Here is a 55,438-nt window from a genome sequence, read left to right as displayed (position 1 = left end):
TGCGCGCCGTGGCTACCGACGGTCACCGTCTGGCGCGCGCCGATGTCAAGGCGCCCTCGGGTTCGGAAGGCATGCCGGGCATCATCATTCCGCGCAAGACGGTTGGCGAATTGCAGAAGCTGGTCGACAATCCCGAGCTGGAAGTCACGGTCGAGGTCTCCGACGCCAAGATCCGCATGACCATCGGCGACATCGTCATGACCTCCAAGCTGATCGACGGCACCTTCCCGGATTACCAGCGGGTTATCCCAACCGGCAACGACAAGGAAATGCGCGTTGATTGCCAGAGCTTCGCCAAAGCCGTGGACCGCGTTTCGACGATCTCTTCCGAGCGTGGCCGCGCCGTGAAGCTTGCCATTGCCGAAGGTCAATTGACGCTGACGGTGAACAACCCGGATTCGGGCAGTGCGACGGAAGAAGTGGCTGTCGGCTACGAGCATGACGGCATGGAAATTGGCTTCAACGCCAAGTATTTGCTTGATATTACCGCTCAGCTTTCCGGCGAGGACGCGATCTTCCTTCTCGCCGATGCCGGATCTCCAACGCTGGTGCGCGACACCGCGGGCGATGACGCGCTTTACGTGCTGATGCCGATGCGCGTTTAGGACGCTCCCGTCTTGGAAACATGCAAAATGCCGGTGACGTCCTCACCGGCATTTTTGTTTGCGGATTTTTTACAGTTTGTTAAGATTTTCCAGTTGCGACATTTTTCATTGCCTTTACGACAGGACGAGACAACATATCGCCATAGTTTCAACAAATGTTGTTTCGACGTGAACAGAGGGGACGCGGATGGGACTGAGCTTGAAAGAACGCTTCGGCAGAAAATTCGAAGAGGAAATCCGTTTCTTCAAGGGCATGGTGAACCAGCCCAAGAAGGTGGGGGCCATCGTTCCGACATCCGGCATCACCGCGCGGCGCATGGCCAGTGTCATCACTCCTCAATCCGGCCTGTCCGTTCTGGAACTGGGGCCGGGCACCGGCTGCATCACCAAGGCTATTCTGGGTCGCGGCCTGAAGCCGGAGCAGATCACCGCCATCGAATATTCCACCGACTTCTATCAGCAGCTTCTGCGCAGCTATCCCGGCGTCAACTTCATCAATGGCGATGCCTTCGATCTGGATACGACATTGGGCGAGCAGAAGGACCAGATGTTCGACTGCGTGATCTCAGCCGTGCCGATGCTGAATTTCCCGATGGCAGCGCGCATCAAGCTGCTGGACGAGCTGTTGAAGCGCGTGCCGCATGGGCGTCCGGTGGTACAGATTTCCTACGGTCCGGTATCGCCCATCGTGGCCCAGCCGCATCTCTACCACATCCGCCATTTCGACTTCGTGGTGCGCAACATTCCGCCAGCGCAGCTGTGGACCTATACACGCGCCTGAGCTAGGCTTGCGCACATGTATGCGCTTTACATCACCCATCCGCAGGTGCGGATCGATGCGACGGTGGCGGTTCCCGACTGGGGATTGTCCGATATCGGCATAGAGCGGGCCCGCAAGGCGAGCCTGCTGCCTTGGGCCAAAGGCCTGCGACGTATTGTTTCCAGCAAAGAAAACAAGGCCATCGAAACGGCGCGGATTCTTGCCCGCGCCAGCGGCACAACACCGGAAACCGCAGCGGACATGCATGAGAATGACCGCAGCGCGACAGGCTTTCTGCCGCCGGAACAGTTCGAACGCGCCGCCGACTGGTTCTTTGCCCACCCTCATGCCAGCTACAAGGGTTGGGAGACGGCGGCGGATGCGCAGACACGTATCGTTGACGCCATAGAAGCTATCCTTGCCAGCCACGATCCGGCGAAACCGATTGCCTTTATCGGCCATGGTGCCGTTGGCACATTGCTGAAATGCCACTTGGCCCACAACCTCATCACGCGACGGGAAGACCAGCCGCCCGGCGGTGGCAACCTCTACTGTTTTTCCCTTGCAGACAGGCGCATCACATGCGACTGGACGGCAATGGAAACGTGGCAGGGGATGACACTATGACCGCACGCGAGCGCTTGATTGTCGGGCTGGACCTTCCAACCGTGGCGCAGGCCGAGAGCATCGTCAACGCATTGGGCGACGATGTTCTGTTCTACAAGATAGGCCACCAGCTGGCCTTTGCCGGTGGGCTGGAATTTGCCAAGGAGCTGGCCGCCAGCGGCAAGAAAATCTTCCTCGACATGAAGCTTCTCGATATCGACAACACCGTGGCATCGGGCGTCGAAAACATCGCCAAGATGGGCATGTCGATGCTGACGCTGCACGCCTACCCCAAAGCGATGCGGGCGGCGGTCAAGGCGGCGGAAGGTTCCGGCCTGACGCTGCTGGGCGTGACGGTTTTGACCTCCATGGATGACGCCGATCTGATGGAAGCCGGATATCAGGGCGACGCACGCTCGCTGGTGCTGAAGCGAGCTGCTCAGGCGCGGGATGCAGGCATGGGCGGCATCGTCTGTTCGGCGGAGGAATCTGCGGCGGTGCGTGAGATCGTCGGAGCGGACATGGCAGTCGTGACCCCCGGCATTCGCCCCATCGGCGGCGAGGCGGGCGACCAGAAGCGGGTGGTAACGCCATTCGATGCCATCAAGGCCGGTTCCAGCCATCTGGTCGTAGGTCGTCCCATCGTAAAAGCTGCCGATCCGAAGGCTGCTGCGCGCGCCATTCTGGATGAAATGTCAAAAGCAATCTGAGAGGAAAACATCATGGCCAAGGGTTACTGGATTGCACAGGTGGATGTGCGCGACGCAGAGCGTTACAAGGACTATATCTCCACGGCGACACCGGCTTTTGAACGGTACGGCGCGAATTTTCTCGCCCGCGGCGGTTCCGTAACGCAGCTTGAGGGCAAGGGCCGGGCGCGCAATGTCGTCATCGAATTTCCATCAATGCAACATGCTCTGGATTGCTACAACTCGGATGAATACCAGCTGGCACTGAAAATCCGCAAGGAAGTGGCCGACTCCGAACTGATGATCATGGACGGCCTTTGATCATCGTCAAGCATCCGTTCATTCTGGTGGTTGGCGGATGCTGTTCTCTCTTCCCGTTGTCCCGGCTTTAAGCTAAGAGACGGAAACGCTATATCAACGCTTCGCAGGAGCCTCCCATGCCATTGGCCAACCTTCCCCCTCTCGTCACCGTTTTTGGCGGTTCGGGCTTCGTCGGACGGCATGTGGTGCGGACGCTCGCGAAGCGCGGTTACCGCATTCGCGTTGCCGTTCGTCGCCCTGATCTGGCAGGCTTTTTGCAGCCTCTGGGCAATGTCGGGCAGATCTCCTTTGCTCAGGCTAACCTGCGCTACAAGGACTCGGTCAACAAGGCCGTGGCGGATGCTGACCATGTGGTGAACTGCGTCGGCATTCTGTTCGAAAGCGGTCGCAACACCTTTGACGCCGTGCAGGAATTCGGTGCGCGCGCCGTGGCTGAAGCCGCCAAGAATGCCGGTGCGACTTTGACGCATATTTCCGCTATTGGCGCCGATGCGAACTCTTCTGTAGGCTATGCCCGCACCAAGGGTCGCGCTGAAGCGGCCATCCGCTCGGTTCTGCCAGATGCCGTCATCCTGCGCCCTTCGATCGTTTTCGGACCGGAAGATGATTTCTTCAACAAATTTGCCGGCATGGCACAGCGCCTGCCCTTCCTACCGCTGATCGGTGGCGGTCACACCAGGTTCCAGCCCGTCTATGTGGAAGATGTGGCTGAAGTTGTTGCCCGCAGCGTCGATGGCGCATTGAAGAGCGGCACGACCTACGAGCTGGGTGGTCAGGACGTGATGACGTTCCGTGACTGTCTCGAGGCGGTTCTCGCCGCCACCTATCGCCAGCGCCCGCTGGTCAGCGTGCCTTTTGGCATCGCATCGCTGATGGGCAAGATCGCCTCTCTGGTGCCGCTGATCACGCCGCCGCTGACCGCCGATCAGGTCACCATGCTGAGAACCGACAATGTGGTTTCGCCTGATGCCGAAAAGGCCGGGTTGACGCTCGATGGCATCGGTATCACGCCGGTCCGCGTTGCTTCGGTTCTGCCGTCCTATATGGTCAGCTACCGCACCAATGGCCAGTTCAGCAATGCGGGCAAGGCAGCTTAAACTTTATCGCATTTGCTGAGGGAAAAGCGGCATCTCGCTTTTCTCGAAATGCTTTTAAAATAAGCATGCAACCAAATTCAAAGTGGTGAGTTATGCTCCCGACGGGCGGCGAATGTGTTCGCTGCCCTTTTCATTATGTGGGGGCACATCATGCAAACAGCACTTCAGCATCGCAAGCGTGGCACAAGCGCAACTGTGGACAAGAGTTCGCATTAACCCGGTGTTCAGCAAGCTGCTTTATTGATAAACGCCACATCCAACACACATCCGGAACCTAACAATCATAGCGCAGCGGCTTGGACCGTTTCGTTAATCGTCTGAAAGGCAAGTATAAAATGGGCAGGTCTATCGCACTCTTTTTTGCGTGTGCGGCTTTGGTTGTTCTGGCAGGTTCGTTCATGGCACCGGGTACGGTCGCAGCTGGCAAGACCGGCTGCTCGCCCGCATACGGCGTCGATCCATGCGCTACGAGTTCCATCTCGGCAAACTGATCACATCGAGCCATGCGCTTGATGCAGGATCTTTCAAAAAGCGCCATCGGTCTATCGACGGCGCTTTTTTCATGGGCGAAGAAGGCTCGCTCAGCAATAAACGGCTCAACAACCCGTCAAATTTTAAGTCTGTCTTAAAAAAGCTGAACTTATAGTTTCTGCACAGCCGCAGCTTTCTGCCTTCTGGCGATCATCATACATCCTTCTCCTAATTCAAAATTCGAGTGCCGATGCCAACTCTGTTTCATTCTCCCATGTCGACGGCTTCCCGATTCGTCCGGCTGATTCTGGCCGAATACGGCTTTCAGGCGGATCTGGTCGAAGAACAGCCCTGGGAGAAGCGGCGCGAATTTTTGGCACTCAATCCCGCCGGCACGCTGCCGGTCTATCTCGACGACAATATGCGTTCGCTCTGCGGTCCCTATGTTCTGGCTGAATTTCTGGACGAGACCCATGGTGTGCTGAAACGCGACAGGCGCCTTCTGGCCGAAGACCCGTTCCAGCGCGCGGAAATCCGCCGTCTGACGGAATGGTTCCTGCAAAAGATGGAAACCGACGTGACCCGCCCGCTGGTGCGCGAACGCGCCTATAAGCTGCAAATGTCCACCGCGCAGGGTGGCGGCCCGCCAGACAGCAAGCTGCTGCGCACCGCGCGCTCCAATGTTCACCAGCACATGAAATACCTGGAATGGCTGGCCGGTTCGCGCACATGGCTTGCGGGCGATCGCCTGAGCTATGCCGACCTTGCCGCGGCCGCTTCCGTTTCCATTCTCGACTATCTCGGCGAAATTAAATGGCTGGAAGCGCCGATTGCCAAGGAATGGTATCAGCGCGTCAAATCCCGCCCCTCCTTCCGCCCGCTTCTGGCCGAGCGCGTGCCGCGCCTTGCGCCCTCCTCCCATTACGCGGATCTGGATTTTTAAGCCTGAGACACTGGCTTTATATATAGTGATGCTAATGGCAGGCTTTCTGCCGTTCTCATCGGGAGACACGCCATCGATACGGCATTGCAGAAGCAACAGGCTCGCGCCGCCAAGCTGACGGATTTCGTTCGCGCGGAAGCGGCCACGCTCGGCTTCGATCTCTGTCGTATCACCTCCCCCGATAGTATTCCGCTGGCGCCCGAAAGGCTGCGGGAATTTCTGAGCCATGGCTATCATGGCACCATGGGCTGGATGGAGGAAACGCAGGATCGCCGGGCCAGCCCGAAGACGCTGTGGGGCGACGTGCGCTCCGTGGTGATGTTCGGCCTGAACTACGGCCCCGATGAAGACCCGCGCGGTATTCTCTCCAAGCCCGACAAGGCCGCAATCTCCGTCTATGCGCGCAACCGCGATTATCATGACGTCATTAAAGGACGACTGAAGGAGATCGCCACCCGCTTTGCGGCGCGTGCAGGTGAAGACGTGAAGGTCTTTGTCGATACCGCGCCGGTGATGGAAAAGCCGCTGGCTGAAGCTGCCGGTCTTGGCTGGCAGGGCAAGCACACCAATCTGGTCAGCCGCAGCCATGGCTCCTGGCTGTTCTTAGGCAGCATGTTCACCACCGCCGAGCTCTGTCTGGATGAGGCGGAGCGCGACCATTGCGGTTCCTGCCGCGCCTGTCTGGATGCCTGCCCGACCGCGGCCTTCCCTGCGCCCTACAAGCTGGATGCGCGCCGCTGCATTTCCTATCTGACTATCGAGCATAAGGGACCAATCCCGTCCGAATTCCGCCCGATGATCGGCAACCGCATCTATGGCTGTGACGATTGCCTTGCCGCCTGCCCGTGGAACAAGTTTGCGGCCAGTGCGTCGGAGATGAAATTGCAGGCGCGCGAGGAACTGAAAGAGCCGGAAATCGCCTTTCTGCTGACGCTGGATGATGCGGGTTTTCGCGCCTTTTTCAGTGGATCGCCGGTCAAGCGGATCGGTCGAAACCGCTTCGTGCGCAATGTTCTGATTGCGGCGGGAAACTCCGGTGACGTGAAATTCATTCAGCAGTGTCAGCTACTTGCGCAGGATGTGTCGCCCGAGGTTCGCGGCATGGCGGTGTGGGCGCTTTCAAGACTGATGGACAGGCAGAGCTTCCATGCCTACGCTGCCACCCGCAAGACCGAAGACGATTCGGACGTGCTGGACGAGTGGCGTATGGCAGGAGAGTAGATGTCGCATCTGATGATTTTCGGTGCCGGATATTCCGGCAAGGCCATCGCCAGAGCGCTTCAAAGCAAGATGGACCGGATTGCCGGGACCACACGCGGTGAAGACAATATCTCCACACTACAATGTCTGGCGATTGCACCCTTCATCTTTGATGGCGAGACATTGAATGAGGATTTGCGCAGCGAGCTGCGCGGCGTGACCCATCTTGTGCAGTCCATCGCGCCCGGCGCATCCGGCGATCCCCTGCTGCGGCTGTGTGATGGCGATCTCAAAAGTCTGATGCCGCAACTGCAATGGGCCGCCTATCTCTCTACGGTCGGCGTTTACGGCAACCATGATGGCGACTGGGTGGATGAAGACACGCCCTGCCGTCCGGTTTCCGTGCGTTCCAAAGAACGCGTGGCGGCAGAAGAGGCCTGGGAGACGGCGGCGACAGAGGCTGGTGTGGCGCTCTGCGTGCTGCGTCTGTCCGGCATTTACGGGCCGGGGCGCAACGGTCTCGTCAATCTGGACAAGGGCACGGCGCGGCGGCTGGTCAAGAAAGATCAGGTGTTCAACCGGATCCGCGTCGAAGACATCGGGGCTGCGACAGCCTTTTTGATCGAGAAAAACGCGTCCGGCATTTTCAACGTTACTGATGACGAACCCGCACCGCCGCAGGATGTGGTGACATTTGCAGCAGACCTTATGGGTGTGGAGCCGCCGGAGGAGCAATCCTTCGAGACCGCTGAGCTGAGCAACATGGCGCGCTCCTTCTATGGTGAGAACAAACGCGTCTCCAACCGCAAGCTGACGGAGCTTGGTTTCCACTTTGCCTATCCCGATTACCGCCAATCGCTGCGGCAGCTCTGGCAGGACGAAGTATGGCGAGATGAATGAATGTTCATCTTCATTGCGATGAAAAATCCTTCCAAAGGCAGTTTTGAGGAAGGTTTTAATCGCATTTTGGCCTTTTAAGGTTTTGTTAATGCGCAAATTTGGCTAAAATTTTCATGCTTTGGAAAAATATTTCACCATGAATTCGTGATCTGATTCACGACGGCGTGAAGTTGCAATGAATTTCTTCCTTATTGTTGATTCTAAATAAATTTTTCCTGAAAGCATCGAAGGCTATCTAATTACCGCTTCACGACTCATCATCACGAATGTTACAGACTGTAATACTTCGTGATTAGCCCTCGGCCATTTTTTGCCATTTTTCCCTCGCCCTACACTCACCTCAGTTCAATTCGCCTAAGTTCATCGGCGCGGGGCCGAGTATCAGGGAAGCACAGTTTGACGAATATCCGACGCATGACTTTTGCGGCTGCAACTATAGCCGTCTGTTCCATCATCGCTCCACTTCAGGCAAATGCCGGCACCGGCTGCGGAGGCGCATCCTGGTATGCACTGAACTCCAAGACTGCTTCGGGCGAGCGCATGAATCCTTCCAACCTCACCGCTGCTCATCGCTCCTTGCGCTTTGGCACCAAGGTGAAGGTCACCAATGCACGCAACGGCAAGGCCGTCGTCGTTCGCATCAACGACCGTGGCCCGTTCATCAAGGGACGCGTTCTCGATCTCTCCAAGGCAGCGGCCAAGAACATTGGCATGGTCAGCTCCGGCACGGCCAAGGTCTGCTACGAAGTGCTTGCATCCAACTAACAGGCTCCAAGCGTTTTTTAGGGAATTCTTGGTGAAGGCTTGCCCTCGCCACCATTCGCGTCTACCAACCCGGACACATTGTGAATGAGGTAGAAAATGCGTTTGGGCGGGCGTTTGGCCGGGGCTATCGAAGTGTTGGCGGATATCGAGGCGCGCAGACGTCCCGTTGCCGACGCACTGAAGGACTGGGGACTGGCGCATCGTTTCGCTGGTTCCGGCGACAGGGCCGCCATCGGCAACATCGTTTACGATGCCCTGCGCATGAAACTTTCCCACGCATGGCTGATGGACGACGAAAGCGCGACCGCGCTGGGTTATGCCGTGATGCTGCGCCAATGGGGCAAATCCGCCGAACAGCTGAGCGCCGAATTCGATGGCGACAAGTTCGCGCCGGAACCCTTGTCCGAGGCGGCTCTATCAGCATTTGCCTCGCGTGCGCTTTCAGACGCACCTTCTCATATACAGGGCGACATTCCCGACTGGGTGCAGGCCTCCTTTGAGGCCACATTCGGCGACGACTGGCTGCTTCAGGCCAAGGCACTGAATGAGCGCCCGACGCTGGATCTTCGTGCCAATACGCTGAAGGCTTCCCGCACCAAGGTCATCAAGGCATTGGAAGATGCAAAGGCGGAGGCCACACGCATTGCCCGCCAGGGCGTGCGGATCGCCGCTGGCGAAGGCCCGTCACGCCTGCCCAATGTTACCGCCGAACTGTCCTTCCAGAAGGGCTGGTTCGAGGTGCAGGACGAGGGATCGCAGATCGTTGCCGATCTGGCCGGGGCGCAGGAAGGCGAACAAATCCTCGATTATTGCGCAGGCGGCGGCGGCAAGACGCTGGCCATGGCTGCGACCATGAACAACAAAGGTCAGGTTCATGCCTTCGACGCCGACCGCAAGCGGCTGGCACCGATCATCGAGCGGCTGAAGCGCGCTGGTACACGCAATGTGCAGGTGCATGACCGCGCCGAAGGGCTGGAGCGTTATGCCGGCAAATTCGACCGCGTGCTGGTGGACGCCCCCTGCACCGGCACCGGCACATGGCGCCGCCGTCCCGACACCAAGTGGCGGCTGACGCAGCGCAATCTGGAAGAGCGCGTCGAACAGCAGGGTCAGGCGCTGGATCAGGCCAAGACCTTCGTTCGCCCCGGCGGCGAGTTGCTCTATGTGACCTGTTCGGTTCTGCCGGAAGAAAACGAGCGTCAGGTGCGCCGTTTCTGCGCCGAGAACCCGGAATTTTCCATTCGTCCGGCGCTGGAGCGCTGGACAGGCATCTTCGGGGCGGAAACCGTCAAGCCGCATTCCGCCGATGGCGAGACCATAACGCTGACTCCTGCCACGACGGATACGGATGGTTTCTTCTTCTGCGCCATGAAGCGGAACGCTTAAAACGGCCGACAAATTCCAATATTCTAAAGAATGCTGCAACCGCTGTGAAACGCCGGATTTGACGAAGATCAAAATCCGGCAGTTCGCTTGGAAAGCTTCTAAACTAGAATATTTGACACAAGTTTGTGATTGGTTCAGAACTCGCCTTCACGGCCTCGTTACGAGAGAGCCCAAGGAGAGATCATGTTCCGCAAAACCGTTTTAGGCGCAAGTCTTGCGCTTCTGGCCACATCCGTGACCCTCACCGCACTTCCCGTCCGCGCTGCGACCGACCCGGCAGCCGTGGTCAAGCATTATGCGGAACTGGGCCATGCGAAATATCAGGATGCGCTGACGACAGCGGAAACGCTTGACAAGGCCATCGACGCACTGATCGCGACGCCCAGCGACGCCACTCTGAAGGCGGCGCGCGAAGCCTGGATCAAGGCCCGCGTTCCCTACCAGCAGACGGAAGTCTACCGCTTCGGCAACCCGATCGTTGATGAGTGGGAAGGCAAGGTCAACGCATGGCCACTGGACGAAGGCCTGATCGACTATGTCGATAGCGCTTACGGCACAGAAAGCGACGAGAACGAGCTTTACACGGCCAACATCATCGCCAACAAGAAAATCAAGGTCGGCGGCGAAGAGGTGGATGCCTCCAAGATTACGCCGGAACTGATCCAGAGCCTTGCGGAAGCGGGCGAAGTGGAAGCCAACGTGACCACCGGCTACCATGCCATCGAGTTTCTTCTGTGGGGCCAGGATTTGAATGGCACCGGACCGGGTGCGGGCAACCGTCCTTACACCGACTATGACACCAAGAATTGCACCGGCGGCAATTGTGACCGCCGCGCCGATTACCTCAAGGCAGCTTCCACGCTGCTGGTTTCGGACCTGAAAGAGATGGTGGCCAACTGGGCACCGGATGGCGAAGCAGCAAAGACAGTGGAAGCCGACCCGAAGAAGGGCCTGACCGCCATTCTGACCGGCATGGGCTCCTTGTCCTACGGCGAATTGGCAGGCGAGCGCATGAAGCTCGGCCTTCTGCTGCACGATCCCGAAGAAGAGCATGATTGCTTCTCCGACAACACCTACAACTCGCACCTCAACGACGCCATCGGCATTGCCGCTGCCTATAGCGGTGAATACACCACGGTAGACGGCAAGAAGCTGACCGGCCCTTCGCTCTCCGAACTCGTCGCTGCCAGTGACAAGACGCTGGATGCGGAAATGAAGGCCAAGCTGAACAAGACACTGGACGCCATGCACGCCATGGAAAAGCGCGGCCAGACGGTCGAGGCCTATGACCAGATGATTGCCGAAGGTAATAAGGACGGCAATGCCGTGGTGCAGACGGCGATTGACGGGCTTCTGGACCAGACCAAGACGATTGAACGCGTGATTGCCGCGCTCGATCTGGGCAAGATTCAGCTGGAAGGTTCCGACAGTTTGGATAGCCCGAACGCGGTGTTCAAGTAAGACGCTTTTTGCAGGCCGCGTGGTGACATGCGGCCTGTCTATTGCTGCCAGATGTTTTGCAGGCGGATCATTTGGCGACGAACGCGGTTCACCTCCATCATTCCGGTCCCGAACTGGCATAGCAGTGGCGCGACCGTTCCCCTAAACCCGATGTGAAGGTTTCATGAGACATTTGCGGCAGCTACGCCTTTTCTGTCTTCTGTTTATCTTGGCAGCTAGCAGTATTGCCATAACCCACGACAGTGCGCTTGGCTTACCCCCCTCTGTCCTGCCGGACATCTCCCCCACAAGGGGGGAGATCGGCCAGCCTCACGCTCTCCGCTTCATCCGCAACGTTGAATATGTGCAAGAGGTCGCCACTTGTCGATCTCCCCACCTGTGGGGGAGATGTCCGGCAGGACAGAGGGGGGTAAGCCAAGCGCACTATAGCGTATTGGGCGGCACCGAAGCCGAAACCACCACCCGCAACGATCTTTCCACCGCAGACCTTAAGCGCGTAACCCGGATCACGCGCCCCACAGCGGATTTCTCGAAACCGGAGCCCTTCGAGGCCATGTCTGCCGGGGCGGCAACCACGACGGCCACAAGCGATCCCTTCTCGCAACCATCCGCCAATATGAGCTTCGAGCGCGGCCAGGATTTCAAGCTGGGCAATGCACTGTTTCAGAAACTTTGGGTGTCCTCGCCATCCTCCACGCAGGCGTCCGACGGGCTGGGGCCGCTTTATAATGCGCGGTCGTGCCAGACCTGCCACATAAAGGATGGGCGCGGGCGACCACCAGTGGGGAATGAGGATACGGTGTCGATGTTTCTGCGTCTTGCCCGCCCTGCCCGCACGCCGGAAGAAACAAAGGCCATCGGTGAACATGATGTGCTGAACTTCCCCGATTCGACCTATGGCAGGCAGCTTCAGAACCTTGCCGTGCCCGGCATTAAAGCGGAGGGCAGGCTTGCTGTTTCCTATGAGGATCAGACGGTGAGGCTTGACGATGGCGAGACCGTGTCGCTGCGCAAGCCGAGCTATGGCGTCGACGGGCTGAGTTATGGGCCGCTGGAGCATGACACGACGCTGTCTGCCCGCATCGCCCAGCCGACGCTGGGTCTAGGCCTCATCGAGGCCATTGCGGATGAGGATATTCTGGCCAATGCCAGGCCTGATGGCGGCAGACCGGCATGGGTGCGCGACCACCGCAGCGGAGCGTTGAAGCTTGGTCGGTTCGGCTGGAAGGCGCAGAATGCCAGCGTGCGGGATCAGGCGGCGAGCGCCCTGTCCCACGATATCGGCATTTCTTCACCGGATGCGCCTAACGCCTTTGGCGATTGCACCGACAAGGAAACCGACTGTCTTTCCATGCCGACCGGTGTGCAGAAGCGGCTGGGCGATGTGGAAGCGCCTTCGCCTGTTCTTGATCTGATGACCTTCTACACCGAAAATCTGGCCGTGCCGGCGCGTCGTAATGTCGATGACCCACGCGTTCTGCGCGGCAAGCAGCAGTTCTACGAGGCGGGATGTGCATCCTGTCACACGCCAAAATTCGTGACGAAGCGTGATGCCAACGACCCGCTGCATTCCTTCCAACTGATCTGGCCCTATTCCGATTTTCTGCTGCATGACATGGGCGAAGGCCTGGCGGATGGGCAGCAGGTGGGCGAGGCTGGCGGGCGTGACTGGCGCACCCAGCCGCTCTGGGGTATCGGGCTGACGCAGGCCGTCAATGGCAATGGCTTTTACCTGCATGACGGGCGGGCGCGCAGCCTGAGCGAAGCGATTTTATGGCACGGCGGCGAGGCGCAAAAAGCGCGCGATGCTTTTGCTGCCTTGCAAAAGTCTGACCGGCAGGCTTTGCTGACATTTCTGGAGTCTCTGTGATGGAAAACGCGATGCGAAAATTTCATGCCCTTCTGCCGCTCGCCTTTCTGATGAGCTTTGGCACGGCGCTGGCGCAGGATGTGGAACTGATGCCGCCACCGCCGCTTGACCCGGTGAAGGTGCGCAGCGTCATGGCAAAGGCCGTGGATGGCTTCATCCGCCCTGGTTATGACGGTTTTCGCGATAGCGCCAAGGCGCTTGAGGGCAAGATGCAGGCGCTGTGTGCCGCCCCTTCCGCTGACACGATGGCGGCAGCGAAAGCGGGCTTTGCAGATGCGACCCACGCATGGTCTGGTATCGAAATCGTCCGCGTCGGTCCTGTCATCGAGCAGAACCGGTTCGAGCGGGTGCTCTACTATCCCGACAAAAAGGGTCTCGGTCTCAAGCAAGTGCAGCGTTACCTCTCGGAAAAAGACGAGAGCGTGACGGCACGGCAGGGCGTAGCGGCGAAAAGCGTTGCCGCGCAGGGCTTCGGCGCGCTGGAATATGTGCTGTATGGCACCGGAGCGGACGAGATTCTGGCTGACAAAAACGGTTTCCGCTGCCGCTACGGCGCGGCCATTGCGGGCAATGTCGCCAATATCGGGAAAGAACTATCCGTTCTGTGGGACGCGCCTGACGGTACCGCGAAGAACTGGAAGGAACCGGGGCCTGATAATCCGGTGTTTCGTGACGAGCGCGAGGCGCTTGTGGCGCTGCTGGGTATCTTGGTGCATGGCTCCGAAGCCATTCGCGACCAGCGCATCGAGACCTTCTACAAGGGTCCGGACAATGCCAAATTTCCGCGCACCGCGATCTACTGGCGCTCCGGCCTGACATGGACAAGCATTGGCGACAATGTCGCTGCCGTGCAGGGCCTGTTGCACAAGGCCGGTATGAGCGATCTTCTGCCGCCCGACCAGCGCTCCATCATCGGCTCCATCGATTTCATCGCCAAATCCATGGTCCGCGTATCAGGTACCATCGAGCCCGATGTCGAAAAGGCGCTTGATGCCGACAAGGAGCGGGCCAAGGTGGATTACCTGCTGCTGAACGGCAAGGACCTGATCTACCGCATCAACGACCAATATGGCGGCGCAATCGGCCTTAGCTCCGGCTTTTCCTTTGCGGATGGGGATTAAGTGGTGGCGCGCGACAAACGGCTGCTGATCGACCGGCGCGCCTTTATCAAGGCGGCAGGATTGCCGTTTCTGGCATCGCTTGCGCCTCGTTCGCTTTATGCGTTGGAGCGCACGGATGCCGTTTTCGCCTCGGCCTTTCGCGACCGTGATGGCGCTTATGGCGTGGCGACGGTGAGCGAGGCGGGCGAGATCATCGATCGGCTGGTTCTGCCTGCCCGCGCCCATGGCATGGCGACCAGCCGTGCCACCGGGGTTACGGTGGCCTTTGCGCGCAGACCCGGCACCTTCTTCATGGCGTTCGACCCGGCGAAACGTAGTGAACCCATCGTCATGCACACGCCGGAGAACCGCCATTTCTACGGTCATGGGCAGTTTTCGCCTGACGGTTCGATCCTTTACGCCAGCGAAAACGACTTCGACCGCAATCGCGGTGTGATCGGCCTCTACGATGCCCGTGATGGCTTCACGCGCATCGGCGAATATGATGCGCGCGGCATCGGCACCCACGACATGACTGTCAGCGATGACGGGCGGATGATCATCATCGCCAATGGCGGCATCGAGACCCACCCGGATTTCGGGCGCACCAAACTGAATATCGACACGATGGAGCCATCGCTGGTGCTGCTGGATGCGGCGACGGGACGGCTGATCCAGCGGCATGGGCTTGCGAAAGATTTGCGCCAGCTTTCCACCCGCCACGTCGATCTGGGCCGCGATGGGCGCATCTGGTTTGCCTGCCAGTATGAGGGGCCGCGCAACGACCTGCCGCCTCTGGTGGGGCATTTTTCCAAAGGCGACGATCTGCGTTTCATCGATCTACCGGAGGAAACCACCGCACGGCTGGCCAATTATGTCGGGGCCATTGCAATCAACCGCCGGGATGGCGTGGTGGGCCTGACATCGCCCAATGGCAATGCCAGCGTGACGCTAGACGAGAAGACTGGCAGCGTCGTTGGTGAAACGGTTCTTAGCGAGGCAGCAGGTGTTGCCGCCGCTGCAAAAGGCATCGTCACCTCCTCCTATGACGGCCAATTTGGCACAAAAACCAGTGCTGTGGCGTGGGACCAGCATATCGTCAGGCTTGCCGGCTAAATTATTGAAATCGCGCTGGAACCAAAGCATCTTCTGCGCCTTTCATGTCACATGAAAAAAGCGCTGGTTTATCTCGTTTTCATCCTCGCCGTCGTTACCATCGGCGCTCTCATCGGCATGAACAATGTGCCGGGCGAATGGTATCAATCGCTCAACAAACCGTTCTTCAACCCGCCCAACTGGATTTTCGGGCCGGTCTGGACCGCGCTTTACATCATGATCGCGATTGCCGGTGCGCGCACATGGCTGCAAAGCCGCATGGGCGGGCGCATGCAGCTGTGGGGCAGCCAGATGCTGCTGAACTTCATGTGGTCGCCGATTTTTTTCACCATGCAAAGCCCCGTCGGCGCACTCATTCTTATCGTGCCGATGCTGATCTGCGTTATCGCCTTCATCATCATGACATCAACGCGCGACCGGATTTCCATGTGGCTTTTCTTGCCCTATGCGGCGTGGGTGGCCTTCGCCACGCTGCTGAATGCCAGCATCGTTTATCTGAATTAGCACGCGACCTCCCCTTGCCATGTCGTGATCAACGCGCCATGTCTTTTCAAAGAACAGGAAAGGCAGGGGAATGGATTTCACCGATCCCGGCGATTTTCGCCAGCGGATAGAAAAGAGCTTCGCACGCCAGGGCGTCGTTCAGGCCATCAACGCTGAGATTTCGCGCATCGAGCACCGGCTGGTGGAAATCGAACTGCCGTTTCACCCCAAGCTGACGCAGCAGCATGGCATTCTACATGCGGGCGTGATGGCCGCAGCGCTCGACACCGCCTGCACCTATGCCGCCTATACCATCATCGAGCCTGACGCTTCGCTGCTGACCATCGAGTTCAAGGTCAACCTGATGTCGCCGGGACGCGGCGAGCGGTTTCTGTTTCGCGGTGAAATCACCAAGCCGGGCAGCAACATCATCGTCGCCGATGGCCGTGCTTATGCATTGTCCGATGGACCGGCCAAGCTGATTGCCTCTATGACGGGAACGATGATGGTGATGAAGGGCCGCGAAGGTTTTGACGAATGAGCTATGAGATCTTGGATGTGGCGGGCAAGCGCCTGCTGTTCGTTATGGCAGCGGATGCAGAATATGGACCGCACCTGAAGGCGCGTTTCAAGCCGCTGATGACAGGTGTCGGCCCGGTGGAGGCAGCGGTATCGCTGACCGCAGTTCTGAGCGAACTCCACGCAGCCGGTCAATTACCCCATCTCGTCATCTCGCTTGGTTCTGCCGGATCTCGTGTGCTGGAGCAGGCGGAGGTCTATCAGGCCACCTCCGTCTCCTACCGCGATATGGATGCGTCCGCCTTCGGTTTTCAGAAGGGCTGCACGCCATTTCTCGATCTGCCCGCCGAAATTCCACTGCCGTTGCGCATTCCCGGCGTAGCGCAAGCGCGGCTTTCCACCGGGGCCAATGTTGTGTCCGGTGCTGCCTATGACGGGGTGGATGCTGACATGGTGGAAATGGAGACATTCGCAATCTTGCGCGCCTGCCAGCGGTTCGACGTTGCGTTGATCGGCCTGCGCGGAATCTCCGATGGCAAGGCGGATGTGCATCATATCGATGACTGGACGGAGTATCTGCATGTGATCGATGAGAAGCTGGCCGACGCTGTGGACAGGCTATGTCGCGCAATAGAAGATGGCAGCATTTCGCTCTAAAACTCTTGCGCAGCCGCTTATTTTCTGGCTTTTCAGGCCATGTCACGGGTTGCCTAAAGCCCCGGATTTCTTTAAAGGCTCGCCATGACCCAGATAGCCCATCCCGACAGCATCCTCATCATCGATTTCGGCAGCCAGGTGACGCAGCTTATTGCGCGCCGTGTTCGCGAAGCCGGAGTCTATTGCGAAATCCATCCGTTCCAGAACGCCGCTGAGGCATTCGAGAAGCTGGAGCCCAAGGGCGTGATCTTCTCCGGTGGTCCAGCCTCCGTGACCGCAGAGGGAAGCCCGCGCGCACCACAGGCGGTGTTCGATGCAGGCATCCCGATCCTCGGCATTTGCTACGGCCAGCAGACGCTGTGCACCCAGCTGGGTGGTGTTGTTGAAGGTGGTCACGCGGCGGAATTCGGTCGCGCCGATATCGAGATCAAAAAAGCAAGCCCGCTATTCGACGGTTTCTGGGAACTGGGCGGACGTTACCCGGTGTGGATGAGCCATGGCGACCGCGTGACGCAGCTGCCGGCAGGCTTTGAAGTGGCCGCAACGTCTGAGAACGCGCCCTTTGCCATCGCCGTCAATGAAGAGCGCCGCTACTACACCACGATGTTCCACCCCGAAGTGATGCACACGCCTGACGGTGCCAAGCTTCTGTCCAACTTCGTGCACAAGATCGTCGGCCTGAAATCCGACTGGACCATGGCTGCCTACCGCGCCGAAATGATCCGCAAGATTCGTGAGCAGGTTGGCACAGGGCGTGTCATCTGTGGCCTGTCTGGTGGCGTCGATTCCTCTGTGGCTGCCGTTCTCATTCATGAAGCGATTGGCGACCAGCTGACCTGCATCTATGTCGATCACGGCATGATGCGTCTGGCCGAGAGCCAGCAGGTCGTGACCATGTTCCGCGACCACTACAATATTCCGCTGGTGCATGTGGATGCGTCCGATCTGTTCCTCACGGAACTGGCTGGCGTTTCCGACCCGGAAGTCAAGCGCAAGACCATCGGTCGCCTGTTCATCGAGACTTTTGAGGCCGAAGCCGCCAAGATCGCCTCCGACGGCAAGGGTGCACCCGCATTCCTCGCACAGGGTACGCTCTACCCTGACGTCATCGAAAGCGTGTCTTTCTCCGGCGGCCCTTCGGTCACCATCAAGAGCCACCACAATGTCGGCGGTCTTCCAGAGCGTATGAACATGAAGCTGGTGGAGCCGCTGCGTGAGTTGTTCAAGGACGAAGTCCGGGCGCTGGGCCGCGAGCTCGGCTTGCCCGAAAGCTTCATCGGCCGCCATCCCTTCCCCGGTCCGGGCCTCGCCATCCGCTGCCCCGGCGTGGTGACGCGCGAAAAGCTCGACATTCTGCGCAAGGCTGACGCCATCTATCTGGATGAAATCCGCAAGGCCGGTCTCTACGACACCATCTGGCAGGCCTTCGCCGTGCTGCTGCCAGTGCAGACCGTGGGTGTCATGGGCGACTACCGCACCTACGACTTCGTCTGCGCGCTCCGCGCCGTAACCTCGGTCGATGGCATGACGGCGGATTTCTACCCCTACGACATGAACTTCCTGGGACGTACTGCGACGCGCATAATCAACGAGGTCAAGGGCATCAACCGCGTTGTGTATGATGTGACCAGCAAGCCACCGGGTACGATCGAGTGGGAATAAGAACAGTTTGACGGCGTGATATGGCCGGGTTCTGTCGAAGGACGGAGCCCGGCTTTTGTTTGGGCGTTGATAAAACTTTAGAATAGGCTATCTTACTTCTGTCTTACTTTGAGGTAGATACGATGCCGCAGCCGGAAAAACTCACCACAACTGTTTCCACAAAAGGGCAGGTCATTCTTCCCAAAACCATACGCCAGCATCGCGACTGGGGAGCTGGAACGCGTTTGACTGTTGAGGAAACCCCGGACGGCGTTCTGCTAAAACGGGCTCCCGCCTTTGCACCCACAAGACCCGAAGACGTGTTTGGAATGCTGCCATTCAGTGGCAAACCAAAGACGTTGGAAGAGATGGATGAGGCTGTATTAGCCGAAGCGCGCAGAATCCATGATCGCGATTGATACAAACATCGTCGTTCGTTACCTTGCAGGCGACCACCCTGAGCAGTCTGCTCGCGCCCGTTCCATAATTGATGGGCAACTCGTGTTTATCGCCGTTACGGTGGCACTGGAAAGCGAATGGGTCTTGCGCAGTGCCTATGGGTATAGCCGCAAACAATCCGTCCACGCACTTCGCGCGTTTTTCGGATTACCAACGGTCAACGTCGAGGACGCTGACTGCGTTTCAGATGCACTGAATCTGATGGAAAAGTCTATGGATTTTGGTGATGCTTTGCATCTGGCAAGAACCGCGCAATGCAGCGGGTTCGTTACCTTTGATCGCAAGTTCGTCAAGGCGGCTCAAGCTGCTGGTTTTAACCAAGTCAGCGAAGCCTAACGCGCCCCTTGCACAGCACAGGCGCATTCCGCCTCATGCCAAGGCGAGGCCGTCATGCCTCGCCAGCGTCAGTTCAAGATTAGAGCTGAACCTTGTCGAAAGCCTTGCGGTCGATGCCGAGGGCGTCGAGGTCTGCGCCGGCTGGCTTGCGGTGGGAACGGACAGCGGCGGAAACTGCAAGAGCCGCACCGAAAACGGCAAAGGTTTCGCCAAAGAATTTACGGGATGTCTTAGCAACGTTACGCATGTAGGTCTCTCCTTCGTGTTGCCCAGAATATGAGCATTCGAAGGCTTTTGCACAACTCATGATATAGCAGGCAAGCCATGCAGCTTAGCTCGAACTCGTTTGGATGTCAGCCTATGCAAATTTGCATAGCTCATTGGAGATTGAACCCGGCAGGTATTTTGCTATTTATTTGGAAGAGCATGAAAAGGCTGATGATATGACGATTACGATTTACGGCATCAAGAACTGCGACACGATGAAGAAGGCGCGCAGCTGGCTGGACGCTGAGGGCATCAATTACGCGTTTCATGACTATAAAAGCGCCGTAATCGATGCGGCCCATCTCAATGCGTGGTGCGATGCTGCCGGTTGGGAAACAGTGCTGAACCGCGCTGGCACGACCTTCAAGAAGCTGGATGAGGCCGAGAAGGCTGACCTTAACCGCGAGAAGGCCATTGCGTTGATGCAGGCGCAGCCATCGATGATCAAGCGGCCGGTTCTGGAGGCGAAGGGCAAGATCACGGTTGGCTTCAAACCTGACACCTATGCGGCGCTGTTCGGTTAGGCGAGCCCTATGTCGAAGACGACACGTGCCACGCAGGTGCTGACCAAGGCCGGTATTTCCTTCACCACCGCGACCTATGAATACGATCCGAATGCCGAGCGCATCGGCCTTCAGGCGGCGGAGGCCATCGGGGCCGAGCCGCATCTGGTGCTGAAAACCCTGATGGCAGAGGTGGATGGCAAGGCGGTCTGCGTTGTCGTGCCATCCGACCACGAGGTCAGCATGAAGAAGCTGGCAGCGGCCTTTGGCGGTAAATCTGCGCAGATGATGAAGCCTGACAATGCCGAGCGGGCGACGGGCTACCATGTCGGCGGCATCAGCCCTTTTGGCCAGAAAAAGCAGGTGCCAACGGCCATCGAGGTCCAGTCTATGGGCCATGATCTCGTCTATATGAATGGTGGGCAGCGGGGATTGCAGGTGCGCCTTTCGCCCAGGGATGCGCAGTCGGTTTTGAAAGCCATCGCGGCACCGCTGGTGAGTGAATAGCAGAAAGCCGGTTGGCTTTCGCCGCGAATGGGCTATGTTTTGCGCCTCCTATTGAAGCATATGAAGGCGCATCATGACAGTTTCTCCCATCGATCCCGTCAAACTCGAAAAACTGGCCGAAGTTGCCGTCAAGGTCGGGCTGCAATTGCAGAAGGATCAGGATCTGGTCATCACCGCGCCGCTGGCAGCACTGCCGCTGGTGCGTTTCTTGACCAAGCATGCCTATATGGCTGGCGGCGGTCTGGTGACGACCTTCTATTCCGACGAAGAGACGACGCTCGCGCGTTACGCCCACGCCAGCGATGCCAATTTCGACAAGGCGTCCGGCTGGCTCTATGAGGGCATGGCCAAGGCCTATGCCAATGGCGCGGCACGTCTGGCGATTTCCGGCGACAACCCCATGCTGCTGGCGGACGCCGATCCGGCCAAGGTGGCGCGCGCCAACAAGGCCAATTCCACGGCTTACAAGCCAGCGCTGGAGAAGATTTCCAATTTCGACATCAACTGGAACATCATCTCCTACCCCAACCCCTCCTGGGCCAAACAGGTGTTTCCTGGCATTCCCGAAGACGAGGCCGTGAAGAAGCTGGCGGATGCGATTTTCGCCGCGTCCCGCGTCGATCTGGCCGATCCGGTGGCGGCATGGGCAGAGCACAATGCCAATCTTGCGAAGCGCTCCAAATGGCTGAATGGCGAGCGTTTCGCCGCGCTGCATTTCACCGGCCCCGGCACGGATGTGACAATCGGTCTGGCAGACAACCATGAATGGCACGGCGGCGCGTCGATGGCCAAGAATGGCGTGACCTGCAACCCGAACATCCCCACCGAAGAGGTCTTCACCACACCGCATGCGCTGCGGGTGGATGGTTACGTCTCCAGCACCAAGCCGCTATCGCATCAGGGCACGCTTATCGACAATATTCAGGTGAAGTTCGAGGCGGGCCGCATTGTGGAGGCCAAGGCTTCCAGGGGTGAGGCTGTTCTGAACAAAGTGCTGGATACGGATGAAGGCGCGCGGCGTCTGGGTGAAGTGGCACTGGTGCCGCATTCCTCGCCCATCTCGGCCAGCGGCATTCTGTTCTACAACACGCTGTTCGATGAAAACGCGTCCTGCCACATTGCGCTGGGACAATGCTACTCCAAGTGCTTCCTCGATGGTGCATCGCTTAGCCAAGACCAGATCAAGGCACAGGGCGGCAATTCAAGCCTTATCCACATCGACTGGATGATCGGCTCCGACAAGGTCGATATAGACGGTGTCAGAGCCGATGGCTCCAAGGTGCCAGTCATGCGCAAGGGCGAGTGGGCCTGATAAGCCTTATCGTGGTGCCTGACTTTTCTGGCTGAGCCAGACGCTGAACAGCACCATGATGAAACCGGCAACCTGTGCTGGCGCGAGGTTTTGGCCGAGCGCCAGCCAGCCCAGAAGCGTGGCGGTGACGGGGCTTAGAAACCCGAGCGATGCCGCCACCGAAGGTTCAATGCGCGCCAGTCCGCGGAACCACAGGAGATAGGTGAAGGCCGCACCGATCAGCCCGAGATAGGCCATGCCCAGCACATTCGTGGTGGTGAGAGTAGGCAACGCAGGCTCCAGAAAAAGCGCCACCGGCACCAGCAGCAGCCCGCCTGCCGTCAATTGCCACGCCGTAAAGGTGAGGTTGGAAACCGGCGGCTGCCAGCGGCGGGTCAGCACCGTTCCGAAAGCCATGGAAACCGCGCCTGCAAGGGCGGCGGCGATGCCAACGGGATCAAGCGCGGCGTGCGGTGTCAGCACCAGAAACGCCACGCCCGCCATGCCGATGAGGCCGGCGACGATGGTGAGCGCACGAATGTCTCTTCCCAGAAATAGCCGCGAGAGCGCAATGACGATCAGCGGCTGCACCGCGCCCACGGTGGCGGCGACGCCGCCGGGCAGGCGATAGGCCGAAACGAAAAGCATGGCCCAGAAGAAGGCGAAGTTCAGCGCGCCGAGAATGAAGGCGCGGCCCCACCAGATGCCGAAGGGCAGCTTGCGCACCAAAAGCAGCAGCAACAGACCAGCAGGCAGTGCCCGCAGCATGGCGACATGCATGGGGTAACCCTGCGGCAGGAACGATGTGGTGACGATGTAGGTGCTGCCCCAGATGGCCGGAGCAATGCCCGTCATGACGACATCGGCGATGTAACTTGGATTTTTCTTCATTTCAAGAATCTCTATATCAAGATAAATACAGGATACGTGCTTTTATCTTGACGTCAAGATACCTGATGTTATCTCTTCTCCATGAGTGAAAAACCCGCAGATGATCACGTCGATAGAATTCTGGCGCAATGGGCGAAGGCACGCCCCGACCTCGATGTCGAGCCGATGGGCATCATGGGCCGCCTGCACCGGCTGTCCACCCATCTCGGGCGCGAGGTGGAGGCCGTTCTTCTGCAACACGGCCTGTCATCCTCCGCCTTCGATGTGCTGGCCACACTGCGCCGGGCGGGCAAGCCCTACCGACTTTCTCCCGGCGAGCTGCTTGATATGACCATGGTCAGTTCCGGCACCATGACCAACCGCATCGACCAGCTGGAAAAGGCGGGTCTTGTTGAGCGCATCAACAACCCGGAAGACCGGCGCAGTGTGCTGATTGCTCTGACGGATAAAGGTTTTGCTGTCGTGGATGAGGCGGTAACGGCGCATGTGGCGAACCAGCATCGGCTGATAGCAGCGGTGAGTGAGGATGACCGGCGGGAGTTCAACAGGTTGCTGAAGGTGTTTCTGGCGGATTTGGAGTGAATGGGTCTTTGGGAGCGGGCTTTCGTACTGCAGAATGCTGAAGCAATGAACTTCAACCCATTGCTTTACGTCATCCTCGGGCTTGTCCCGAGGATCTAATCACGTTCAATGTCGGGAGTCTTTAGATCCTCGGGTCAAGCCCGAGGATGACGATGGAGAACGTAAAAAGCCCGTCATACAACGAGGCTCGAACCCGATAAACGTAACTCACCCTAGAACAAGCTACCCTGATCGATCGGGCCGGACGTGGTCGACTTCAGCGGCTTCTTCTTGGGTGCCGAGGGCGTCGGCTCGATCGGCTGAACATCCGCACCGCCAGCCACGGCAGAGACGCGGCCATCCGCAAACTCCATCGATACCACAGCACCCGAGGCAACGGCAGCAGCACGTGTTAGCGGGCGGTTGTCCTCATCTCGGATGACGGCGTAGCCGCGGTTCAGCACGTTCTTGTAGGAGAGCGATTGCAGGATGCGGTCATGCGAAGCGAGGCCGGAACGGTTTTGCGACATGCGGTGTAGCACGGCGGTATCGGTGCGGCGGGTGGCGCTGGCCACCCTCTCCTTCTGGCGCTCCAACTGGCCGAGAAGCCTTGCAGGCAGCGCACGAAGCGACGAGTCCGACGATGAGACACGCGACTGCGCCTGCAACAGGCGGCGCTCGACCAGGCTTTCAGCGCGTTGCATGCGTTCCTGAATGCGCTGGCGTTGCTGCGTGAGACCATGGGCCAGCACATCCGGGCGGAGACCCGAGGCCGTGCGCTCGAAACTGCGACGCTTGTTGAGTGTGTTCAGTTCTAGCCCGCGACCCAAACCACTGGCCGCCTCATCGAAACGACGGCGTGGCAGGGCTAGCAACTGATCGAGCGACGGAAGGGCGCGCACGAGAGCGCGCACGCCCTGACGGCGATTGTCCATCTGCCGGGACATGGAACCGTAGAGGCGAGCGGAAAGGCCCGCAAGCTGCGCTTCCAGATCGGCCCTGACAGGCACGGCCATTTCGGCGGCACCCGTGGGTGTCGGTGCGCGCACATCGGCGGCGTGGTCGATCAGCGTCGTATCGGTTTCGTGGCCGACGGCCGAAATCAACGGTATCTGGCTTTCGGCGGCAGCGCGCACGACGATTTCATCGTTGAAGCTCCAGAGGTCTTCCAGACTGCCGCCGCCGCGCGCGACGATCAGCACATCGGGACGCGGAATGTCACCGCCGACCTCAAGTGCATTGAATCCTCTGATAGCGTTGGCCACCTCTTCGCCAGAACCTTCGCCCTGCACTTTGACCGGCCAGACAAGCACATGCACGGGGAAACGATCTGAAATGCGATGCAGAATATCGCGGATGACGGCACCGGTTGGCGAGGTGACGACGCCGATGACCCTTGGCATGTAGGGCAGACGGCGCTTGCGCGCCTGATCGAACAGACCTTCGGCGGCCAGCTTGCGACGGCGCTCTTCCAGAAGCGCCATCAGCGCGCCGGCACCGGCGGGCTCCAGGCTTTCGATGACGATCTGATATTTGGACGAGCCGGGGAAGGTGGTTATCTTGCCGGTGGCGATGACCTCCATGCCCTCTTCCGGACGGAATTTCAGCTTGGAGAAACTGCCCTTCCAGATCACGGCATCGATGCGGGCGCGGTCGTCCTTCAGCGAAAAATAGGCGTGTCCAGATGTGTGCTGACCACGATAACCCGATATCTCACCGCGCACACGCACCTGATCGAAAGCGGTTTCGACCGTGCGCTTAATGGAGCCGGAAAGCTCCGAGACAGAGAACTCGGCGAGGTTGGTGAGTGGCTGGCTGAAAATATCGCTCATGCCTGTTTCTACCCCATGCCCCGCGATTCGCAAATCCGCTTGATGACACGCCTTCGACAATCTTCGGACGAATAAATTTCACAAAATTGCAACAATCTGCTAAGGTCCGTCGTTGAAAGTGCATGCCTGGAGGAGAATAAGGGTTTTTGAGGATGACGATGCCTTTCCTCAGGCCCACTGGAGGAGGAGCGGCATCATGGTATTTATTCTCGGAATCTCACTTGGTTTTACCGCTCTCATGCTGCGATCCGCCATTGCTATGGCAGGCGTTGGCATTCTGATCGTGACCGCATTTCTGGGTGCAGCGCTCTTTTCCGCCAATGGCATCCAGTTCTTGCCGCTGGTGATTGCTGTTGCCGGTTACAATGCCGGATTGGCAGGCGGTTTTGTCGGGATGATGGCAATGCGCCGGTTAGGCACGGCCTGACCTCTGGGCGAACGTAGTGTTTGCGCTATAGTGCCGTTTCCCTGACGTGGAACGAGACTGACCAGCGACGCTTGTGTTCTTTATTCTACTGCATTCCATCTGTGCGATCATCGACTTCGCTATGACGTGGGCTTTAGCCACCGCTGCGAATATTGATCTACTTGTTGCCAGATTGATTGGTGTATTCACTGCTTTTTTAGTGGCAATCTACGCCACTCGGCGGCGGCTTAACTCCAGCCGCCTCAACAGCATCTTACCCCTCACTATCAGTGCGACCATATTCATCGTCAGCTATGCACTTTTCGCGCTGATGATGGCGCGAAATCCGCAATTGCAATGGCCAGTGGTTTTCGCGGCAACATCGATTGCCGCGCTGGCACTGGGTGTTTTCGGTTATGCGCGGGCGCTGAAGTCCCCAGATTAAACCGTTTCCCAGCCATCCTTTTCAGCAGCACGATAGATCGCATCGATAAAACGCTGGCTGTTCTTCGAGCTTTCCAGAGAAACGATTTCAGCCTCTTCACCACTCGCAGCCTTGGCGAAAGCTTCGATCTCGCGACGGTACTGGCGGCTGTCCTGAAAGCGGAAGATTTGCGACTGTCCGTGGTTCTGGTTGGTAAGCTCCACCTCTTCGGCACCCCAGCGGTCGGCATTGAAGGGCGACTTGACCTCGATGTAACCTTCGGTGCCGTGCAGGACCATCAATTGCCGGCCCGCAAGCTGGGTGGAGATGTAGAAGCTGAGTTCGAAATCACCAAAATCCGCCTTCACGCTGGCATAGATATCGGTACCGAATTCCGGGTCACGCTCGACAACGGCCTGAACGCGCTTCGGCTCCTTGCCGGTGGCAAAGCGGGTTGTGATGGTGGGGTAGACGCCGATATCCGGAAGCGCGCCGCCACCGAGTTCGGGAATGTTGCGCATATTGCCGGGATCGCGGTTGAAATAGGTGAAGGCACCCTGAACATGCTTGAGCGTGCCGATGGCACCCGAGGCGAGCAACTCGCGCACCTTCAGCCAAACCGGCGCATAGGTCACCATATAGGCTTCCGATATCAGCACCTTGTTACGGTCGCGTGCGGCAATCAGGCTATCGATCTCGTCGGCCTTGAGGGCAATCGGCTTTTCGCAGAGCACATGCCTGCCCGCATCGGCGGCTTTGATTGACCACTCGACATGCTGGGCTGTTGGCAGAGGAATATAGACGGCATCGATGACGTCGGACGCCAGCATCTCCTCGTAGGAGCCGAAGGCATGCGGCACGGAGAAACGGTCGGCCAGTTGCCGCGCCTTGCTGAGATCACGGCTGGCAATGGCGGTGACGACGGCATTTTCCGCATCCTGAATGGCGGGGATGACGAGTTCCCGGCCGATTTTCGCCGTCGATAGAATTCCAAAACGCAACATGCTTGCCTCCACTGTGATGGGCCGCACCTTAACATGCCGCGACTGACAAGCAACCGCCCGAAAAGTATAGACGCCTCATCATAGCGTATGGCTCAAAATGTCCTCTCTTCGGCGCTCTGCGTACTTTCGGCTTTCTATCAAATGGGAAAAACTGTAATCATCAGAAACTGGAGATACAGAAAATGTCCCACTTAAACACCGCGCTTCTGGTTATCGATGTGCAGGAATCTTTCCGGCATGCACCCTATTTCGAGGAGAGCGGCCTGCCTGCCTATCTCGCCGCCCAGCAAAGACTGATCGATGGCGCTGAAGCGGCGGATATTCCCGTGATCCAGATTTTCCATGTCGATGGCGACCGGGCCTTTGCCGAGGAGAGCGGTTTCATCCGGGCATTGGATGGTATTCGCATCGAGCCTGCCGTGACCTTTCGTAAGAACCGGCATTCTGCCTTTATCGGCACGGGTCTCGATGTGTGGCTGACCCAGCACGGTATCAACCGGCTGATCATCTCCGGCATTCGCACCGAGCAATGCTGCGAAACCACCACGCGGCAGGGCTCCGATCTGGGCTACACGATTGATTTTGTGACCGAGGCGACGCTGACCTTTCCCATGACCCATGCATCCGGCAAAGTCTTTTCGGCAGAGGATATCGCGACACGCACAGAGCTGGTGCTCTCCGGTCGCTTTGCGCGCATCGTGACGGTAGACGAAGCGTTGCAGGCACGTAAAGAGGCTGCATGATGACGACTGGCGGCGCACCAACCAAGATCATTCCGGTTTTCGTGGTGCTGCCGCCGCAAACGCTGTTGCTGGATGTCGCAGGGCCGCTGGAGGTTCTGCGCTATGCCAACCAGCAACAGGACAACATCCGGTTCGATTGCAAATATATTGCGGCGAGCGACACGCAGACGACGACGATAGGTCTTTCGCTGGCCGGGCTGGAAGCCTTGCCTGAGGCCCTGCCCGACAATGCGATGGTGGTGATTTCCGGCGGCTCTCTGGTGGAGACTAAGCAAGGACGATCCGAACGGCGCGTTCTCGCGGACTGGCTGCGCAAAACGGTGCGGGTCGATACCACCATCGTCTCCATCTGCTCCGGCGCGCTGATCGCCGCAGAGGCCGGTGTCTTCGATGGTCACCACTGCACCACCCATGCCGATTGCGTAGGTGAACTGCGGCGGGTCGCACCCTTGGCCAAAGTCCTTGAGAACCGGCTGTTCGTGGAAGATGGCCGGTGCTTTTCCAGCGCTGGCATTTCCACCGGCATCGATCTTCTGCTGCATATCGTCTCGACGCTGACCAACCCGGTGATTGCCGCGCGCATTGCACAGACCATGGTCATCTATATCAGGCGCACGGCGAATGACCCGCAAATCTCGCCCTGGCTTTCAGGCCGCAACCACATTCACCCTTCCGTCCACAAGGCACAGGACGCCATTGTCGCCGATCCTGCCGCCGAATGGTCGCTGGCACGGCTGGCGAGCACGGCGGCCTTGAGCGAGCGGCATCTTTCTCGGCTGTTTCGGGAGCATGCCGGCGTCAGCGTGGTGGATTACATCAACCTGATGCGCGTCAATCTCGCCCGCGATATTCTGGCGCATTCGCGGCTGGATATGGAGGCGGTTGCCGAGCGCTCCGGCTTCGCTTCTGCCAGACATCTTCGCCGCGTGTGGCAGCAGCACCATAAAGAACCGCCAAGTTTTTACCGAACCCTTTCCTCCTGAACGTCGTTTGCATCACGCAAGCCGGTGGCCAGCCATCAAGGAAATTCAATGGTTATGGCTCCATCCGCTTGCTACTGTTGCGACACATCAGAAAAACAAAGGGAGTATCATCCGTGGAGAAACGCGCGCTTGGCCGGACCGGCCTTTCCATCGCCCCCATCGTCTTTGGCGGAAACGTCTTCGGCTGGACTGCGGATGAAAAAACGTCCTTCCAGCTGCTGGATGCGTTTTTTGACACCGGTTTCAACACCATCGATACGGCAGATGTCTATTCCGCATGGGTGGATGGCCATCAGGGCGGCGAGTCCGAAACCATCATCGGCAAATGGCTGAAACGCGGCAGCGTGGCGCGCGACAAGGCGATCATCGTGTCCAAGGTTGGCTATGACAAAGGCCTCAAGGCCGAGCGCATCGCGGAAGCAGTCGAGGCATCGCTGCGCCGTCTGCAGACCGACTACATCGACCTTTATCTAGCCCATAAGCCGGATGCCGGTACACCCATCGAGGAAACGCTTGAAGCCTTCACCAAGCTGAAGGAACAGGGCAAGGTGCGCGCCATCGGCTGCTCCAATTATGATGCTCCGGACCTGCAAGAAGCGCTGGATGTCTCCGCGAAAACGGGGCTAGCCCGCTTCGATGTTGTGCAGCCGGAATATAACCTCTACACCCGCGAGAGGTTCGAAGGCCCGCTGGCCGAGTTGACGGCGAAGGAAGACATCGGCGTCATCAACTATTACAGCCTTGCCGCAGGCTTCCTGACCGGCAAATATCGCAGCAAGGCGGATACGGAAGGCGTTGCGCGCTCCTACCGTGTTGGCGATTACGTCAACACGCGCGGTCTTGCCATTCTGGGTGCCATGGACACGATTGCTGCCGAAACCGGCGCAAAGCTGGCCGATATCGCGCTAGCCTGGCTTCTGCGCAAAAAGGCCGTGACTGCACCCATCGCCAGCGCCACCAGCCTTTCACAACTGGAAAGCTTCAAGCGTGCGACCGAATTGAAGCTGACCGATGAGATGGTGGTTCTTCTGGATAAGGCTGGCGCATAAATGGATCTCAGCATTCGTGATGCCAGCAGTCAGGATCAGGCGGATTGGCTTGGTATATGGAATGACTATCTCGCCTTTTACAACGTCGATCTGCCTGTCGATGTGACCGCCCACACATGGGAACGTATCATCGACCCAGCATCGCGCGTTTCTGCGCGCCTTGCGGTGCTGGATGGGAGGGTGGTTGGCTTCGCCATCCACCACTGCCATGACAGCACATGGGTCAAGACGCCGGATTGTTATCTGGAAGACCTGTTCATCAATGCTAACATTCGTGGCAAAGGTATTGGCCGCGCGCTGATCGATGACCTGATATCTATCTGCAAGGACAAAGGCTGGTCACGGCTTTACTGGCACACCAACGAGGATAATGCCCAAGCCCGCAAGCTCTATGACAGCTATGTCCAAAGCGACGGCCACATCCGCTACCGGATCAAGTTCTGACGCGGAAGAAATCCACGAAAGCCCTCAGCGCCGGACGCATCTGCCGGCGCGAGGGATAATAGATGTAAAAGCCATCGAAGGGCGCGCACCAGTCTTCCAGCGCCTTCACCAGCCGGCCTTCTTTCACATCGCTCTCTATGCGCTGCTCAAACACGAAGGCCAGACCTGCGCCATCGATTGCCGCAGAGCGTATGAGGCTTTGATCGGAAAGGATCAGCGGTCCCTGCACATTGACCACCAGCGGCTTGCCATCCTTCTCCAGTTCCCAGCGGTAGATCAGCCCGCTTGAAAACCGGCGGCGAATGCAGCGATGCCGCATGAGATCGCGCGGATGCTGCGGTAACGGGTGCTTCTCGAAATATTCAGGTGAACCCACGATGGCACCCCGCCAAGCGGCGCTGGCGCGAACTGCAATCATATCCGCTTCCAGATTTTCGCCCAGCCGCAAACCGGCATCGAACCCCTTGGCGACGATATCCTCGAAGCGGTCATCCGTGGAAATCTCGAGCGAAATATCCGGGTAGCGCGCAAGAAACGCGCCCAGCCGTGGCACGACGATGTCTTCCGCCGCAAGACGCGGCATGGTGATGCGCAGCGGCCCGGCGGGGCGACCAACCTGTTCGGCCAGCGCACCGATCACGGCATCGATATCCGCCAGCGCTGGTGCCAGTGTCTCCAGCAAGCGCCTGCCTTCTTCCGTCGGCGAGACGCTGCGCGTGGTGCGGTGAAGCAAACGCAAGCCGAGGCTGAGTTCCAGCGAAGACACGGCGTGGCTAACGGCGGACGGCGCAATGCCAAGCTCCGCCGCCGCCTTGCGAAAGCTGCGCCCTTCGGCAACGGCGGCCAGAACGGCCAGTTGGGAGAGTTGAATACGGTTCATTGTTCCAAATGATAGAACAACCCGGCGCGAATAACAGCGATTATTTTTGCCCACTTGCTGCGCTATCTTGACCTCATGCTCGTAATGACGGGCGGTTCCTTTATGGAAGGCAGACAGATGCAAAACAGAATTCTCGGAAACAACCTCTCCGTTTCAGCGCTCGGCCTCGGCTGCATGGGCATGAGCCACGCCTACAGCCCGTCCGCAGACGAAAGCGCATCCATTGCGACCCTGCACCGTGCAGTCGAGCTCGGCGTAACCTTCTTCGACACGGCAGAAGTCTACGGTCCCTTCACCAATGAAGTCCTCGTCGGCAAAGGTCTGAAGCCTCATCGCGACAAGGTCACCATCGCCACCAAATTCGGTTTCAAAATCGATGCCAGCAAGCCAGCCGGACAGATGATGGTGGGCACCGACAGCCGACCGGAAAATGTTCATGCCGTGGCCGATGCCTCCCTCAAACGGCTGGGCGTGGATGTCATCGATCTATTTTATCAGCACCGCGTCGATCCCAACGTGCCGATTGAAGACACGGTTGGTGCCATGGCCGAACTGGTACAGGCCGGAAAAATCCGCCATCTCGGCCTTTCAGAAGCCAATGCGGAGACGATCCGTAAGGCGCACGCCACCCACCCCATCACGGCACTTCAGAGCGAATATTCGTTGTGGACCCGCGATGTCGAAACAAACGGCGTGCTCGACACCTGCCGCGAACTCGGCATCGGCTTCGTGCCCTTCAGCCCACTCGGTCGCGGCGTACTGACCGGCGCTTTGAAAAAGCTGGACGGTCTCTCCGAAACCGACTTCCGCCGCTCCCTGCCCCGTTTCCAGGCCGAAAACTTCGACGCCAATCTGGCGCTGATCACGTTGCTGGAAGAGATGGCCGCTGACAAAGGCGTGGAGGCCGGACAACTGGCCTTAGCATGGGTGCTGGCCCAGGGCGATTTCATCGTTCCCATTCCCGGCACCACGAAGATAGCCAATCTGGAAAAGAACGTGGCCGCGGCAGATGTGGCGCTGAGCGCGGAGGAGGCTGCGAAACTGGGTGAGTTGCTGTCTCCGGCGAAGGTCGCGGGTGGTCGGTATCCCGAGCAGATGGCTGCAATGGCGAACCGTTAAAGGGCGCTGCGAGATGTCACCACTGAGCCTTTGATGGTGGTGACATCTCCAGACGATCTTTCATCTGTCGCAACGCTGCCGGAAGTGCGCTCAACTCTTGAGCGTCAAAGCTTAGCCCTAAATGGTATTGGGCGATTTGTGCAGCGACATTGCTCTGCTGTCTGTCTCGGCGCTTTTTAAGCGGATCACGATCTGCCTTTTCGGACAGCCACAGTTTGTGAAGCGCAAAAACCCTTGGATCTATCGTCACCATTCTTAACGGCAAGCCAGTTTCATCGAGAATGACGGCCTCACTTTTCGGCGCACTCACCAGCCAAGCCAATCCCTCAATCGGTACGCTGACAAGATCATCCTGATGATTGGAAAGGCCGCTTTCTGGCTGATGCAGAGGAGACTTCGAGAGAGGCTCGATCAGATCCACCATGAAGCCACTCCGGTTCACAGCCCGGAAGCTGCCTTGACGCACAGCGGCGAAACTAGGATCGACATCTTGAAGCAACCCAACCAAACCGCGCTCGCTTACGCCATGAGCGCTCAGGCTTATGCGGCGGCGGGCATCCCTTAAAAGATCGATATCTTCTGTTGCAATGACATCTGAAACAATACGTACGCCCGCCAGCGCCTCATAGGCGAACAATGCATTCGTTCCGACCACCACTACACCCTCGCCCAGCCAACGAGCAGTGTCCAGCCGGCGAAGTATCCGCGCCGGGACAGCGGGAATCCGGCCAACACCTCGCGCTGCCATTAATGGGGCACGGGCCTCTATCTCTGCCTTCAAGCCAGCGATACGCGTCTCTATAGCCGTTTTTTCTGTCTGAAATCTTTCGAGGACGTTATCAGTCTGCTCTGTTCTCGATCCCAGGGAACGATCTGACTTATCGATGCGGCGAAGAAGATATTGTTTGCCGGAGCGCTCACCGTACCGCATCGTACCACGGAAGCTGTGCCAATGCTGATGCTGAAGTTGCAGCAAGACCTCATAGCGTTGCCTCACGTCAACAAACGCCCGAACATCATCCCCGCTCAACGCATTGATTTCAAACATTTTTACACCCAAAAACGGAATTTCCGCATTTTGCGTGTAAAATCCAAAAAAATCAATAGTTTAATTGAAAATTTGGATGAGCCTAAACATGAGGCTCATCCGTTTTATTATGCCCGCAGCACGCCGCCCGTCGATTTCTCGACATTGCCAACGATCTTGGCCGTCAGCGCTTCGAAGTCTTCATCCGTCAGGGTCTTGTCGACTGGTTGAATCTGGACTTCGATGGCGATGGACTTCTTGTTTTCGCCGACGGATGCGCCTTCGAAGACGTCAAAGACATTGACGCCGGTCACGAGTTTGCGGTCGGCGCTGGTTGCGGCCTTGATGATGGAGCCGGCTTCAACGGAGCGGTCCACCACAAAGGCGAAGTCGCGCTTGACGGTCTGGAACGGCGATAGCTCCAGCGCAGGCTTGGTGCGGGTCGCCTTCTTCTTCGGCTCGGGCATGGCGTCGAGATAGATTTCGAAGCCTGCGTAAGCGCCGGAGACATCCAGTTCGGAGAGCGTCTTCGGATGGAACTCACCGAAGTAACCCAAGATGACCTTCGGGCCCATCTTGATGGTGCCGGAACGGCCCGGGTGATACCAGCCAGGTGCGCCCGCCTCGATCTGCACATTGCTCATGGGCAGGCCGCAGGCTTCGATGACGGCCATAGCATCGGCCTTGGCATCGTAGACATCCACCGGCTTGCCGCCGCCCTTGGCCGTGTTGGACCACATGCGACCGGAGCCAGCCAGCGATGCCGTGCCACGGCGAACGCCACCGGCCACGCGACGTTGTGTCTCCGGTGTGTCACCTTCGTAGGTGCCGGAGACTTCGAAAATCGCCACATCGCCATGGCCCTTGTCGGCATTGCGCTGGGCCGCCGCCAGCAAGCCGGGCAGCAGCGACGGGCGCATATCCGACATATCGGCAGCGATGGGGTTGGCAAGCTTCAGCGCGGGCGAACCGCCACCGAAGAGCCTAGCCTGCGCTTCCGGGATGAACGACCATGTCACCGCTTCCAGCATGCCACGCGAAGCAAGCGAACGCTTGGCCGTGCGGGTGCGAATCTGCAGCGTCGTCAGGATACGGCCATTGACCGCGCCAAGGCTTTCCAGCGGCTCCGGCTTGATGTTATCGACGCCATGGATGCGCATGACCTCTTCCACCAGATCAGCCTTGCCATCCACATCAGGACGCCACGAGGGCGCCGAGACGCTGACGCGCTCGCCCGAACCTTCGATGCCGAAACCGAGACCCTTGAGAATGTCGAGCGTTTCCTCAGCCGAAACATCCAGACCGGTCAGGCGCTTAACTTCCGACAGCGGGAAATCGATCCACTTGGGCTCGAAGCCCTTGTAGCCGACCACCTTAGCTTCTGCCGCCGTGCCGCCGCAGAGATCCAGCACCAGTTCGGTCGTGCGCTCCAGACCCGGAACCATATAGTCGGGATCGACGCCACGCTCGAAACGGTAACGGGCATCGGTGATGATGCCGAGCGAACGGCCGGTCTTGGCGATGTTGATCGGGTCCCAGAGCGCGGATTCGATCAGAACATCCACGGTGTTTTCATCGCAGCCGGAATGCTCGCCACCCATGACACCGCCGATGGATTCGATGCCATTATCATCGGCAATGACGACATTGGTCGGGCCAAGCTTGTATTCGCGCTGATCGAGCGCGAGGATGGTTTCGCCGTCCTTGGCGCGACGAACGACGAGGTTGCCCTTGACCTTGCCCGCATCGAAGACGTGCATGGGGCGACCCTGATCGAAGGTCATGTAGTTGGTGATATCCACCAGCGCGTTGATAGGGCGCAGGCCGATGGCGATCAGGCGCTGCTGCATCCATTTGGGGCTGGGGCCGTTCTTTACGCCGCGCACGAGGCGCAAGCCGAAACCGGGGCAGAGTGCGGCATCGTCCAGATCGAGGCTCACGTCGACGGGTGTCGCACCCTCCACTTTGAAGCTTGGCGTTGGCTTTGTCTTAAGCGCGCCGAGACCAGAGGCCGCCAGATCGCGCGCGATGCCGTAGATCGAGGTGCAATCCGGGCGGTTGGGCGTGAGGTTGATTTCGATCATGGGATCGTCGAGACCGGCATAGGTCGCAAAGGACGTGCCGACCGGCGCATCGTCTGGTAGATCAATGATGCCATCATGACTGTCGGACATGTTGAGCTCCTTTTCGGAGCACATCATGCCGTGGCTTTCCACGCCGCGAATCTTGCCGACGGCCAGCGTCACATCAATGCCCGGAACGTAGTCCCCCGGACGCGCCAGCGCACCGACGAGACCAGCACGCGCATTCGGCGCTCCGCAAACGATCTGCACCGGCTTGCCATCACCCGCATCGACGCTCAACACCTTGAGACGGTCGGCCTCCGGATGCTTCTCGGCGCTCAGCACCTTGGCGATGACGAAAGGCTTGTAAGCCGCCTTGTCATCCACGTCCTCGACTTCGAGGCCGATGGCAGTCAAGCGTTCGCAAATCTGTTCGAGAGACGCATCCGTTTCCAGATGCTCTTTCAGCCAGGAGAGTGTGAATTTCATATGTGTCTGTCCTTAACGGTATTTGTCTCTTCTGGACTGGCGATCTTGAGCCGCTCGGCTTCCAGCTTATGCGGCTTTCTGCGGCGCTTTGGCGCCGGGAGCTTTCCATCCGAGAAGCATAGACTTTACGGAAACGCCATCATCCATGTCTGGCCACCACACGCCCGAAAACTGCATCTCGACATTCGCGCGGTGTTCTGGTGTTGCATCGTTCAGAAATGGGTACCACCACAACGGGGCTCGGATTTGCCGACCATCTGCCAAAGCCACATAGACGAAGTGGTCGTCGCAATCGGCAGCGACGGGTGACATTTCCTCGGTTTCAAATTCCAAAGAACTCATTCCACTTCTCCATCCAATGGTCGCGGCTTTCGTTTATCTTTGCCAAAAATTCTGCGACTTCTCGGTTATTATATCCGTGATTATAGGCGATTTCCATGCTGATCAGCCACACCTTGGCCGACAGCTTGTCCTTGACGATATGAACATGAGGCGGCTCTGCTCCATCAGAGGAGTAGAACCGAAATTTGTACCCATGCCAGATCAGTAAGGTCGGCACTTTCCTAATCCATATCCTGCTTCAAAACGTCTATCAGGCGAAATCGCTCGCAAACCAATTCCATGTCTGGCGCAAATCCGCCATTACGAGCGAAATAGGCCTCATGCCCAACTCGCCATGCTTCCAGTGTCTGGTCATCCTCGCCTTCTTCAAAAGCGAATGCCGCGTCTACAGCATTGAACTGCCGGATGACGACTTCGACCGTCTCAATCACCGCTGCGGGGCGACCCGCACCATCCAGAACGACATCGCGACGCCCAACGACAGGCATAGGGTCGCCTTTTGGGCCAAAGTCCCGCAAAGCACCGCATGTTGCCGTCTTCTTGCCAGAAAGCACAAGCGCAAGCAGATCATCCGCCAGTTTTGGCGTGTCACCAAATGCGAAAGTCACGGCATTGCGGAATGCCTCTGGTAGCTCGCTCATACGCTCAAACCACCAAACAGCGTCGGCATATCAAGCGGGCGGAAGCCGTAGTGGGTCATCCAGCGGACGTCGGCGTTGAAGAAGTCGCGCAGGTCGGGCATGCCGTATTTCAGCATGGCGATGCGGTCGAGGCCCATGCCCCAGGCAAAGCCCTGATATTCGTCCGGGTCGAGACCACCGGCGCGCAGGACGTTGGGATGCACCATGCCGCAGCCGAGGATTTCCATCCAGTCCTTGCCTTCGCCGAACTTGACGATGGGGCCGGAGCGGTCGCACTGGATATCCACCTCGAAAGACGGTTCCGTGAAAGGGAAGAAGGAGGGCCGGAAGCGCATGGCGACGCTGTCGACTTCGAAGAAGGTCTTGCAGAATTCTTCCAGAACCCAGCGCAGATTGCCGACATTCGACTTTTTGTCGATGACGAGACCTTCGACCTGATGGAACATCGGCGAGTGCGTGGCGTCGCTATCCTGACGATAGGTCTTGCCCGGAATGACGATGCGGATCGGCGGCTTCTGGGTTTCCATGGTGCGGACCTGCACGGGCGATGTGTGCGTGCGCAACACCTTGCGCTCACCCTTCTCATCCGGCTGGAAAAAGAAGGTGTCGTGCATTTCGCGGGCCGGATGCCCCTCGGGAAAGTTCAGGGCTGTGAAGTTGTAATAGTCGGTTTCGATATCCGGACCTTCGGCAATGGAAAAACCCATATCGGCGAAGATGGCGGTGATCTCATCGACGATCTGGCTGATCGGATGGATGCGACCGCGTTCCGCAGGCGACTGGCGCACTGGCAGGCTGATATCCAGCGTTTCCGCCTTCAGGCGCGCGGTGATAGCGGCGTCCTTGAGTTCGGCCTTGCGGGCGGTGATGAGATCCGTCACCTCATTCTTGAGCTGGTTGATGGCGGCACCGCGCGTCTGGCGCTCCTCCGGCGTCATAGAACCCAGCGTTTTCAAAAGCTCGGAGACCGAACCCTTTTTGCCCAGCGCAGACACGCGCACGGCTTCGATAGACGCTTCATCCCCGGTGGCGGCGATGTCCGACATCAATTGCGATTTCAAAGTATCCAGTTCAGTCATATTTTCCTGCCTCGCCGGGCTTTAGCCTGCGGCTTCGGTTTCAACAGCGTTCTTCAGATAGTCGGTCGCCTCGATAAAGCGTTGCAGATCACTACCCATCTGCACGCGCCCAATCAACCGGGCGAGCGGCAAAAAACGGCCGAGAACACGCACCAGCCGGTGCAATTCTCCAATTGCCGCTTTTGGCGCCCGCGATGCCCAGGCGCGGTAGGCGGCGTCGAGCGTTTGCCGGCCATGCTGGGCAAGGTTGGTAAGTGGTAAAAAGAGAAGCCAGATGTCGCGCGCCTGCGCGGTCTCGATGGGCATGACGGCCTGTGGCTCTTCCTCGAAATCCATGAAACCGATGCGGCCATCGCGCAGAAAGAAATCACGCACATGCGGGCGACCGTGGCAGAGACCAGCTGCGTGCAAGTCGCCAATGGCTGCCGCGCAATCGACAAGCAGCGCATCGTGATCGACATCGCCCGCACGGATTTTGCTTTTGAGGATGCGCTGCACGGTTGGCCCCACATCGCCCAGCACGATGGCGGTTTCGGATGCGTAGATGATGTCAGGCACCGGAAAGCCCTTTTCGCCGAATTCGATCATTCTGCGCTTTTCGCGGGCCATCATGGCGGCGGGCGTCAGGATAGGAGATGGCTTGAGGAACTTGTAGGGTAGCGCCGAGCCCAGAAGCGATTGAAGCTTGACCCACCACGGCGCCTGCTCGGTGCCCTGCCGCTTGATCCAGACGGAGCCGACGGAAAGATTGAGTTGCTGGATGCGCCGATCGCTCGTCAGCAGAACCTGCATGAGAGCAGCGATATCCGCGTCCTCGAGATGGACGTGGAAACCTCTTGCTTTCTCATCTGGGGCCGCGGCTTCTAACATTCAAAACTCGTGGGCATATGCCCGTTTCGCAGTCGGGACGGACCGCGGTAAAAATGACAAAACCCGCACCGGTGGCCCGGCGCGGGTTTCAAAATGAACAACAGTTTGTCCGCGCCGTAATTACTTTACAGCGGTTTCAAATTCGTTGGTCGTGCCAGCGTCCTTGAGATACTCAAGAGCCTTCTTCGCAGCGTCGACGAGAGCGCCGAAAGCAGCAGGCTCATGGATAGCCATGTCGGACAGAACCTTACGGTCAACTTCGATGCCAGCCTTGTTCAGACCGTCGATGAAGCGGCCATAGGTCAGGCCGAATTCGCGAACAGCAGCGTTGATACGCTGAATCCACAGAGCGCGGAAGTTGCGCTTGTTGACCTTACGGTCGCGGTAAGCGTACTGCTTGGAACGGTCCACAGCAGCCTTGGCTGCGCGGATGGTGTTCTTGCGACGGCCGTAGAAGCCCTTGGCTGCCTTGAGTGTCTTGGTGTGCTTGGCGCGGGAAGTTACGCCACGTTTTACGCGTGCCATGTCATGATCTCCTTAAAATGTCCAAATGTGCGGAAAAGTCTTAGAGACCGTTCGGCAGGTAGTTCTTGACGACTTTTTTGCCGTCAGCTTCGGCCAGAACCATGGTTCCGCGCGCGTCGCGAATGAACTTGTTGGAACGCTTGATCATGCCGTGGCGCTTACCGGCAGCGGCTGCGAGAACCTTGCCAGTGCCAGTGATCTTGAACCGCTTTTTCGCGGCGGACTTCGTCTTCATCTTGGGCATTTTGCTACTCCATTATTTTGTATCGAAAACAGGCAGACGAAGCCTGCTTTCAAGCTATTCTAGAACGGCCACGGCATGCCCTGCCGGACCGTTCGGACGCGCTCCTATAACCGCAGTTATGAAAAAGAGCAACGGGGAATGATAAATTCCCCTGCGACGGGACGTAAACGCCTGCGATTCAGACGTTTCAGACTTATTTTGGCGCCAGAACCATCATCATCTGACGGCCTTCCAACTTCGGTTCGGCTTCAACCTTGGCAATCGCCAGGGTGTCTTCCTTGACCTGAAGAAGAAGCTTCATGCCGAGTTCCTGGTGGGCCATTTCGCGGCCACGGAACTTCAGCGTTACCTTTACCTTGTCGCCTTCGTCGAAGAAACGGTTCATCGCCTTCATCTTCACCTCATAATCATGGGTGTCGATGTTCGGACGCATCTTGATTTCTTTAACTTCAACGATCTTCTGCTTCTTGCGCGCTTCGGCCGCTTTTTTCTGGGTCGAATATTTCAGCTTGCCAAGATCAAGAATTTTGCAGACCGGCGGTTCCGCGTTCGGCGAAATCTCAACCAGATCAAGACCGGCATCTTCTGCCATCTTCAACGCCTGATCCGTCGGCATCACGCCAAGGTTCTGGCCTTCTTCATCAATGAGCTGAATCTTGGGAATTCGAATTTCCCTGTTGGAGCGCGGGCCCTCTTTGACGGGGGCATCGGCTTTGAACGGTCTGCGAATGGTCGTATTCTCCTGATCTGTTTCGGGATCGCGTCGGCAAAAACCAGCTTGTCGGTGCAAATGGCGGAAATGTCGTGAATGCCGCCGCGAAGTCAATAGCACGTCCGCGCAAAAAAATCACCTCCTGTCGTGCTTTTTAAGAATCTGCTCTACAAGGTGCGTAAAAAGCAGGAGATTTATGCCCCCATGAGCGAACAAGCGATTGAATACATTACCGTTGGCAACGCCGATGACGCCAGAGACATTGCGATCCTTGCGCGCGAAGCCCAGGCGGGTGAGGATTCAGCGACCCTGGTGTGGCTGGGCGGCTATCGTTCGGATATGACGGGCACCAAGGCGGTGGAGCTGGACCGGTTTGCATCTGAAAATGGTCTTGCCTGCATCCGCCTCGATTATTCCGGCCACGGCGCCTCGAAGGGCGACTTCAACAAGGGCACGATCTCGCGCTGGCTGGCAGAAACCATCGCCGTTTTGCGCCACAAGGCCCCTAAGCGCATCATTGCCATCGGCTCGTCCATGGGTGGCTGGATTGCGCTGCGGCTGATCGAGGAACTGCGCAAAGACACGGCTGGACCGCAGGTTGCCGGATTGCTGCTGATTGCGCCCGCGCCGGATTTCACCGCCGAACTGATAGAGCCCAATCTGTCGGATGCCGAAAAAGCATCGCTTGTAGAGCGCGGCTATTTCGAGGAGCCATCGGAATACAGCCCGGAGCCGAACATCTTCACCCGCAATCTGATCGAGGACGGGCGCAACAATCTCGTTCTCAAGGGCATCATCGAAACCGGATGCCCGGTGCATATCCTACAAGGCATGAAGGATGACGATGTGCCCTATCAGCATGCGCTCAAACTGCTCAACCACCTGCCCGCCGACGATGTAGTACTGAGCCTCATCCGTGATGGAGACCACCGATTGTCGCGTCCGCAGGATATCGAGCGGATGCTGGCGGCGGCCAAAAGCCTTGTTTTGGCGGCAAAAGCGCAACGATCTTAACCATATTATTCATCTTGCATTCATGGACCATGAGTTCCGATTGACTCCCGCCCCTAACCTTTTTAACTTTTCGTTAAGATTTTAAGGGACGGGTTTCATGATGAATGCACCGCGGGCGCTTGCTCTGCTTGTAGCAGTTGCGGCCGGAATACTTTCTGCGGCCTCGGCGCAGGCAGATAACAAGGGTAGCCCGTCCATGGTCACCGGCGGCATTACGTCCCAGCCAATCGGCCATTATGAGTTCTGCCAGAAGTACATGTCCGAATGCGATATCCGCAGCAAGCTGACCCCGCCACCACGCGTGACGGAATACGGCTGGAAGGTCATTCGCGACATCAACAAGGAAGTCAATTCCACCATCGTCGCCATGACGGATCTGGAAGTCTACGGCAAGGACGAGGTCTGGGAATATCCCAAAACCGCTGGCGATTGCGAAGACTTCGTGCTTCTGAAACGCCGCAAGCTGATGGAACGCGGCTTTGCCGTTTCCGACCTTCTCATCACCGTCGTGCGCAAGCCTGATGGAGAAGGCCATGCCGTGCTGACCGTGCGCACCAATGAAGGCGACTTCATTCTCGACAATCTGTCCGACGATGTGAAGCTGTGGACGGACACCAACTACACCTATCTCAAGCGTCAGGCGTCCTTCAACACGGGCCGCTGGGTTTCCATCGAAGATGGTCGCGACGTTCTGGTCGGTGCGCTGCGTTAATGACGTGATGCGGCAGGTTCCCGACTGCCGCAATTCGGGAACGGCGTGTCACCGCGCCTTCCAAAATCTCATTTTAGCTTGAACACATATTGAGCCGACCCTATTATAGGGTTCCAGCCAATTCTTGCAGGATGTGTTCGACATGGATTTCTCCCCCACAACAACAGCCGCCCTTTTTGTTGTTTTCGGGAAAGTCCCTGCTCATGCCTGCCTCCATAACCCTCTCCAATCTCAGCTGGTCCACGCCTGACGCGCGCACCCTCTTTTCAAACCTGACGCTCAGCTTCGACAGTGAGCGGACCGGTCTTGTAGGTCGCAACGGCGTTGGAAAATCCACATTGTTGAGACTGATCGCTGGCGACGTTCCCCCGCATGCCGGGAGCGTGTCCATCACGGGCAGCATCGGCACGATGCAGCAGATCGTGCAGGTGGATGCGCATGAAACCATTGCCGATCTCTTCGGCGTCTCCCAAGCGCTCGCCATTCTTCGGCGTGCCGAAAGCGGTGACGCAACGCTTGCGGAACTGGAGATCGCAGACTGGACGCTGGAAGACCGCATGCGGTCGGCTCTTGGTCTTCTCGGTCTTGATGCCAGTGCCGAAACATCTCTGTCATCCCTGTCCGGTGGGCAACGCACACGCGCAGGGCTTGCGGCGCTGGTATTCCAAAAGCCAGATTTCATGCTGCTGGATGAGCCGACCAACAATCTGGACCGCGAGGGCCGCAACGCCGTCATCGATTTTCTCTCGACATGGCGGGGCGGGGCGCTGGTCGTCAGCCATGATCGCGAATTGCTGGACACAATGGATGCCATCGTGGACATCACCTCGCTTGGGGCAAAACGTTATGGCGGCAACTGGAGCCATTATCGCAGCCTGAAAGCGCTGGAGCTAGCCGCGGTCGAGCGCGACATGTCCGAGGCTGAGAGACAGCTGAACGAGGTCGCCCGCCGAACGCAGGAGAGAGCAGAGGCCAAAGCGCGCAAAGACGGCAACGGGCGACGCAAGGCTGCCAAAGGCGACCAGCCCCGCATTCTCCTTGGAGCCATGAAAAACCGAAGCGAAGGCACCAGCGGTAGCCACTCAAGGCTGGCGGAAAGCCGAGAGACCGACGCTACGCAAGCACTCGAGACCGCGCGTCGCAAGATAGAAGTGCTTCAACCACTATCAGTCTCTCTTGCCTCAACCGGCCTGCCTGCAACGAAAATGGTGTTGCAGATGGACGGGATTACGGCGGGATATCTACCGGGCCAGCCCATCTTGCGTGATGTTTCCTTTTCCATCACCGGGCCGGAACGAATTGCCGTGACCGGCGCGAATGGCTCGGGCAAATCCACGCTGCTTTCGCTTATAACAGGCGCGTTAAAACCGTGGCGCGGTGAGATCAGGCTTTTCACGGACTGGGCCATGCTGGATCAGCAGGTCAGCATTCTGGATGCCACCACATCCATTCTCGACAATTTCCGCCGCTTGAACCCGCAGTCAGACGACAATGCATGCCGCGCGGCGCTGGCCCGCTTCATGTTTCGCGCCGATGCGGCCTTGCAGACGGTCGGAGCATTGAGCGGCGGACAGCTTTTGCGGGCGGGTCTGGCCTGTACCCTGGGAGGTGCCGCCCCACCGTCATTTCTCATTCTGGATGAGCCGACGAACCATCTGGATATCGACGCCATAGAAGCTGTCGAGGCGGGCTGGCGCGCCTATGACGGCGCGCTTCTGGTTGTCAGCCACGATCAGGCGTTTCTGGAGGCCATCGGCATCGAGCGTTATCAGCCATTGCCGATGAGAATGCCCGCCGCCAGCACCAGCGAGCCGCCCAGCACCACTTGAAACACCGCGCGCAGGAACGGCGTTTCCATATAGCGGTTCTGGATGAAAGCTATGGCCCAGAGTTCCATGAAGACGATGACGGCGGCGACGGCGGTTGCCGTCCAGAAATGCGAGATAAGATAGGGCAGCGTGTGACCCAGACCGCCGATGGCGGTCATGATGCCCGATGCAAGGCCGCGCTTCAAAGGCGAGCCGCGCCCTGACAGTTTGCCGTCATCATGGGCGGCTTCGGTAAAGCCCATGGAAATACCTGCGCCAACAGATGCGGAGAGGCCGATGAGGAAGGTCTGCCATGTATCCTGCGTGGCAAAGGCGGCAGCGAAGATGGGGGCCAGCGTCGAGACCGAGCCATCCATCAGACCAGCCAGACCGGGCTGAACATAGGTCAGCAGGAACTGACGCTTTGCGGTTTCCTCTTCCTCGGATTTCACATCTTCCGGCAGATGCTTGCCGCTCAACATGCCAGCAATGTCTTCATGCCCGCGTTCCGCCTCGGCGAGATCACCCAGCAGCTTGCGGGTGGAAGCATCCGTGACGTGCTTCATCGCCTCATCATAAAAGCGAATGGCCTGCGCCTCCATGCGCTCGGCCTCTTCGCGGATGGTTTCGAGGGGCAGGTTCTTTACCAGCCAGTCGGGCTTGCGCTCGTAAAAACCGCGCACATGTTCACGGCGGATGAGCGGAATGATTTCGCCGAAACGATCCCGATGCTGCTCGATCAGCATGTTGCGATGGGTCTGCTCGACTTCAGCCATGTCCTCGAACAGTTTCGCGGACTGCGGATATTGTGCCTTCAGATGCGCGGCATAGGACCGGTAGATGCGCGCATCATCCTCCTCTGACGAAATGGCGAGAGCGAGGATTTCCTGCTCACCCAGAGATGTGAAAGGGCGCTTTGACAGGGAGAACAGGCTGCGGAACATGGGATCATCCTACTTAGAATAATTCTAAATAATCCTCCGCGATGTTTTCCGCAAGCGAAATTAGAACGATTCTAATTCTTTTTTCAACGTCCAAAACGTCGCATTGTGAGTGGCGGATCGGGCGTCCATAATGCGCCCATGACGGAGAAGATATTGATGACCGAAAGCATCCAAGCACGGGCCGCGCACAATGCAGAGATACAAAGCCGCGCGGAGGCAGCAATGGCGAAGATCGGCGTCGATGCGGCCTTCATCGAAAGGCTGGTAGAGACCTTCTACGCCCGCATTCGCGAGCATGAGACGCTTGGCCCGGTGTTCGACAATCGCCTGAATGGTCGCTGGCCGGAGCATATGGATAAGATGAAAGGCTTCTGGTCTGCCATCGCCTTCAAGACCGGGGCCTATGGCGGCAAGCCAGTGCAGGCGCATCATGGCATGGATGGGCTGAACGAGGGGTTGTTTACGCAATGGCTGGCGCTTTTTGCGCAGACGCTGGAAGAGATTGCGCCCAGCCGGGAGGCGCGGGACTGGTTCATGGCCACGGCCGAGCGCATCGCCCGCAGCCTGACGCTTTCACTCTTCTATAATCCGGCATTCGATGATCCCGCAATGAAGCGATAAAGCAAGCGCTTGCGTCCATTAGAAAAACGGAAATGCTTGACGCAATATCACCAAGATTATCTTGAAGGCTGCAACCGGACATGGTTAGTAGTTCGCGGGAGGCGTACCAGGCGGTTCGCCTTAAATTCTATATTCAAGGCAAAATCGACATGGATCGCAGATCATTCATCCGCAATGCAGGTGCCGTCGGCGCCGGCGTTACAGCAACCGCGCTTGCCGCACCGGCCATCGCGCAGGAAAATCCCAAGATTACCTGGCGCATGACCTCTTCCTTCACCAAGGGCCTCGACATTCTGTTCGGCGCAGGACAGATCGTGGCCGACCACGTGAAGGAAGCATCCGGCGGTAACTTCACCATTCAGCATTTTGCCGGTGGCGAGATCGTACCTGCGCTTCAGGCTGCGGATGCCGTTACCTCAGGCACGGTCGAAATGGCCCACACCTGCTCCTACTATTATGTCGGTAAAGACCCGACCTTCGCACTCGGCACGTCTGTTCCCTTCGGCCTCAATGCCCGCCAGACCAACGCATGGTTTAATCAGGCGGGCGGCAACGAGCTGCTCAACGAGTTTCTGGCCAAGCACAACATCTATTCCATTCTGCTGGGCAACACCGGTGCGCAGATGGGCGGCTGGTTCCGTAAGGAAATCAATACCATCGATGACCTTAAGGGTCTGAAGATGCGCATCGCCGGCCTCACCGGTCAGGTCATGCAGAAGGTTGGCATCACTCCGCAGCAGATTGCAGGCGGTGACGTTTATGCCGCGCTGGAAAAGGGCACCATCGACGCAACCGAATTCGTCGGCCCCTATGACGACCAGAAGCTCGGCTTCTACAAGGTCGCGAAATACTACTATTATCCCGCATGGTGGGAAGGTGGCCCGGCCTGCCACGCCTTCGTCAATCTCGAGAAGTTCAACAGCCTGCCGGAAAACTACAAGCGCATGCTGAAAGACGCCTGCGCGGTGGGCAGCGCCTCCATGCTGGAGCGCTACGATGCCCACAATCCCAAGGCCTTGAAGGAACTGGTGGCGCAGGGCGCGATCCTGCGGCCTTTCAGCCAGGAAATTCTCGACGTCTGCCACAAGGCCGCACTTGAGACCTATGCGGAGATTTCCGCCGTCAACGAGAACTTCAAGAAGATCTACGAAAGCCAGCAGGCCTTCAAGAAGGATGCCTATCTCTGGGCGCAGATCGCGGAATACACATACGACACCTACATGATGATCCAGCAGCGTAACGGCAATCTGTAATCATCTGATTTTGATCCTACCGAATGGCCGCCCGACTATGCCGGGTGGCCATTTTTATTGGTGGCAGAGACGAGCTTCCAGACTTCCCGCTCCCGCCATGCCAGCGGGCTCATGCCGGTGATGCGGCGGAATTCGCGATTGAAGTTGGATTTGGTCTGAAAGCCGCTTTCCAGCATGATCGCGGTCACGGATTGATCCGTCTCCTCCAGCAGGCGACAGGCATCCCTTACCCTCAGCGCATTGATATATTGCGAGACATTGCCGCCCGTCGCACGGTTGATCGCGTGGGAAATCTGGCGGCTGGGCAGCGACAGCCTGCGGGCCAGGCGGGTCAGATTGAGGTTTTCGTCGCGATAGAATTTTTGCCGCGCCATCAGATCATCCAGCCGTGACATGATCTCTTGATCTTCGGCAGTCGGGCTCGCTGCCTCCGTCTCCGCCTCAATAGCGCTTGGCAGTGCCTCCGGTTTGCTGTCTCCGGCAACCCATGCGGTAAGGCCGATCAGGAGAAGGCCGAGCAGATTGCCATTGCTGACGATCACGCCTGCATTTTCGCCGCGCGCCCAGTGAAAATCGAGCAGGACGAGAACATCGAAAGCCGCCGACAGGCAAAGGGCGGCGGCGGCAATATAGAGCGCGCGGTGGACCGATGTGACACTAGCAAATTGCGCCTCCTCCAGCCCATCCGGACCCCGGCGCCCAAGCAGCACAATGGCAATCGCATAGCCGACGAAGAGCGTTATCAGCATGAAATCGATGGCGATGGGAAACACGACCAGTGTAATGGCGATGACCACCGGCGGCACGGCGATGCTGGTAATATTTGCGGCACTCCTGGTGTTCCAGTCCTTCATCAGGCTGCGAAAACTGGCATAGGCGAGCGGTGGCAAGAATGACGCCATGATCGGCAGAGCAAATTTCAGCGCGTCGATCTGATATCCCCACCGCAGACCGACCAGAGTGGATTGCACGGCGCTCAGCGCAATCAATGCCAGAAACGGTCGATTGGCTCTGCCTTCGCCATTGCCGCGAAGGATGGATACCAGCATCAGAAACAGCAGCAGTGCGACGACGATAGGCAGAGGAATGAAAATCACGGCAGGCGACCTGAAACAAAAAGAAGAATGCCTCCTACATGGACCAGATCGCGTTTGCGGACGACCTCAAACATGTTTCAGGGCGTGAAAAAACTGCGATAGGCCGACACCAGCCTCGTTGTTTCAAACCATGAGGCTTTTCCATGCGCTCCATCATCTCCGCAACCATTCTTCTGTCGGCATTCACCCTGCAATCCGCTCTGGCGGGTGAGAGTGTCGGCACCCGTGATATCACCATCCATTCCCCTGCCCGCGCCAAGGATTTGGCCGTGACCGTCTGGTATCCGTCTGATGGCAAAAGCGAAACGGTCAGGGTCGGCGAAAACAGGATTTTCGAGGGTGCCTCTGCTCTCAAGAATGCCGCCATTCAACCCGAACATTTGCCGCTTGTTATCCTGTCGCACGGCTCCGGCTCACGCGGTATCGGCATGGCGTGGGTTGCAACGGCGCTGGCGGAAGCTGGTTTCCTCGTCGTCGCACCCGACCACCCCGGCACGACAAGCGGCGATTCCACCCCGGAAGACACACCAAAAATCTGGGAGCGGACGGATGACATCTCCACCATCATCACCTCGCTGACAACCGATGCGGAATGGTCGAAATCCATCGATGCCAGTCGTATCGGCGTTCTCGGCTTTTCCTTGGGTGGTAGTACCGCGCTGGAACTGGCCGGTGCTCGTGCCAATCTCGACGCCTACGTTCAATATTGCGTTGATTATGCGCCCTCAATGGATTGCCGGTGGTTTGCGGGTGGGCGCGGCTACAAGAATGATGAGCAGATTACCGTGCCGAAGTTCGATCTGCGCAGTGTCGACAAGGCCCGGTTCGAACAGTCCAACCACGATGCCCGCATCCGCACGGCAGTTCTCGTCGATCCCGGTCTGGAGGTTGCCTTCACCAAGGACAGCCTGAAGGCCATCGACATTCCGCTGTCCTTCATCAATCTGGGCAGTGTCGGCAAGATTCCTGTTTCCGTGCTGTCGGACCAGCTTGCCAGGGATGTACCGCATGCGACCTATGCGCAGGTTGATGATGCCGATCACTTCAGCTTCCTGCCCGTGTGCAAACCTGACGCCGCCGAGTTTCTGAAATCGGTCGGGGAGATCGACCCGATCTGCGAACCGGCAGGTCCGCGCGACCGCAGGGATATTCATGCGGAATTGGTGAAGCTGATCGTGGATGCGTTTCAGACGACGCTTAAAGCCAGTAACTGATCTTTGAGATATCGATCGAAGCCGGTGGTTCTTTCCGCCGGCTTTGCCATGCGAAATCACACAATACGGAACTCACTGAATATTAACATTATTTTCAAACCTCGGTTGCAGAAGTGGTATGGCGCTGGTCTTTTCAGCCGCGAAGAAAGTCAAAATCAAAAACTGGCCTTGGGGAATATAATGCTTATCGACAACTTATTAGCGCGCTTCAAAATACAGACAAAAGTCATTGTTTTTATCGCGCCATTCGTTGCAAGTATTCTGGCAGTAGGGCTTTCCGGCCTCTATGCCTCAAACCTTTTGCAAAGTCGCATGGATGTTTCCAACACCATCCTTCAATCCTTGACGGGATTTAAGGAAGTCTATGGCGGCATGACATCTTTTCTGAACAACACCAATGATGAGACGCGCACGGCGCTGCACCGCCAGCTCGCCGAGCAGGCCAATTTCCTGCGTGCGAACGAAGATGGAAGCTCCACCGAAATAAAAGATGCAATCGAGCGGACAAAAACCATCGATAGCCAAGTCGACGAATTGTGGTCGAGCCACCAGAAGGAGCAGGCGCTTCGTGCTGGCATGGGTGCCGACCTCTCCACCGTGCTGAAAGAGCTGAACGGTCTTCTGGCCAACGCCACCAACATCAGAAATACGCTTCAGACCGACGAGACCAAGGCGAAGCTGCTTTTGCGCGAGGCCGACAAGCTGAACCGCGGCGCCAACCTCATTGCCACCGTTGTGACCGACTTCAACAAGGTCACCTCGCCGGAAGAAAAGACCGCCGTGGTGAAGGCCGCCATCGGTACGCTGGAACCGACCGTCAAGGAACTCGTCGCCATTGCCTCCGCCGACCAGAAGATGATCATCGATCAGCTTGCCGATGGCGTGACGCAAATCCGTGCACAGCTGGACATCGGTGTCGTCAACGATGCCACCGTTGGCACCATTGAGCGCGTGGTCAACCTCATGCGCCCGGCAACCATTCGTCTCCAGGGTTTTGCGACCGTCAAATCCCGCCAGGCGACGGAAGTCTTCGGCCAGCTTGACCAGCCCATCGAACAGGCCAGCACATTTCTGGCAACCGCGCGCCAGATCGGTGACGATGCCAAGAATCTCGAGCTTGAAATGGCAGGCTATGTCGCCGCCCCCACCAAGGCTGCGCAGGAAAAGTTCAGCGATGCAGCTTTCCGTCTGAATGTTTCGGCAGGTAGCATGTCGAGTGATGCGGCGATGTCCGATATCACGCGCAAGAGCGCCAAGATCATCGACGAAACCGCAACCAAAATGGATCGCGCCGCAGCCGATCTTCTGGCCCTGTCACAGCAGCGCAAGGTTGCCTTCAGCATGGCGGAAGAGCAAATCAGCCGTGTCTGGGTCAATCTGACGGATTTCGCCGAAAAGCAGCGCACCGCTGCCGATACCGAACGCAGCAAGGCCGACAGCATCTCGCTCTCCGCCATGGTCATCGGCGTGTTCGTCGCAATCTTTGCCGGTATTGGTCTGGTCATGACCTTCAAGGGTCCGATCCTCGGCATCGTGAATGCAATGAAGCGTCTGGCCAAGGGCGATATCGACATTCCGCTGGATGGCAAGAACCGTTACGACGAAATCGGCGACATGGCGCGTGCGCTTGAGGTCTTCAAGGAAAATGCCGAGGAGCGCACCCGCCTGGAAGTTGCCACCGAAGAGCAGCGCGCTTCCGCCGAAGCGCAGCGACAGTCCAATGATGCAGAGCGCAAGGAGCTGGATCGCCAGATCCAGTTTGCAGTCAGCGCCTTGGCTGGCGGTCTGGAGCGCCTGTCTGCCGGTGATATCTCCACGACCATCGACACGCCCTTCAACGACCGCCTGGAGCAATTGCGCGTAGACTTCAACCAGTCCATGCTGCGGCTGCGCGAGACGATTGGCGGCATTCGCGAGAATGTCGGTGCCATCAGAGGCAATGCCCAGCAGATGTCGGAATCCGCCGTCGATCTGGCCCGCCGTACCGAACGTCAGGCTGCATCGCTGGAAGAAACAGCAGCAGCGGTGGATGAGGTCAACTCCAACATGCGCAATGCTGTGGACCGCGCCCGCGAAGCCAACGGCATTGTCGACAAGACCCGTCGCAACACCGAGGAATCGCTGGTCATCGTCCGCAACGCGGTCTCGGCCATGCAGCGCATCGAGAATGCGTCCCAGACAATCGGCAATATCACCGAGGTCATCGACTCCATCTCGTTCCAGACAAACCTGCTGGCCTTGAACGCGGGCGTGGAAGCGGCGCGTGCGGGTGAAGCCGGCAAGGGTTTTGCCGTGGTTGCCCATGAGGTCCGCGAGCTTGCCCAGAGATCAGCCGCAGCCGCCAAGGAAATCCGTGAGCTGATTGCAATCTCCTCCACCGAAGTCGCAGCCGGATCGAGCCTCGTGGCCAAGACGGGTGAAGCACTTGCCCAGATCGGCACGCAGATTTCCCATGTCAGCGATCAGGTCCAGCAGATCACCCAGGCGACACAGGACCAGTCCGTTGCCATGCAGCAGATCAACAGCTCCGTCGGCGAGGTGGATCTGCTGACGCAGCAGAATGCGGCGATGGTGGAAGAAACAAGTGCGGCCAGCGAACAGCTGAACGAAGAAACCGATCAACTGTTGAGCCTGCTGGAGCAGTTCCGTCTGGAATCGCATGACAGACAGCGGAACCACCGTTTCGCTGCATAAACTCCATCGACTGATGATCTAACTGACGCGCGGGCATCTTGTCCGCGCGTTTTGCTTTCTGGCGTTCACATCTAGATAGCGAAATCTTGACCTTAAAAAATTCCTCCTGCTCTGGCTCATCCGCATCCGTAAAGATTGGATTCAGCCTTTTTTGATAATTTGTCGTTAGTCATATTTTTTCTCGGGTCTCAGGGTGGTGCGCGTTGTGCTTGCCCGCTTGTTTTGCGTACGGGTTCTCATGCATCGATTGACAGTGCCAGCCTTCGTCCTAGCCTGCCTATCCATTACCGGCTGTACGTCCAGCTCCGGGCCGGAAGGCCTGATGGCGGGCATACCTTCCAAGGAAACCACGAGTTCGGTGACGCCTTCGGCTCCCGTGCCGCAAGCCAGTGTCGGCGCCCCGCTTCGTGCCGAACCCGCGCAAAAAGTGCTGGCCTGGGGCGGTCCAATGCCATCAGGCTCACCCGCTTTTGCTGCCGTTGATCATCAGACGGCACCGCGCGTGGTGCCAGAGATCGAGAGACCGATGGCCCCGCAGGCGGGTGTCGCCATGCCCAATGAAAAGCCGGTGCAGATGGCCATGGCCGCAGCACCTGCCATCAATGCCGGGCCCGCGGTGCGCTCGCGCATTTTCAAGTCCAATTTCAGCGATGCCAAGCCAATCAATTTCGGCAAGGTCACGCCACGGCATTTCCCGGTTCACGGTGTCGATGTTTCCCGCTGGCAGGGCGATATCGACTGGGAACGGTTGAGATCACGCGGCGCGAACTTCGCCTTCATCAAGGCAACCGATGGCGGCGACCATCTGGACCCGATGTTCAAGACCAACTGGAACCGCGCCAAGGCGGCTGGTGTCAAACGAGGTGCCTACCACTTCTTCTACTGGTGCCGCCCGGCAAGCCATCAGGCGGAATGGTTCATTCGCAACGTGCCGCGTGACCCGGATGCCCTGCCACCCGTCATCGACGTGGAATATAACGGCGAATCCAGCTGCAAAATGCGCCTACCCCGCGCCAAGGTGCTGGAAAAGATGCAGGTCTTCATGGACATGCTGGAGCGTCACTACGGCCAGCGCCCGATCATCTACACCGCACCGGATTTCTACAAGGACCACCTGTCGGGCGAACTCCTGAACTATCCCTTCTGGCTGCGCGCCGTGGCCCAGCATCCATCCAAGGTCTATCCGGACCGCAAATGGCTGTTCTGGCAATATTCCGGCTCTGGCCTGTCGCATGGGGTGGAAGGCAAGATCGACCTCAACGTCTTCAGCGGCAGCGAAGAGTCCTGGCATCGCTGGACACGCAGCAACGGCTGATCACCGGGCGGGCGCCTATTTTGAAAACTTCTTGGCACCCGCCACGCAGGCCACGACACCCAGTGTGACGACCATCATCGCCACACTCACCGGCTCACCCAGCAGGGTCGCGGCCAGCGTGAGGCCGAAGAAGGGCTGGAGCAATTGCAACTGCCCGACAGCCGCGATGCCGCCAAGCGCCAGCCCGCGATACCAGAAGATGAAGCCAATCAGCATGCTGAACAGCGAGACGTAAAACAGGCCGCCCCAAGCAGTGCCTGTTATGTTGCTCCAGGTTGCAGGCATAGTAACAATAGCGAGCGGCAGCATGACGGGCAGCGACAGAACCAGTGCCCATGAAATGACCTGCCAGCCGCCCAGTCGCCGCGACAGGGCAGCCCCTTCCGCATAACCCAACCCGCAAACGGCAATGGCACCCAGCATCAAAAGATCACCGCTCAGCGATGCGGCTCCATCCTGCGTCAGTGCAAAACCGGCGACCAAGGCACTGCCGAGGCAAGAGAATGCCCAGAACGCCGCACGCGGCCTTTCCCCGCCACGCAGCACTGCGAAGATTGCGGTGGCAAGCGGCAGAAGACCGATGAAGACGATGGAGTGGGCCGAGGTGATATGTTTCAGCGCCAAGGCGGTGAGCAGCGGAAAGCCGACGACGACGCCCAGCGACACGATGGCCAGCGACAGAAGATCGCTACGCGCCGGTCGCTTCTGCTGAAACGCGACAAGCAGCGCGAGCGCAAGCAACCCTGCAATGCTGGCGCGGGCAAGCGTCAGAAACGCCGGATCGAAGCCCGTCACCGCCATGCGTGTCGCGGGCAAAGAGCCGCTGAAGATAACCACGCCTAAAAAGCCGCTCCACCAGCCGCTCGATGTTCTGTCCATGTCATCACTCCATTTCGGCTAAAGCTATGCGCCGTCACGGCTGGTAATGACAGAAACAGTGCGATACAGTTTACATAAACTGTTATGGTATATGGAGCAGTACGGATCAATGTGGTTGCTTTGAAAGTGGACAGTTCAGCGCCCCGCATAGAGGCTGTCATGACGGAAATCCGACGCCGTATTTCTGCGCGCACGTTGACGCCGGGCGCAAAGCTTCCATCCGTGCGTGGTTTTGCCAAGGCTATGCAGGTCTCCGCTTCGACCGTTGTGGAGGCCTATGAACGGCTGGTGGCGGAAGGCGCCATCCGGTCTCGTCCCGGCTCCGGCTTTTATGTTTCGAGCACTTTTGCACCGCTGTCTCTAGCCGATATTGGCCCAAAACTCGACCGGGCAGTCGATCCATTCTGGGTCTCGCGGCTGGCGCTGGATGGCCGCGACGATATGGCTAAACCCGGTTGCGGCTGGATGCCAGCCTCATGGATGCCGGAAGACATCCTGCGCCGCGCCATGCGCACGCTTTCTCGCGGGGATGTGCAGCATTTGACGGATTACAGTACCCCGCTCGGACTTTTGCCCCTGCGGCAGCTTCTCTCCCGCCGGCTGGCAGAACAGGGCGTTCAGGCGGGTTCGGAGCAGATCATGCTCGTCGATTCCGGCACGCAGGCCATCGATCTTCTCTGCCGCTTTCTGCTGGAGCCCGGCCAGACTGTGCTGGTGGATGACCCATGCTATTTCAACTTCCACGCCCTGCTGCGCGCCCACCGCGTCAAGGTCGTTGGCGTGCCCTATACGCCCCATGGACCTGATGTGGCGCTGTTCGAGCAGGCTTTGAGCGAGCATCAACCCCGGCTCTACATCACCAATTCTGCCATCCACAATCCGACCGGAGCCGTGCTGTCACCGGTCACCGCGCACCGGGTACTGATGCTGGCCGAACGGGCCGGGATGACCATTATCGAGGACGATATCTTCGCGGATTTCGAAGAACAGAAGGCACCACGTCTTGCCGCTTTCGATGGGCTCAACCGCGTCGTGCAGATTGGCAGCTTTTCCAAAACCCTCTCGGCTTCGGCCCGCTGCGGTTACATCGCAGCACCCAAAGACTGGATCGAGCCGCTGACGGACATGAAGATCGCCGCCAGCTTTTCCGGCAGCCAGTTGAGTGAAATGTTGGTGTTCACCGCTCTCAAGGACGTCCATTACCGCCGCCATATGGAGGCCGTGAAGGCGCGGCTTGCCAAAGCGAGACTGGATGTCGCCACGCGACTGAAAGGAATTGGCATCACGCCGTGGATGGAGCCGCGGGCTGGTGTCTTTCTGTGGTGCAAGCTGCCCGACGGGGTGAATGCCGCCGAACTCGCCCGCCTTGCCTTGGCAAAAAACACGGTGCTCGCGCCGGGCAATATCTTCGGTCAGGCAGAGACCGCATCCGCCTTCATGCGCTTCAATGTCTCACAATGCGATGGGCTTGGCATGATCGACATAGTGCAACAGGCGATGGCTTCCATGAGATCGCGCGCCTAGAGCGTTTCCTTGTTAAATGGAAACGTTCTGCCGGAGCAGATTTTCGTCAGGGCTAAGGCGATCGGCGAAGGGCATACCCAAA

Annotated in this window: 60 protein-coding genes (1 of these 60 cut by a window edge); 42 read left to right on the top strand and 18 right to left on the bottom strand. The window is 58.3% G+C overall.

What is annotated here, in order from left to right:
- The 22 genes from dnaN to ABUK73_RS07820 all read left to right on the top strand — a co-directional run.
- Positions 1–605, top strand: partial view of a DNA polymerase III subunit beta gene (gene dnaN / locus ABUK73_RS07925; RefSeq protein ID WP_353576809.1) — the 3' portion only. It extends 514 nt beyond the left edge of the window; only the last 605 of its 1,119 coding nucleotides appear in the window; its start codon lies off the left edge, out of view; the stop codon is at positions 603–605.
- Positions 606–792: 187 nt separating this feature from the next.
- Positions 793–1,386, top strand: coding sequence for a phospholipid N-methyltransferase PmtA (gene pmtA, locus ABUK73_RS07920; RefSeq protein WP_353576808.1), 594 nt, complete (start codon positions 793–795; stop codon positions 1,384–1,386).
- Positions 1,387–1,401: 15 nt separating this feature from the next.
- Positions 1,402–1,992 (top strand): histidine phosphatase family protein, encoded by a 591-nt coding sequence (locus ABUK73_RS07915; RefSeq protein WP_353576807.1) that lies wholly within the window; start codon positions 1,402–1,404, stop codon positions 1,990–1,992.
- A complete protein-coding gene (pyrF, locus tag ABUK73_RS07910) occupies positions 1,989–2,681 on the top strand; it encodes an orotidine-5'-phosphate decarboxylase (RefSeq protein ID WP_353576806.1) in 693 nt (230 codons plus the stop codon). Before ABUK73_RS07915 ends, pyrF begins: the two co-directional genes overlap by 4 nt.
- 12 nt (positions 2,682–2,693) lie before the next feature.
- Positions 2,694–2,981, top strand: coding sequence for a DUF1330 domain-containing protein (locus tag ABUK73_RS07905; RefSeq protein ID WP_353576805.1), 288 nt, complete (start codon positions 2,694–2,696; stop codon positions 2,979–2,981).
- A gap of 116 nt (positions 2,982–3,097) precedes the next feature.
- Entirely contained in the window at positions 3,098–4,078 is a 981-nt protein-coding gene (locus tag ABUK73_RS07900; protein WP_353576804.1) for a complex I NDUFA9 subunit family protein, read from the top strand.
- Positions 4,079–4,538: 460 nt separating this feature from the next.
- On the top strand, positions 4,539–4,724 hold the full coding sequence (locus ABUK73_RS07895; protein ID WP_353577018.1) for a hypothetical protein: 186 nt from the start codon (positions 4,539–4,541) through the stop codon (positions 4,722–4,724).
- Between the two features lie 75 nt (positions 4,725–4,799).
- Positions 4,800–5,492 (top strand): glutathione S-transferase family protein, encoded by a 693-nt coding sequence (locus ABUK73_RS07890; RefSeq protein WP_113086389.1) that lies wholly within the window; start codon positions 4,800–4,802, stop codon positions 5,490–5,492.
- Positions 5,493–5,576: 84 nt separating this feature from the next.
- Positions 5,577–6,713, top strand: a complete 1,137-nt coding sequence (gene queG / locus ABUK73_RS07885; protein ID WP_353576803.1) for a tRNA epoxyqueuosine(34) reductase QueG — start codon at positions 5,577–5,579, stop codon at positions 6,711–6,713.
- On the top strand, positions 6,714–7,592 hold the full coding sequence (locus ABUK73_RS07880) for an SDR family NAD(P)-dependent oxidoreductase (protein WP_353576802.1): 879 nt from the start codon (positions 6,714–6,716) through the stop codon (positions 7,590–7,592).
- Positions 7,593–7,988: 396 nt separating this feature from the next.
- Complete coding sequence (locus tag ABUK73_RS07875; RefSeq protein WP_113086387.1) at positions 7,989–8,357, top strand: septal ring lytic transglycosylase RlpA family protein; 369 nt, start codon at positions 7,989–7,991, stop codon at positions 8,355–8,357.
- A gap of 96 nt (positions 8,358–8,453) precedes the next feature.
- Entirely contained in the window at positions 8,454–9,743 is a 1,290-nt protein-coding gene (locus ABUK73_RS07870; protein WP_353576801.1) for an RsmB/NOP family class I SAM-dependent RNA methyltransferase, read from the top strand.
- 183 nt (positions 9,744–9,926) lie between these two features.
- On the top strand, positions 9,927–11,204 hold the full coding sequence (locus ABUK73_RS07865) for an imelysin family protein (RefSeq protein WP_353576800.1): 1,278 nt from the start codon (positions 9,927–9,929) through the stop codon (positions 11,202–11,204).
- A gap of 433 nt (positions 11,205–11,637) precedes the next feature.
- A complete protein-coding gene (locus ABUK73_RS07860) occupies positions 11,638–13,074 on the top strand; it encodes a di-heme oxidoreductase family protein (protein WP_353576799.1) in 1,437 nt (478 codons plus the stop codon).
- Positions 13,074–14,195: an imelysin family protein gene (locus ABUK73_RS07855; RefSeq protein WP_353576798.1), complete on the top strand. Its 1,122-nt coding sequence runs from the start codon at positions 13,074–13,076 to the stop codon at positions 14,193–14,195. Before ABUK73_RS07860 ends, ABUK73_RS07855 begins: the two co-directional genes overlap by 1 nt.
- A gap of 3 nt (positions 14,196–14,198) precedes the next feature.
- Entirely contained in the window at positions 14,199–15,290 is a 1,092-nt protein-coding gene (locus ABUK73_RS07850) for a DUF1513 domain-containing protein (RefSeq protein ID WP_454892339.1), read from the top strand.
- A gap of 51 nt (positions 15,291–15,341) precedes the next feature.
- Complete coding sequence (locus ABUK73_RS07845; RefSeq protein ID WP_353576796.1) at positions 15,342–15,794, top strand: TspO/MBR family protein; 453 nt, start codon at positions 15,342–15,344, stop codon at positions 15,792–15,794.
- A 70-nt stretch (positions 15,795–15,864) separates the two neighbouring features.
- Positions 15,865–16,314, top strand: a complete 450-nt coding sequence (locus tag ABUK73_RS07840) for a PaaI family thioesterase (protein WP_353576795.1) — start codon at positions 15,865–15,867, stop codon at positions 16,312–16,314.
- Positions 16,311–16,949, top strand: coding sequence for a 5'-methylthioadenosine/S-adenosylhomocysteine nucleosidase (locus ABUK73_RS07835; protein ID WP_353576794.1), 639 nt, complete (start codon positions 16,311–16,313; stop codon positions 16,947–16,949). Before ABUK73_RS07840 ends, ABUK73_RS07835 begins: the two co-directional genes overlap by 4 nt.
- Positions 16,950–17,033: 84 nt before the next feature.
- Positions 17,034–18,611, top strand: coding sequence for a glutamine-hydrolyzing GMP synthase (gene guaA, locus ABUK73_RS07830; protein WP_353576793.1), 1,578 nt, complete (start codon positions 17,034–17,036; stop codon positions 18,609–18,611).
- Between the two features lie 122 nt (positions 18,612–18,733).
- Positions 18,734–19,009: an AbrB/MazE/SpoVT family DNA-binding domain-containing protein gene (locus tag ABUK73_RS07825; protein ID WP_113086377.1), complete on the top strand. Its 276-nt coding sequence runs from the start codon at positions 18,734–18,736 to the stop codon at positions 19,007–19,009.
- Entirely contained in the window at positions 18,996–19,385 is a 390-nt protein-coding gene (locus ABUK73_RS07820; RefSeq protein ID WP_353576792.1) for a type II toxin-antitoxin system VapC family toxin, read from the top strand. The genes ABUK73_RS07825 and ABUK73_RS07820 overlap by 14 nt, the downstream gene beginning before the upstream one ends.
- Positions 19,386–19,464: 79 nt before the next feature.
- On the opposite strand, the gene ABUK73_RS07815 is transcribed toward ABUK73_RS07820, so the two are convergent.
- A complete protein-coding gene (locus ABUK73_RS07815) occupies positions 19,465–19,632 on the bottom strand; it encodes a hypothetical protein (protein ID WP_164470680.1) in 168 nt (55 codons plus the stop codon).
- Positions 19,633–19,828: 196 nt separating this feature from the next.
- On the opposite strand from ABUK73_RS07815, the gene ABUK73_RS07810 reads away from it, so the two are divergent.
- The 3 genes from ABUK73_RS07810 to ABUK73_RS07800 all read left to right on the top strand — a co-directional run bounded on the left by ABUK73_RS07810 (position 19,829) and on the right by ABUK73_RS07800 (position 21,974).
- Positions 19,829–20,176 (top strand): ArsC family reductase, encoded by a 348-nt coding sequence (locus ABUK73_RS07810; RefSeq protein ID WP_353576791.1) that lies wholly within the window; start codon positions 19,829–19,831, stop codon positions 20,174–20,176.
- A gap of 9 nt (positions 20,177–20,185) precedes the next feature.
- Entirely contained in the window at positions 20,186–20,662 is a 477-nt protein-coding gene (ybaK, locus tag ABUK73_RS07805; RefSeq protein WP_353576790.1) for a Cys-tRNA(Pro) deacylase, read from the top strand.
- 73 nt (positions 20,663–20,735) lie between these two features.
- Positions 20,736–21,974 carry an aminopeptidase gene (locus ABUK73_RS07800; RefSeq protein ID WP_353576789.1) on the top strand — a complete coding sequence of 413 codons (1,239 nt, stop codon included), beginning with the start codon at positions 20,736–20,738 and terminating at the stop codon, positions 21,972–21,974.
- Between the two features lie 6 nt (positions 21,975–21,980).
- On the opposite strand, the gene ABUK73_RS07795 is transcribed toward ABUK73_RS07800, so the two are convergent.
- On the bottom strand, positions 21,981–22,844 hold the full coding sequence (locus ABUK73_RS07795) for an EamA family transporter (protein ID WP_353576788.1): 864 nt from the start codon (positions 22,842–22,844) through the stop codon (positions 21,981–21,983).
- A gap of 81 nt (positions 22,845–22,925) precedes the next feature.
- Here ABUK73_RS07795 and ABUK73_RS07790 point away from each other — a divergent pair, with 81 nt between their 5' ends.
- Entirely contained in the window at positions 22,926–23,426 is a 501-nt protein-coding gene (locus tag ABUK73_RS07790; protein WP_353576787.1) for a MarR family winged helix-turn-helix transcriptional regulator, read from the top strand.
- A 212-nt stretch (positions 23,427–23,638) separates the two neighbouring features.
- On the opposite strand, the gene xseA is transcribed toward ABUK73_RS07790, so the two are convergent.
- Positions 23,639–25,237: an exodeoxyribonuclease VII large subunit gene (xseA, locus tag ABUK73_RS07785; RefSeq protein ID WP_353576786.1), complete on the bottom strand. Its 1,599-nt coding sequence runs from the start codon at positions 25,235–25,237 to the stop codon at positions 23,639–23,641.
- A 196-nt stretch (positions 25,238–25,433) separates the two neighbouring features.
- Here xseA and ABUK73_RS07780 point away from each other — a divergent pair, with 196 nt between their 5' ends.
- Both ABUK73_RS07780 and ABUK73_RS07775 read left to right on the top strand, forming a co-directional pair.
- Positions 25,434–25,664: a hypothetical protein gene (locus tag ABUK73_RS07780; protein WP_353576785.1), complete on the top strand. Its 231-nt coding sequence runs from the start codon at positions 25,434–25,436 to the stop codon at positions 25,662–25,664.
- Between the two features lie 73 nt (positions 25,665–25,737).
- Entirely contained in the window at positions 25,738–26,088 is a 351-nt protein-coding gene (locus ABUK73_RS07775; protein ID WP_353576784.1) for a hypothetical protein, read from the top strand.
- Here the strand turns inward: ABUK73_RS07775 and ABUK73_RS07770 are convergent.
- A complete protein-coding gene (locus ABUK73_RS07770; protein ID WP_353576783.1) occupies positions 26,085–27,071 on the bottom strand; it encodes a Gfo/Idh/MocA family protein in 987 nt (328 codons plus the stop codon). The genes ABUK73_RS07775 and ABUK73_RS07770 overlap by 4 nt on opposite strands.
- Positions 27,072–27,253: 182 nt before the next feature.
- Between ABUK73_RS07770 and ABUK73_RS07765 the strand changes: the two genes are divergently transcribed.
- The 4 genes from ABUK73_RS07765 (at position 27,254) to ABUK73_RS07750 (ending at position 30,290) form a co-directional block, all read left to right on the top strand.
- Positions 27,254–27,814, top strand: coding sequence for an isochorismatase family protein (locus ABUK73_RS07765; RefSeq protein ID WP_353576782.1), 561 nt, complete (start codon positions 27,254–27,256; stop codon positions 27,812–27,814).
- On the top strand, positions 27,814–28,797 hold the full coding sequence (locus tag ABUK73_RS07760) for a GlxA family transcriptional regulator (protein WP_353577009.1): 984 nt from the start codon (positions 27,814–27,816) through the stop codon (positions 28,795–28,797). The genes ABUK73_RS07765 and ABUK73_RS07760 overlap by 1 nt, the downstream gene beginning before the upstream one ends.
- 113 nt (positions 28,798–28,910) lie before the next feature.
- Complete coding sequence (locus tag ABUK73_RS07755) at positions 28,911–29,846, top strand: aldo/keto reductase (RefSeq protein WP_353576781.1); 936 nt, start codon at positions 28,911–28,913, stop codon at positions 29,844–29,846.
- Complete coding sequence (locus ABUK73_RS07750) at positions 29,847–30,290, top strand: GNAT family N-acetyltransferase (protein WP_353576780.1); 444 nt, start codon at positions 29,847–29,849, stop codon at positions 30,288–30,290.
- Here ABUK73_RS07750 and ABUK73_RS07745 read toward each other — a convergent pair.
- Positions 30,280–31,170 (bottom strand): LysR family transcriptional regulator, encoded by an 891-nt coding sequence (locus tag ABUK73_RS07745; RefSeq protein WP_353576779.1) that lies wholly within the window; start codon positions 31,168–31,170, stop codon positions 30,280–30,282. The genes ABUK73_RS07750 and ABUK73_RS07745 overlap by 11 nt on opposite strands.
- 117 nt (positions 31,171–31,287) lie before the next feature.
- Here ABUK73_RS07745 and ABUK73_RS07740 point away from each other — a divergent pair, with 117 nt between their 5' ends.
- Positions 31,288–32,289, top strand: coding sequence for an aldo/keto reductase (locus ABUK73_RS07740; RefSeq protein ID WP_353576778.1), 1,002 nt, complete (start codon positions 31,288–31,290; stop codon positions 32,287–32,289).
- A gap of 16 nt (positions 32,290–32,305) precedes the next feature.
- Here ABUK73_RS07740 and ABUK73_RS07735 read toward each other — a convergent pair whose 3' ends face one another.
- The 10 genes from ABUK73_RS07735 to infC all read right to left on the bottom strand — a co-directional run bounded on the left by ABUK73_RS07735 (position 32,306) and on the right by infC (position 40,299).
- Positions 32,306–33,337 (bottom strand): nucleotidyltransferase domain-containing protein, encoded by a 1,032-nt coding sequence (locus ABUK73_RS07735; protein ID WP_353576777.1) that lies wholly within the window; start codon positions 33,335–33,337, stop codon positions 32,306–32,308.
- A gap of 107 nt (positions 33,338–33,444) precedes the next feature.
- Complete coding sequence (gene pheT, locus ABUK73_RS07730; protein ID WP_353576776.1) at positions 33,445–35,868, bottom strand: phenylalanine--tRNA ligase subunit beta; 2,424 nt, start codon at positions 35,866–35,868, stop codon at positions 33,445–33,447.
- Positions 35,869–35,934: 66 nt separating this feature from the next.
- Positions 35,935–36,210 carry a DUF2442 domain-containing protein gene (locus ABUK73_RS07725; protein ID WP_353576775.1) on the bottom strand — a complete coding sequence of 92 codons (276 nt, stop codon included), beginning with the start codon at positions 36,208–36,210 and terminating at the stop codon, positions 35,935–35,937.
- Positions 36,191–36,427 (bottom strand): DUF4160 domain-containing protein, encoded by a 237-nt coding sequence (locus tag ABUK73_RS07720; protein ID WP_353576774.1) that lies wholly within the window; start codon positions 36,425–36,427, stop codon positions 36,191–36,193. The genes ABUK73_RS07725 and ABUK73_RS07720 overlap by 20 nt, the downstream gene beginning before the upstream one ends.
- Positions 36,428–36,431: 4 nt before the next feature.
- The gene (locus ABUK73_RS07715) at positions 36,432–36,851 is read right to left on the bottom strand and encodes an ASCH domain-containing protein (RefSeq protein ID WP_353576773.1); all 420 of its coding nucleotides are present in this window, start codon (positions 36,849–36,851) and stop codon (positions 36,432–36,434) included.
- Positions 36,848–37,930, bottom strand: coding sequence for a phenylalanine--tRNA ligase subunit alpha (gene pheS, locus ABUK73_RS07710; protein WP_353576772.1), 1,083 nt, complete (start codon positions 37,928–37,930; stop codon positions 36,848–36,850). Before pheS ends, ABUK73_RS07715 begins: the two co-directional genes overlap by 4 nt.
- Before the next feature lie 21 nt (positions 37,931–37,951).
- Entirely contained in the window at positions 37,952–38,800 is an 849-nt protein-coding gene (locus ABUK73_RS07705; protein ID WP_353576771.1) for a BUD32 family EKC/KEOPS complex subunit, read from the bottom strand.
- Positions 38,801–38,920: 120 nt separating this feature from the next.
- The gene (gene rplT, locus ABUK73_RS07700; RefSeq protein WP_113086358.1) at positions 38,921–39,325 is read right to left on the bottom strand and encodes a 50S ribosomal protein L20; all 405 of its coding nucleotides are present in this window, start codon (positions 39,323–39,325) and stop codon (positions 38,921–38,923) included.
- A 40-nt stretch (positions 39,326–39,365) separates the two neighbouring features.
- Complete coding sequence (gene rpmI / locus ABUK73_RS07695; RefSeq protein WP_027674722.1) at positions 39,366–39,569, bottom strand: 50S ribosomal protein L35; 204 nt, start codon at positions 39,567–39,569, stop codon at positions 39,366–39,368.
- 193 nt (positions 39,570–39,762) lie between these two features.
- The gene (gene infC, locus ABUK73_RS07690; protein ID WP_062587745.1) at positions 39,763–40,299 is read right to left on the bottom strand and encodes a translation initiation factor IF-3; all 537 of its coding nucleotides are present in this window, start codon (positions 40,297–40,299) and stop codon (positions 39,763–39,765) included.
- Between the two features lie 186 nt (positions 40,300–40,485).
- Here infC and ABUK73_RS07685 point away from each other — a divergent pair, with 186 nt between their 5' ends.
- The 3 genes from ABUK73_RS07685 to ABUK73_RS07675 all read left to right on the top strand — a co-directional run bounded on the left by ABUK73_RS07685 (position 40,486) and on the right by ABUK73_RS07675 (position 43,836).
- A complete protein-coding gene (locus ABUK73_RS07685; protein ID WP_353576770.1) occupies positions 40,486–41,295 on the top strand; it encodes an alpha/beta hydrolase in 810 nt (269 codons plus the stop codon).
- A 97-nt stretch (positions 41,296–41,392) separates the two neighbouring features.
- Positions 41,393–42,007 (top strand): transglutaminase-like cysteine peptidase, encoded by a 615-nt coding sequence (locus ABUK73_RS07680; protein ID WP_113086356.1) that lies wholly within the window; start codon positions 41,393–41,395, stop codon positions 42,005–42,007.
- A gap of 203 nt (positions 42,008–42,210) precedes the next feature.
- Positions 42,211–43,836, top strand: a complete 1,626-nt coding sequence (locus ABUK73_RS07675) for an ABC-F family ATP-binding cassette domain-containing protein (protein WP_353576769.1) — start codon at positions 42,211–42,213, stop codon at positions 43,834–43,836.
- Here the strand turns inward: ABUK73_RS07675 and mbfA are convergent.
- On the bottom strand, positions 43,776–44,759 hold the full coding sequence (gene mbfA, locus ABUK73_RS07670; protein WP_113086354.1) for an iron exporter MbfA: 984 nt from the start codon (positions 44,757–44,759) through the stop codon (positions 43,776–43,778). The two genes, ABUK73_RS07675 and mbfA, sit on opposite strands and share 61 nt — an antisense overlap.
- A gap of 156 nt (positions 44,760–44,915) precedes the next feature.
- Here mbfA and ABUK73_RS07665 point away from each other — a divergent pair, with 156 nt between their 5' ends.
- The gene (locus ABUK73_RS07665) at positions 44,916–45,380 is read left to right on the top strand and encodes a group III truncated hemoglobin (RefSeq protein WP_353576768.1); all 465 of its coding nucleotides are present in this window, start codon (positions 44,916–44,918) and stop codon (positions 45,378–45,380) included.
- A 149-nt stretch (positions 45,381–45,529) separates the two neighbouring features.
- A complete protein-coding gene (locus ABUK73_RS07660; protein ID WP_113086352.1) occupies positions 45,530–46,633 on the top strand; it encodes a TRAP transporter substrate-binding protein in 1,104 nt (367 codons plus the stop codon).
- Positions 46,634–46,668: 35 nt separating this feature from the next.
- Here the strand turns inward: ABUK73_RS07660 and ABUK73_RS07655 are convergent, their stop codons facing one another.
- Positions 46,669–47,730: a helix-turn-helix domain-containing protein gene (locus ABUK73_RS07655; protein WP_353576767.1), complete on the bottom strand. Its 1,062-nt coding sequence runs from the start codon at positions 47,728–47,730 to the stop codon at positions 46,669–46,671.
- Positions 47,731–47,873: 143 nt separating this feature from the next.
- Between ABUK73_RS07655 and ABUK73_RS07650 the strand changes: the two genes are divergently transcribed.
- From ABUK73_RS07650 to ABUK73_RS07640, 3 genes are all read left to right on the top strand, one after another.
- Positions 47,874–48,944, top strand: a complete 1,071-nt coding sequence (locus tag ABUK73_RS07650; RefSeq protein WP_353576766.1) for an alpha/beta hydrolase family protein — start codon at positions 47,874–47,876, stop codon at positions 48,942–48,944.
- Between the two features lie 180 nt (positions 48,945–49,124).
- A complete protein-coding gene (locus tag ABUK73_RS07645; protein ID WP_353576765.1) occupies positions 49,125–51,638 on the top strand; it encodes a methyl-accepting chemotaxis protein in 2,514 nt (837 codons plus the stop codon).
- 238 nt (positions 51,639–51,876) lie between these two features.
- Positions 51,877–52,953 (top strand): glycoside hydrolase family 25 protein, encoded by a 1,077-nt coding sequence (locus ABUK73_RS07640; protein ID WP_353576764.1) that lies wholly within the window; start codon positions 51,877–51,879, stop codon positions 52,951–52,953.
- 15 nt (positions 52,954–52,968) lie between these two features.
- On the opposite strand, the gene ABUK73_RS07635 is transcribed toward ABUK73_RS07640, so the two are convergent.
- Complete coding sequence (locus ABUK73_RS07635) at positions 52,969–53,832, bottom strand: DMT family transporter (RefSeq protein ID WP_353576763.1); 864 nt, start codon at positions 53,830–53,832, stop codon at positions 52,969–52,971.
- A 159-nt stretch (positions 53,833–53,991) separates the two neighbouring features.
- On the opposite strand from ABUK73_RS07635, the gene ABUK73_RS07630 reads away from it, so the two are divergent.
- On the top strand, positions 53,992–55,356 hold the full coding sequence (locus ABUK73_RS07630; RefSeq protein ID WP_353576762.1) for an aminotransferase-like domain-containing protein: 1,365 nt from the start codon (positions 53,992–53,994) through the stop codon (positions 55,354–55,356).
- Positions 55,357–55,438 lie beyond the last annotated feature (82 nt).

The organism is Agrobacterium vacciniicorymbosi, from assembly GCF_040427045.1.
Classification (GTDB): domain Bacteria; phylum Pseudomonadota; class Alphaproteobacteria; order Rhizobiales; family Rhizobiaceae; genus Agrobacterium.
The sequence above is the reverse complement of the archived record's forward strand: the minus strand, read 5'-3'. Positions and strand labels throughout refer to the sequence as shown.

What these genes read in the sequence shown, in the direction of transcription:
- ABUK73_RS07855 (WP_353576798.1), top strand. Translation starts at nt 13,074, where the DNA reads ATGGAAAACGCGATGCGAAAATTTCATGCCCTTCTGCCGCTCGCCTTT.
- ABUK73_RS07895 (WP_353577018.1), top strand. Translation starts at nt 4,539, where the DNA reads ATGCGCTACGAGTTCCATCTCGGCAAACTGATCACATCGAGCCATGCG.
- ABUK73_RS07665 (WP_353576768.1), top strand. Translation starts at nt 44,916, where the DNA reads ATGACCGAAAGCATCCAAGCACGGGCCGCGCACAATGCAGAGATACAA.
- ABUK73_RS07750 (WP_353576780.1), top strand. Translation starts at nt 29,847, where the DNA reads ATGGATCTCAGCATTCGTGATGCCAGCAGTCAGGATCAGGCGGATTGG.
- ABUK73_RS07890 (WP_113086389.1), top strand. Translation starts at nt 4,800, where the DNA reads ATGCCAACTCTGTTTCATTCTCCCATGTCGACGGCTTCCCGATTCGTC.
- pmtA (WP_353576808.1), top strand. Translation starts at nt 793, where the DNA reads ATGGGACTGAGCTTGAAAGAACGCTTCGGCAGAAAATTCGAAGAGGAA.
- rpmI (WP_027674722.1), bottom strand. Translation starts at nt 39,569, where the DNA reads ATGCCCAAGATGAAGACGAAGTCCGCCGCGAAAAAGCGGTTCAAGATC.
- pheS (WP_353576772.1), bottom strand. Translation starts at nt 37,930, where the DNA reads ATGACTGAACTGGATACTTTGAAATCGCAATTGATGTCGGACATCGCC.
- ABUK73_RS07770 (WP_353576783.1), bottom strand. Translation starts at nt 27,071, where the DNA reads ATGTTGCGTTTTGGAATTCTATCGACGGCGAAAATCGGCCGGGAACTC.
- ABUK73_RS07760 (WP_353577009.1), top strand. Translation starts at nt 27,814, where the DNA reads ATGACGACTGGCGGCGCACCAACCAAGATCATTCCGGTTTTCGTGGTG.
- xseA (WP_353576786.1), bottom strand. Translation starts at nt 25,237, where the DNA reads ATGAGCGATATTTTCAGCCAGCCACTCACCAACCTCGCCGAGTTCTCT.
- ABUK73_RS07820 (WP_353576792.1), top strand. Translation starts at nt 18,996, where the DNA reads ATGATCGCGATTGATACAAACATCGTCGTTCGTTACCTTGCAGGCGAC.
- ABUK73_RS07630 (WP_353576762.1), top strand. Translation starts at nt 53,992, where the DNA reads ATGACGGAAATCCGACGCCGTATTTCTGCGCGCACGTTGACGCCGGGC.
- ABUK73_RS07815 (WP_164470680.1), bottom strand. Translation starts at nt 19,632, where the DNA reads ATGCGTAACGTTGCTAAGACATCCCGTAAATTCTTTGGCGAAACCTTT.
- ABUK73_RS07635 (WP_353576763.1), bottom strand. Translation starts at nt 53,832, where the DNA reads ATGGACAGAACATCGAGCGGCTGGTGGAGCGGCTTTTTAGGCGTGGTT.
- mbfA (WP_113086354.1), bottom strand. Translation starts at nt 44,759, where the DNA reads ATGTTCCGCAGCCTGTTCTCCCTGTCAAAGCGCCCTTTCACATCTCTG.
- ABUK73_RS07835 (WP_353576794.1), top strand. Translation starts at nt 16,311, where the DNA reads ATGAGCTATGAGATCTTGGATGTGGCGGGCAAGCGCCTGCTGTTCGTT.
- ABUK73_RS07640 (WP_353576764.1), top strand. Translation starts at nt 51,877, where the DNA reads ATGCATCGATTGACAGTGCCAGCCTTCGTCCTAGCCTGCCTATCCATT.
- ABUK73_RS07865 (WP_353576800.1), top strand. Translation starts at nt 9,927, where the DNA reads ATGTTCCGCAAAACCGTTTTAGGCGCAAGTCTTGCGCTTCTGGCCACA.
- guaA (WP_353576793.1), top strand. Translation starts at nt 17,034, where the DNA reads ATGACCCAGATAGCCCATCCCGACAGCATCCTCATCATCGATTTCGGC.
- ABUK73_RS07735 (WP_353576777.1), bottom strand. Translation starts at nt 33,337, where the DNA reads ATGTTTGAAATCAATGCGTTGAGCGGGGATGATGTTCGGGCGTTTGTT.
- ABUK73_RS07705 (WP_353576771.1), bottom strand. Translation starts at nt 38,800, where the DNA reads ATGTTAGAAGCCGCGGCCCCAGATGAGAAAGCAAGAGGTTTCCACGTC.
- ABUK73_RS07795 (WP_353576788.1), bottom strand. Translation starts at nt 22,844, where the DNA reads ATGAAGAAAAATCCAAGTTACATCGCCGATGTCGTCATGACGGGCATT.
- pheT (WP_353576776.1), bottom strand. Translation starts at nt 35,868, where the DNA reads ATGAAATTCACACTCTCCTGGCTGAAAGAGCATCTGGAAACGGATGCG.
- ABUK73_RS07765 (WP_353576782.1), top strand. Translation starts at nt 27,254, where the DNA reads ATGTCCCACTTAAACACCGCGCTTCTGGTTATCGATGTGCAGGAATCT.
- pyrF (WP_353576806.1), top strand. Translation starts at nt 1,989, where the DNA reads ATGACCGCACGCGAGCGCTTGATTGTCGGGCTGGACCTTCCAACCGTG.
- ABUK73_RS07840 (WP_353576795.1), top strand. Translation starts at nt 15,865, where the DNA reads ATGGATTTCACCGATCCCGGCGATTTTCGCCAGCGGATAGAAAAGAGC.
- ABUK73_RS07825 (WP_113086377.1), top strand. Translation starts at nt 18,734, where the DNA reads ATGCCGCAGCCGGAAAAACTCACCACAACTGTTTCCACAAAAGGGCAG.
- ABUK73_RS07745 (WP_353576779.1), bottom strand. Translation starts at nt 31,170, where the DNA reads ATGAACCGTATTCAACTCTCCCAACTGGCCGTTCTGGCCGCCGTTGCC.
- ABUK73_RS07660 (WP_113086352.1), top strand. Translation starts at nt 45,530, where the DNA reads ATGGATCGCAGATCATTCATCCGCAATGCAGGTGCCGTCGGCGCCGGC.
- ABUK73_RS07645 (WP_353576765.1), top strand. Translation starts at nt 49,125, where the DNA reads ATGCTTATCGACAACTTATTAGCGCGCTTCAAAATACAGACAAAAGTC.
- ABUK73_RS07740 (WP_353576778.1), top strand. Translation starts at nt 31,288, where the DNA reads ATGCAAAACAGAATTCTCGGAAACAACCTCTCCGTTTCAGCGCTCGGC.
- ABUK73_RS07790 (WP_353576787.1), top strand. Translation starts at nt 22,926, where the DNA reads ATGAGTGAAAAACCCGCAGATGATCACGTCGATAGAATTCTGGCGCAA.
- ABUK73_RS07715 (WP_353576773.1), bottom strand. Translation starts at nt 36,851, where the DNA reads ATGAGCGAGCTACCAGAGGCATTCCGCAATGCCGTGACTTTCGCATTT.
- ABUK73_RS07845 (WP_353576796.1), top strand. Translation starts at nt 15,342, where the DNA reads ATGAAAAAAGCGCTGGTTTATCTCGTTTTCATCCTCGCCGTCGTTACC.
- ABUK73_RS07905 (WP_353576805.1), top strand. Translation starts at nt 2,694, where the DNA reads ATGGCCAAGGGTTACTGGATTGCACAGGTGGATGTGCGCGACGCAGAG.
- ABUK73_RS07870 (WP_353576801.1), top strand. Translation starts at nt 8,454, where the DNA reads ATGCGTTTGGGCGGGCGTTTGGCCGGGGCTATCGAAGTGTTGGCGGAT.
- ABUK73_RS07810 (WP_353576791.1), top strand. Translation starts at nt 19,829, where the DNA reads ATGACGATTACGATTTACGGCATCAAGAACTGCGACACGATGAAGAAG.
- ABUK73_RS07650 (WP_353576766.1), top strand. Translation starts at nt 47,874, where the DNA reads ATGCGCTCCATCATCTCCGCAACCATTCTTCTGTCGGCATTCACCCTG.
- ABUK73_RS07725 (WP_353576775.1), bottom strand. Translation starts at nt 36,210, where the DNA reads ATGAGTTCTTTGGAATTTGAAACCGAGGAAATGTCACCCGTCGCTGCC.
- ABUK73_RS07675 (WP_353576769.1), top strand. Translation starts at nt 42,211, where the DNA reads ATGCCTGCCTCCATAACCCTCTCCAATCTCAGCTGGTCCACGCCTGAC.
- ABUK73_RS07900 (WP_353576804.1), top strand. Translation starts at nt 3,098, where the DNA reads ATGCCATTGGCCAACCTTCCCCCTCTCGTCACCGTTTTTGGCGGTTCG.
- rplT (WP_113086358.1), bottom strand. Translation starts at nt 39,325, where the DNA reads ATGGCACGCGTAAAACGTGGCGTAACTTCCCGCGCCAAGCACACCAAG.
- ABUK73_RS07800 (WP_353576789.1), top strand. Translation starts at nt 20,736, where the DNA reads ATGACAGTTTCTCCCATCGATCCCGTCAAACTCGAAAAACTGGCCGAA.
- ABUK73_RS07685 (WP_353576770.1), top strand. Translation starts at nt 40,486, where the DNA reads ATGAGCGAACAAGCGATTGAATACATTACCGTTGGCAACGCCGATGAC.
- ABUK73_RS07915 (WP_353576807.1), top strand. Translation starts at nt 1,402, where the DNA reads ATGTATGCGCTTTACATCACCCATCCGCAGGTGCGGATCGATGCGACG.
- ybaK (WP_353576790.1), top strand. Translation starts at nt 20,186, where the DNA reads ATGTCGAAGACGACACGTGCCACGCAGGTGCTGACCAAGGCCGGTATT.
- ABUK73_RS07780 (WP_353576785.1), top strand. Translation starts at nt 25,434, where the DNA reads ATGGTATTTATTCTCGGAATCTCACTTGGTTTTACCGCTCTCATGCTG.
- ABUK73_RS07880 (WP_353576802.1), top strand. Translation starts at nt 6,714, where the DNA reads ATGTCGCATCTGATGATTTTCGGTGCCGGATATTCCGGCAAGGCCATC.
- ABUK73_RS07680 (WP_113086356.1), top strand. Translation starts at nt 41,393, where the DNA reads ATGATGAATGCACCGCGGGCGCTTGCTCTGCTTGTAGCAGTTGCGGCC.